This is a genomic window from Glycomyces tritici, from assembly GCF_030403505.1.
The window spans coordinates 1-56,423 of sequence record NZ_JAUEMJ010000011.1; the positions used below are offsets into that span (position 1 = coordinate 1).

Sequence of the window (56,423 nt, forward strand, 5' to 3'; positions counted from 1 at the left end):
AGCGATGTCCCGTTAGTTGCTCGTGGGTGCGCCCAGGCGCGGCGGTTTCGCGGGTGTCAGCCTGTAAGGGTGAGGTTGTGGAGGCGGGCGATGCCGGCCATTGCCTCGGCGGAGCCCTCGCCACGGAGGCGGCAGTCGCGCAGGACTTTCCAGACTTTCAACTTCGCGAACGTGTGCTCGATCCGGGCGCGGACATGCCGGTGCGACGCGTTGTGCTCTTCCTTCCACCCGACCAGTGGTTCGTCCTTGGATTTGCGCCGGTGCGGAATGACCGCCCTGGTTCCCGGGTAGCCGCCATCAGCGATCACGGTCGCGGTGCGCGTGGCGTGGTCGATACCGGAAGCGGCGAAGGCGATCGAGTCGTTCCGGTTACCCGGTAGCGGCGTCCCGACGGTGACCACGAGCTGGGTGTCGGCGTGAATCACGACCTGATGGTTCGTGGAGTATCGGTAGTTCTTCGACTTAGCCGCTACGGCGTGGTCCCTGGTGGGGACCAGGGTGCCGTCAACGATGAGGACGGTCTCGGGCGCGAAGCGCTGTCGGGGCCGAAGCGCGAGTTTCGGTGCCAGGTCGTCGATGATCCGATCCGCGGCGGACTTTGAAGTCCCGAACAGCGCCGCGAGCTGGCGCATGGTCAGGTTGGTGCGCCAGTACGCGGCGACCAGCAGGACCCGGTCTTCGAAGGCAAGTCCCCAGGGACGGCCCTTGAGGGCGGGCTCGGCGCCCTCGGATCGCAACTGCCGCAAGAGCTTGGCGAACTGCCGGGCCGGCAGGCCGCTGAACAGCTCGATCATCGTCTCGTCCGCCGCACTGATCACACTTGCCACTCGCCTATGATCCCTTGTGTTCCAACAGCATCCGAGCCGGTCCAGTTGAACCCGATCGTGAAGCGTGCGGGCTCCTACGGGCACCTCGATCGCAGCGTCATCAACGTGCGACCCTTCCTCGGTGAGTACTTTCGACGAAGCCGAGGTCGGCGAGCTGCTCCATCGGCGTGGCTGGCGGACAGCATTCACCGTTGCCGAGCGGGTCAATCGGTGGGCGCACCTGGTGGCCGACGTCGAACGCGGCTACGGCGACGACATCTACGAGTACGCCAACGACCTCTACTGCCGAAACTGGCTCCACGAGGCATGGATCCTGTTGCACGATGATGTCGTCCGACGCTGGACTCCGCAGATCAAGACCCTCGATGACCGCTTCCGCGCGGCGACGATCGATGACGATGGTCTGGCACTCGACCAGTTCCACAAACTGCCCGACCACGACATGTGGTGGTGGCGTCGCCACCCCCGTATCCTCACCGGATCTCTAGGTCAGTCCCTTCGCTCCGCCGGCGCCAGAGGCACCGACACGGATGCGGACTGACCGACCCCAAGCTTCCGGGACATCGCTTAGAGAACCTGGTGGAGATCGCCAAGGGATCCCGGAAGCGGACCGATGGACCGGTCGTGTCCGGCGCGGCGCCTGACTGGTTCCGCCAGTACTTCATCCTGGAACGGGACGCTTCCCAGATCTTCGACCTCAACCTCAACGTGGTCGCTGGCCTCCTGCAGACCCCGGACTACGCGCGGGCCATCCTGCGCGTCGGCAGACACAACATGGACATCGACAAACTCGTTGAAGCTCGGATGAGCAGGAAGCTCGTCCTCGAACGCGAGGATCCACTTCAGTACTGGGGCGTCATCCACGAAAGCGCCTTTCACCGAGTCATCGGTGGGCGCAAGGTTATGGCCGAACAGCTGAACTACCTGGTGGAAGCAGCTGAGGCAGACAACGTGACGCTGCAGGTCATCCCGAACAGCGCTGGAGCGCATGCCTCGATCAACACTTGCTTCTTGATTTTGCGGTTCAACATCGCGCCGCAGTTCGGCGTCGTCCACATCGAGAACCTGCGGTCGCTCTTCTACGACGCCCCACAGGTGGTCCAGGAATACGACGACACCTTCCGACGCGTCATAATGAGCGCGCTGCCTCAGAAGGAGTCAGTCGAACTCATCGCAAAACTCCGAAAGGACCTGTACTCATGACATATGTGAAGGACTTTGGCGACCAGTGGACCTGGCGCAAGTCCTCCCGCAGCGGAGACAACGGCGGCCAGTGCGTCTTCGTTGCTGAACTTGAGGAGACGACGCTCGGGATCCGTGACTCGAAGATGGGCCAGGAAGGCCCGATCCTCCGGCTGAACCGTAGCGACTGGGCCTCCCTGGCCAGGTCAGTCTCGCGCTAGCTCCGTTTGGTGAGAGTTGAACCGCTTCGCTCGACACGTACGGTTCGCTTCGACGAGCAAGACAACCTGCATCGACCATAGCGGATCAGAGTGACCAATGGGTCACCCGGAATCCTGAAGCGACACCCAGGACAGCAGAAGGGGCGTGTGCTCGGCACGCCCCTTCGTCGTGTCCGCACCTCGTTGTTGAGGTTGACGGTGCCTGGTCCACCCTTCACACTGGCGGTCCAGCAACCTGTTTCGAGTTCTGGAGGCACGTGGGCATGGCAGTGACGATGGATTTCTGCGACGGCCGTACCTGGCGAAAGTCTTCGCGGAGCGGCGAACAAGGCGAGTGCGTGTTCGTCGCCGCCGAAGCATCGAGTGTCGGCGTCCGCGACTCGAAAGAAGGCCCTGCCGGCGCGGCGCTCTGGGTCGGCCGCGGCGACTGGGCGCTCCTGACCCGCCACCTGAGCCGCTGAGATCGCGCGCATCGGTACGGGCCGCAAGCGCTCGGCACCCCACATCGATTTCGGTGTTGAGGTTCGCGGCCGTGTTTGGCCGACACCGCCGTGCCCGCCCCGATCACTATGCTCTTTCTATGACCGTGAACAGCGATCGCCGGTTCCCTGCCGCGCTCGCCGCTGCGATGGCAGTCCGGCTCGAGTGCGGCAGGGACGGTGTCGACTTCGAACCGTACGAGTTCTTCCTGACCGCAGACGAGACCACCGACTGGTTTCGTGCGTGGACTGGCAACAACGAGCTGAACGGGGACGGCTTCCGCGTTTTCGGCCAGGACGGCACCGGCGGGTATGCCGCGTTGTGGCTGGTTCGCGGTGGTCGGGAACTGGGTGAGCAGCCTGTCGTCTTTCTAGGCTCCGAGGGGGAGACAAGCGTTGTCGCGCGCGATCTGGGCGCCTTCTTGTGGTTGCTAGCTGACGGCTTCGGCCCGTGGGAAGCAGCAGCCTGGCTCGAGCTCGAACCGGATTGGGTGCCCCAGTTCAATCATGATCTGGCAGCTGTCGCGAAGCTGTTCGCTCCGGACTGCCGCATGTCGGCTATGGCAATCATCGTGCAGGCCGCACAGGAGTTTCCCGACTTCAACGACGAGATCATGAGACTGTGCCGATGAGCCGGATCCAGTGCAATGTCGGCGAGACCGTTCCCGCCCATGCCGTGCCTGTTCAACGCAGCGAGCGCTCGCCCTACCGCGTCGACTTCGGCGACCGGCTCACCTGGCGGAAGGCGTCCCGCAGCGGGGGCAACGGCGGCGACTGTGTGGCCGTGGCCGTCGACGCCGCGCGCGTGGGTGTCCGGGATACGAAAGCGGGCTCGAGCGGGCCGGTGCTGTGGCTCGGCCGCGGCGACTTCGGTGCACTCGCCCGCACGGCGCGATCTTGAACGCCCGCCTGGTGCTCATCGACGGTGCCAGCCGCCGCGCCGCGGTTTCGACGCCGCATGGTGTCCCCACCCCAAGGGGGACAACCTGTCTCCATCCCCAGGGGGACAGTCTGTCCCCATGAGTCAGTGGGGACAAAGTGTCCCCCTTGAAGGTCGATCGCAGGGCTACAAACGTCCGATGAGATTCGACATCGATGGCAGGTATCTACAGGGTCAAGCTGTGGAACTCAATTCCATGAGCCACGGATACAGCAGGTAATGGACGTCTCGAGTCTCGGCCCGTGGTTTGCCGCCGCTGCGATCTCCTCGGTCCTTTTACGCGCCTTCATCGCCTGGATGGCCTTGCGCGGCACGAAACCAAACGAGCGATCAGAGATCCTCCGTGCGCTTCCCTCGGCCCTACCGATCGGGAGCCGCTCTCCGACGACAACCGCACCGACCGAACCGGAGTCCGAGGTCAAGTGAGGGTTGGAGGGTAACGCAGTGGTGCGTCCCCTTCACGGGCGCTCGCGGTCCTCAACTTTCCCGGGGGCAAAGCTCCAGTGTTCAAACATGCTGGCGTTCTCAGGCAGCGGCAGTTCAGAGGGCGGGGCTGACGTCTGCCGGCAATGGCAACCCGGGCCTTGTCGAGGTCAGCAGCAACCAGTCGCGCATATTTCTGACCCGCAAGCATGTACTCGTGAGCGAAGTCGAACGTGCATGAGGCTTTCAACTCGACCAGGCCGAGCGGTTGGTGTGTCGTCGAGTCCAGCACTGCAAGGTCGGTGTGGGCGCGGCTCAGTGGAGAGGGCCATTCACGGGCGACAATGACACCGGGAACGCTGGTGTGCAGGACCCACGCGAGCCGCTCCCGAATGGGACCTTCGGGCTTCGAGGTGAGCGCAAAGAGCGCGAGCTCGTCGGACGCGAACGACGCGCAGGCGCGGCGGCCGAGTAGGAGGCGGCAGTCCAGTCGCCGCTGACGGTGCCGCCTTCAGAAGGGCGCATAGCCAAGGCAGGCAACATATTGATTCTGTGGGAGCGCTTTGCTAGCGTAGGGAGCCGCGAACCCATCGTAATCACCTCCTTTACGAATCTTCCTACGCGAAAGAGACGTATGACCTCCACACGGATCACGCCGCGTCAACTGTTCATCACGCTCACCGCCACCGCAGCGCTTGTCCTCCCAGGAATGACAACCGCCGCAGCAGAGTCGGCGAAAACCTCCTGCCTGGACAAGTTCCAAGACCACATCGAAGCCGCGGTCACAGGCCCCGCCACACCCGGGTTCATCCCCAACCGCGAAGCCACCATCTGCGGGCACACCGCGAGCCTCACCGACTTCGAGGCGATTCACCAAACCGGGATCGACCAAGGGTTGACGTTCAACCAGGCCATCCAGGACTACGCGGATCAAGACGCTTTCGTCGAGCTCGCGAACGGCCTCAAGCAGCGCTACCCCGACGAGTACGCAGGCGCCGAGTATGTCCCAGGCGGCACCTCGTGGATTGCGTTCCGGGGCCAAGCGCCTGCTTCGGTTGACATCCCCTCCCACCTCGACGTCGATGTCATCGCCGAGAGGGGTTTCTCCGAAGCGGAACTGAACGAACAGCTCGAAACCCAATTCGACGTCATGACCGATCTTGCGGAGGTCGATGGCGGGATGGGCTTCATCGACATCACCGCGGGCTCGGTGCACATGGAACTGCAACCAGCAGACGGGTTCAGTACCGAGCAGACAGAGCAAGCCGTCGTCGACGCCACCGCAACGCGACTGCGGACTGCAACGGTCCCGGTTGACGTCGACGTGATCGCTACCGATGCCGGGGCACCGCAGCAAGGGAGCCTCCGCGGCGGCGGCAACCTAATTCGGGCAGGCGGCGTCGACCACTGCTCGACTGCGTTCGGCGTCCGCGGAGGCACGCTCAACGGGCTCCTGACCGCCTACCACTGTTCAACCGGTTGGGACTCGACACCGCCGACGCACCGCTCACTCGATTACGAGTTCTGGCGGGGCGACGGTGTCGAAGCAACACTGTACTTCGTCGAAGCGAACGAACCAGACGTATCAGGATTCGGCGGTGAAGTGGCGTGGTACGGCAGCGCCGACCGGCCTTCGTCATCATGGTTCAACGTGACCGACTCAACCTTCATGTCGGCCTCCGGCACTGCTGAAGTCGTCCTTGGACAGTCCGTGCAGTTCTACGGACAGACCACCGGCCGCAGCTCCAGCACCGTCATGCTGCCGTCCACATGCATCCAGTACCGCGGGTACCCGACATTCTGCAGCATGGCGCTCGCTGAGGACTACATCTCAGGCGGCGGTGACAGCGGAGGAGCGTGGTTCACCGGCGAGACCGCGCTTGGCGTCCACAGCGGATACTGGTCGCACGGTGGCGCGTCACGGTCGGCTTTCAGCAAGATCGAACCGGCACTTGAATACCTCGACTTGACACTGCTCACCTCGTAGGTGGGTGACGCGCCGGAATACTCGAGCAAGGAGCCCCTGATGCGATCGGCAAATCTTGTAGCTGTCCTGGTCTTGGCCGCGGCCGTCATTGCGGCATGCGGTGAAGACACGGACCCGGAGTATTGGGTCGAGGACGGCGACCCGATCGTCATCAGGGGCGAAAGCGAACCAGGGAACCCCGACATCCTCAACATCGCCGGTGAACTCGGCTACGACACGGCTACGCAATGCCTGTTCATTGACCATGCCGGTACACGGTTCAACGTGGTCTGGCATGTGGAAGCCCTGCCTGCCCACTCCGGGGACAGCGCCGGCGTCGAGGTGCACACACCGCAGAGCCCGAACGGGGCGCTGTACGAGGGGGACCTCGTCGCCGGCTACAACTACGAGGTCAAGCCAGCACCCACCCTGCCTGCGGACTGCCTGAACGAACGGACGATTGCAGTGTTCGAGGTATCGAACCTGTCACAGCAGGAACTTAGGGACGTGTACGCAACCCCTGATTCGTAGACTGACAGCAGGGCTCGTCCCCGCATCACACCGCGCTCCTCCTGCGGCAGAGGCGGCGGACCTCCAACCGACAGCTGCGGTTGACGACCGGCACTGCGACCGCTACGGTCCGCGGCATGACGGAAGACTTCTACCCCACCATGGACGACGCGGTAGCCGCCGTCCAGTCCACCTACCCGAACGCGGTCCGCGAACCTGACATCGAGCCGATGTTCCACAGCTCGATCGTCTTCCACGACGCGGCCAGCCACACGGTGTGCGTCGTCGGTCCGAACGAATGGACGGACGACCGCACGGAAGGGTGCGTGTCGCACGGTCCCGGCGCACGAGGTCGCGACCGCCGCCATATTCACGGAAAACTTCGAGTCGACCCAGGAGTCCTGGGGCGAGCGGCATGCCTCGATGCGTAAAGCCGCGGTCGCGCTCGAGCGGATTTACTCCGCAGCGGTCAGCGAGCGCGGTTTCGCCGGTGACGGGCCGACACCTCGGCCGAACCTCGACGTTCAAATCACCCTTGAGCAATCCATCAACCGCGCCCGCGAACAGTTGTACCTGCTGGAGGCGCTGCGCGTCAGGTTCTACCACCGCCTGGTCGCGGAAGCGGACACACTTAAAGCTGGATGGAAGGCTGTGGCGGACCTGGGCATCCGTGAGGATGCGTGGCAGGAGATGCAGATCGAGGACTTCCGGCGGTTCGGGCCTGGCGCATGACCAGAATGGTTCTGTAAGCCAGATGGCAGCGAGCCGCTGCCCCAGGCCGCGGAGAGGGTTGTCGCATTTGCAGCAGCGCCCGCGCGTCGACCTGGATCAGTGGGAGCGTGAACAGGTTCAGCAGGCCGGTTCCGGTACCGGGGTGCGACCGGATGCACCCCGGTACCGGCTTCAGCGCTCGTAGATCGGCTGGCCCATCCACCAGTTGCCCGGCGCATTGATGTCAGCGCTCGACCAGTACTCGACGACGGCCGCGACGAACTCCTCGGCGCTGAGTCGCCCGCTGCCGTCGCGGTCGAGGTAGGTGAAGGCTTTGTCGATGTCGTTCGGGTTCAGGCCGGGGAAGTGCGACCGCAGGAACACTGCGAACTCCTCGGCGCTGACATCGCCGCTGCCGTCGACGTCGGCGATCGACAGATAGGTCCGTGCCAGTGCACCCAGGACGGCGTCGGCGGCATCCGGATCCTGGGCGAGGGTCTTGCTGGAGGCGACGAACGTCGCCTTGTCGATGTCTTCCTGGCCCGCAGGGAGGTGCGGGCGGTGGAGGTCGTTCCAGATCGCCGTGTAGGCGGCGACGATCCGGCCCTCTTCGGGCGATCCGGGTGCATGCCCCAGGCCGGTGGCGGCGCGCTTGCCCATCTGGATGTGGTCGTGCTCGCCGAGCCGGCCGTCACCGGTGGTGTCCAGGTGGTCGAAGCCGTACTCTATCTTCGCGGTCAAGATGTCCTCGGGCATGCGGGTGTGCCTCCGTGGTCGTCGAAGCGGGTTTTTGGAATCGACTAATTCTCCCATACAGAGCAAAAGCGGTGAAACTAGCTTCTTTCTGTATTTCGGGTGGTTAGAGCGAAAGTTGCCACGCTCGGCCTCGAGGTCCCCGACGGATGAAGCACCCAACGGCCGCAGTCCAGCGCCTTCCGCCCATCGTGAGGGTTGTGCCGGAGAGGCCGACTCCCTATCCTGGCCTCTCCCAACCCCTCGGGAGGGCGCGTGTCCAGTATCGACGAGGTCGCCAGCGCCGTCGCTGCACGATCCGATGAGGCCCGTCAACTTGCAGTCGGCATCGCCAGGACGAAAGAGGAGCACGACAAACTCACGGCGGCGATCACGGCCGCGAGCCTGGAGCCTAAGGCCGAAGTTGCGGGTGCGATCGCGATGACCTCGAAGCGGCTACGGAGCGCGCCTGGGCGCTCGCCGATGCGCTCGACCAGCTTCGCGCTCGCGTCGAAGCGCTCAAGGCTTTACTGACCGGCGGTGGCAGCGGCGCTCTTGCCTCACAGGCTCGACTCGCTCGAACGCGGCCGCTTGAAGGCTTTGATCCAAAGCGGTTCCATCCTGAAGCGGTAAAAGCTATCCGTGACGCTGGCTATCCGCGCAATCCCGAGGGCCGTGTCTCCGCTCGCGGGATTCTGTACGACGCTGCCGGCCGCCGGCGCCACACGGACGTGCTCAAGGCGTACCCCCCTGGGCAGGCTCCAGTCAGACCGGAGTTGAAAGAGCCGTAGGCTTCTTCAGAGGAACTGACCACGACGTGGCACGTTGAGGGCGACGCTGCGGCCGACATTCGCGAAGGCAAGCTCGACAACGCCGTGCTGTACCTCAATGTGCCGCCATGCGGCAAGAGAGCACCCTCGTCAGAGCATCCTGACCCGAGACGGTGCTACGAGAACCTTCGGCACATCATCCCGGCTGGCAGAACAGTCTGGGTTCATGTGGTGCCGGAACACGGATCACCTTCTAGGATCAGGTTCAAAGGCACTGGGGAAGGCATCAAGTGATGGGCGAGTACGACAGACCGGTCCAAGCAGATCCCGAGATTCTCGCTGACCTTCTCCATCGGTTCGACACCGATCTTGACTCTCGAGAACTCGCCGAGTACGCCCGTACGCTGGGGCTTGAACCTCCGTATGATCCGCCTGGGTATCAAGGGTGGGCCATCATTGAGAAGTACCCTGACGACGACTTCGATCATGGGGTTCTGTATTGGTGGGGTCCCGAGGAAGATCACGGCGAGGAGCCTTCGCCTGTCACATCATCAACTGGCGGCGACCGCATTGAGCACGTCCCGCAGGAATGGGCTTCCAAGCAGCTAGGCGTGCGAATCTCCTACACCGCTCACACCCGCCGAGTGCTGTCGATCTGCAAGAGCCATAACGACGCACTCAATGTGCTCAATGAGTTCGAGCAGGTCGCCGACCCTGGAGAGGCGCTTCGGGTTGAGAAGCCTGACGGCAGCGGACCTCACCTCGACGTCATCATCTGGCACACGATGCTCGAGAGTGCCGACCGACAGTGCGCCACGCTGCGATATTCCGGTAGTGCAGGCTCATGGACAGCTCGGACACCGGGTCTCCGCGTGAACGACAGTGGCCTGGTAAGGCGTCTCCAACATGAGAATGTTCCGGTTGAAGCGTTGATTCCCGAAGAACGGGTTAAGGCAGCGATACTGGAGTTCTTCGACGAACCTGAGGCGCGACCGTCTTCCGTTGCATGGCAGCCGGCGCCTACCTGAACAAACCGCTCGTGCGCTGATGCTGGGGCCGCAGATCAGGGAGGTCCCCGTGCCGCGTCATTGGGCAGTACTGCGGGTGGACGTTCCCTCGGCGTTTGTGCTCGGGCCAGCTTTCGGGTCCCCGCAAGGCGGGTCTCCGTTCGTACCGGAGGCCCGCCTTTCGCTGCCGCGACTACGGGTCAGGCCAAGCCGTTCATGCAATGTCGAGGTCGTACACGGCCCGGTCCTTTCCCGGACCCTTGGAGTTCGCGATGACCTCCACGCCAGTCTGCGGGTCGCGGTAGTCACCGTGGCGGTTGGTGAACCCGAGCGCCAGCCACGCGGCATGCGCGGCCGTGTTCGCCGGTTCGGACGTCAAGTAGATCCGCGTCGCCCCCGCGGCGCTGGCAACGGTACGCAGATGGCTGATGAGCGCGGCCGCGATGCCTTGCCGGCGGTGGGCCGGGTGCACGATCACGTCTTGGACGTACACGTCGGCTGGGCGGGTTTGGGATCTGAATCCGATGGCGGCACCGGTCACGGTCCCGTCGTCGGCGATCGCGACAGGGCACGTATCGGCGAACAGTTCAGCGGCCAGCCAGTAGTCGGAAGGGTCGCGGGGCCGGACCCACGGTGCTCCGGTGGTCATGAGGTCGCGCACCGGTTCGGTCAGGTTCGCGACCAGGGCGGCAATCCGCATGCGGCACTCCAAGGTCGTTGCTCGATTGTTGTTGCAGCGCATTAGCAATCGCTCAATGCAGTCGCATCAGGACGATACATTTGGGTTTGCAAACCAGGTGAAACACCAGGTCAAACACCCTTTGACTGCCCGGCGTCCACGACCGGCGGGCAGCGTTTGAGCGAAAGTGAAACGCGATGCTTCCCGAGCCTATCGACGCGGCCACCTCACCGTTCGATCAGATCCGCCGCACCGACGAGCTGGGCGAGTACTGGTCGGGGCGGGATCTTATGCCGCTGCTGCCGCGTGGCGCGTCCTCGCGTCCGCGACCGGCGACTACTCGGTGGAAGACGCCGCGAAGCTCCTGTCGCGGGACCCGCGCGTCACCATCGGGAAGATCCGCTTGTTCCAGTTCCTCAACACGGAAGGTCTGATCTACCGTCACAAAGGCGACGGGTGCTGGCATGTCTACCAGTCGGCAATCGACACTGGCCGTCTGGCCGAACGCGCCCAGTCGCACTGGAACCCGAAAACTGAGGAATGGCAGGTGGACGCGCCGCAGGTGCGAGTCACCGTGAAGGGGTTGCAGCACCTGCACCAGCGGCTCACCGCTACCGCGGTGGCACAACCGCAGGCTTTTGGCTTATCTAGGGGCCTCGGCGCGTCCGCACCTTCCGCCACGGGGCCTGGTGGAGACGTGCCGTCGCGTCGATGAGCGCGTCAGCATTGAGCGTGACCTTTGGGCGGCCCTCGGTCAGCACCCAAACTCGGTGCAGTTGCTGATTCCTCGTGAGCTTGTGCGGCTCGAAGGCAATATGGTCGACATTCTCGTCGTCACGGTAGGACCAATGCACTTGCGAAAAGCCATTGACTCGAATGTTCCTGCTGAAGTACACCCCAACGTTCCCGCCATCAGGTGTATTCGCCTCGGTGAAGTCGAACCGGCCCGTGCTGCGAACCGCCAGTTCAGTGACATATGGATCGATGAGATCTTGCCCGGCAATGGTGATGTGGAGGTCGAGGGGTTTGTTCCGCAGCAGGGGTTGCGGCGGGAAGGCGACGATCCGCAGGTGTCGCCTTGGCGGCCGGCTTGCGGCCATGATCCCCAGCACGGCTACGAGCACGCCCAGTACAGACACGGTCAAGGCGGCGAGATCGACGTTGATTGCAGAAAGCATGGGGTGAGGGGACCTCTTTGCTCGCCGGGGAACACAGAGGCTCAGTCTATCCGGACGGTGCCAATGAAACTATTGGTTGCCGGGATGGTGGAACACCACCTTCTTGCGGTGGATAACACCTGCCGCCCTGCGAACCGCTGGTCATGGCTGCCATGAGCTGACATTCGATTTGAGAACCTACACCGCCCCTCGCCTAGCGCGAGCGCGCCGACCGCCAGCGCGAGACCTTCTACCGCGGCGACGCGCTGTGAGCGTGCTATCGCCTCGCCCGGTGAGGCATTCAGCAAGCACGACCATGTCGGCGAACCTGGTCGGTTCGAGTCTGGGAACGGACCGATTCGTCTCTCGCGGTCTTGTGCCACGTTACCTGTGACTCCATTGTCCCTGGCAGGTGCGACGCTCAGTCCCGGGCGGCCTGCGTCGCAATTCCGAACCAGGTCCGGCAGTCGTCATCAAACCCGGTAACGGTCACCGACGGGCGGGATCTGGAATGCCAGTCGGTTGCGTCCATCCGGAACCTCCGGGATGTTCGCGCGACTCCGCTGTAGACCGCTTCGACGTCGATGCCGTCTTCGCGATAACCGAGCCGTTCCGACACCCCCACTGACTTGCCGTTCGTGTTGAACGACCTTGACCGGCACGAGCGGGCCTCGAGCCACTCGAAAGCGAACGCGAGGACGCCGGCTCGCGCTTCGGTCCCGAACCCGTTGCCCTGCTGGGCGAGCGTCAGCCACGAGATCGTGGCCGCTTCGCGCGTCACAGGGAAGTGCTTGGCGTACAGGGTTTGCACACCGATGGGTTTCCCGTCAAGCCACACAGTGAGTTCGAGATGCCAGTTGTCAGCAGTCCATTTGGCGACTTCCCCAAGCTGGACCTGGACGGCCTTCCGCGCACGATCGGCAGGCGGCGCGCTCGACCAGGACGGCCGCCCCAATCCGATCGGATTCTCGAACGGCTCCTCCCCCACAGCATGAATGGGTTCGCGGGCGCAGTCGGCCAGGAGCGGCAGTTCGTCCGGGTGCGGCAGGCGGAGCGTGAGCCGCGGCGTGTCGATCCGGAGCCGGTAGAGCGGTATGACGTCACTGATGGGCATTTGCCCAGTGTGAGACAGGTGGTGCACTTCCGGCAACCGTCTTTCGTTGCGCGACAATCGAACTGATGTCCTAAGAGGACGAACTGGTGAGTTTTGGCTGCTGAGCGTGTGAGCGAAAGCCGCTACGCTCATCTGATGCTTCACATCGTCTCCGCAGCAAGGCTGCCAGGATCCCCTTCAGTTCCGAACGAGGACGCGTACGCGACCGGGCCCGGCTGGGCGTTCGTCATCGACGGCGTCACCCGGACGCCCGACGACGGGTGCATGCACGACGTGCCCTGGTTCGTGAAGGGCCTCGTGCACGCTCTCGCGGCGGCACGCCTCCCGGGCGGCTCCTCGAGCTTGGAGTCCATCCTTGCCGCAGCGATTCACGACGTGGCCGAATCGCACCGGGACACGTGCGACTTGGCGAACCGTACGAGCCCGGCCGCGCAGGTCGCGATCGTCCGCGTCCAGCGCGGCATCGGCGAGTATCTGGTACTCGGTGACTGCACGGTCGTGTGGCAAGTCGATGGGGAATCACCGGTCGCGGTCTGCGACGACCGTGTGGTCCGACTGCCGAACCCGCCGGCGCCGGTCCTCATCAACGGCGTCCGCCGCTACCCGCTCGACTACATCGCGAGGATGCGGAACAACCCTAAGGCGAAGGGCGGATTCTGGGTTGCGTCCACTGACCCGCAAGCGGCGTGGGAGGGCCTGTCGGGGCAGATTCCCGTCGACCGGCCCGGGACAATCGCGCTCCTCTCAGACGGGCTCACGCGGCTCGTCGAACGGTACGGGTGGACGTGGGCTGGCTTGCTCGAGGAAGGGGCGGCCCGCGGCGTGCCGGAGCTCATCCACGTCGTCCATGAAGCCGACCGTGCCGCCGGCGCGACCGGAGGCCGCGGCAAAGCCAGCGACGACGCGACCGGCGTGCTCCTCGCCAGCTACTGAACTACGGTCGCGTGTGCGGAGCAGCCAAACCGGAGTGCAAGCATCGAGGCTGCACCAGCGAACGCGGGGACCAGGTCTGTTGGGAGGCAGGGATAATGCGGAGGTCCCCTTCTCATCCCCCTTCGGGTGCGGTCCCCGCTGCGGCGGCTCGCCCCCGCGAAAGCAGGTCTCATGGCCGCCGCCTCCACGTTCGTGTCCCCCGCGCTGCAAGCGGTGGTGTTCTTCGGTACTTTCGCGCTCCTGCTCACCACCGCGGGTGTGACGTTCGGGATGGTGCTGTCGGAGATTCCCGCGAGATCTGCAGGGCTGATCGCCAGGCGAGGGCTGCGTCGGGCGTTCATGGTCGCGCGGCGAGGCCGACGGATCGCGAGGACCAATGCTTCCTCGCGTGCCGGTGGCACATGGTGGTCCACAGCTGGCAACGGGGCAGTGGGGTCATCGGTCTCGTGCTCAGTTGCTGTCTGGCTGGGTCCGCGGTGGTCCTGATGGGTTTTCGGTTCGAGGTCATCGCCGATGGGCGCCCCTTGTTCAGCGACACTGAACGTCTCGCGCACGAAGGGATCGTTGTGTTCGCCTTGCTTGCTGCGGTGGTGGCACTCCGCGCAAGGATCGGGTTGGTGCACGCTGTCAAGCTCACCGGGGCACCGCATTCGTTTCATGTCCGTTGGTCGCTGTCGATTCCCGACGTCCGGACTGGGGTAACGCGTGATGACCGGTTCGCGGCTGCGGTCAACGTCTACCGCCTCGGTCTGCAGCAGTTCCTATTGAAGTCTGCACTGGTGGCAACGGTGTTCTTGACGGCGCTGCCCGTGGTGCTGCCGCCTCGCTCCAATCAGTTCCCCGGGCTGGGGTACGCCGTCGCGCTCGGTGTGTTGATGGTGCTCGGCTGGGTAATCAACCAGCAGTTCAGAAGACGATTGCGCGCCCTCAGCCTCGCTGCCGCGTACGTGCAGCCACCGGCGCGCCAGCGCCGCGCGATATCCCCGGGTGCAGCCCAGTCGCGTGCAACGCTGGTTCGGGTCGTTGCCGAAACGGAGCGGTACGCGGATCGTCTGCAGCGCAAGCAGGGCCTTGATGTGCGCCACCCTGTCGCGCACCTCCTGCATTTGAGCACCGCCCAGCTTCGGGGTCACTTGTCGACCTTCGCGTCGGTCAGCGGTCACGTTCCTGACGAGCTCGACGTGACGCTGCGACGGATGACGCTGCTGCTCGCGGGAGCTTCAGGGCGGGAGTTTCTGGAAAGCTGCGAGGCTCGAACGCGGCACCTGGCAGACCAGGTCCAAGCCGCGCCTCAACGTCGGTCATGGTCGAGTTGGCTCTCGACCACCGTTGAACTCACTGACAAGACGGTTCGGGCGCTGATGCTGCTCGCTGGGGTCACGGTGGTCTTGATACTGCTGGTTGCAGATGGTGTCACGGGCAAGGACCTTCTCGAGTGGGTGCTGCTGCAGTGATCAGCGCTCGTCGCGCATAGCGGCCTCTGTGAGCATCGCTTCGGTCTCATGGTCGGCAGCGGCCATCCTCGCCTGCGTGTGGGAGTCCGGGCCTTCATAGGCGGCGATCTGGGCACGGCGGGATTCCGTGCGGAGCACGCGCGCCATCCACTGCTCAGGAGTCTGCCCGGCGTCCTGTGCCGCTGCACGAATCCGGTCGAGTTCAGCCGAGGTCAACGGCAAGGTGACGTTTGCTTCCTGGGTGGATTCGTCGCTGCTCATGGCGTCATGGTGAGACCGGCACGAGCCGCCGAGCGACGTTCTTACGGGCGTTTCCTGAGTCGACGCGGTCGCGAACGCCTTCGTCCGGGAGCCGCTGCTTGATTGCTTCACCGAAATTGGCCGCACCGTTCCTCGGCGCTTCAAGGACGCTATTTGCTACCGGCTCCGAGTCCAGGCTCAGCCTTTGAGGACGGCGGCTGTCCCGTGAGTAACTACAGGACAGGTCTAATCCGATTTCTGACACCTCATGGAAGCAACCTTCACTGGCTACAGTGTCCTCGCAGGTCAGGTACGCACTCACGTGCAGGCGTGCACGGGGACATGTCACTAGCGCGGATACGATCCCAAGATGACCCAGCCCTCACCTCCTGCGGGCGGCCAACCCGCACTGGCGAACGCGAAAGCCCCACCTGCCGGTACCCTCTCGCGGTCGACCAAGATCCGTCGGAGCATCATCGGTGGCGGCCTCGCAGTGTTCCTGGCACTGTTCGGATTCGTCGCTGACATTGTCGGCATCATCGACTTCGCTGCTGGCAAACCGGCGCCCGAATTGACAACCACCGCAGCAGCGCCGACCGCTGGGCCGGACCCAGAGCCCTCGCCGACGCCAGCGCCAGCGCCGTCCACCGATCCGGCAACGACAATCGTCGCAACGACGGAAGCTCCAACGACCGCGGTACCGATTGCAGAACCCTCATGGACGGTCCTCCATGAAGGCCTCCGCGAGCACTTGGGCGGATTCGGTTGGGGCGACGGGATATGCAGTACTGACCAGCTGGACTTCGACCGTCTCAACATCGACGGCTTCCTCAACAAGGACTTCCCCGAGGACGGCAGCGTCTCCCCCGGCATGGACCTGATCTGGGACGACTGCACCGGATACGACTACGCCGCGTACATCGTTGCCGCGGCGCAGACCCGCATGGTCGTGTACCCCGAGACGGTCACCGACCCCGCCGCCTGCTTCGACGCAGGCACCTATGTCGAAACTGGACGCCAGTGGGCGGTCGATCCCTGGGCGCCGGAGAACCTCCCGTTGGAAACGGGGGCGACCTTCTGCGTTATCACTGACGAAGACCAGGTCGCGCTTGCCACGATCACCGACATGGGCCCCGCCGAAGACGAATATGCAGGCCTGTGGGTGGTACTTGACGTCACCGTGTGGACCTGGGCATGACCACCGGCTGGCGCGCCGCTATCGTTCGGGCCGATCGTCAATCACCGCCCGCGCGCCTTCATCGAGGAGCCGCTGTGCGACTGCTGCACCGAGTTTTGCAGCGTCACCGTTGCCTGCGGTCCCGGACGCTTCCAGGACACGGCGGCCGTCCGGTGAGTAAACGCGGGCGTGCAAGTACACATCCTGGCCGTTGAACATGGCGTGCGCGGCAACGGCAGTGCGGCGTTCCCGCGAAGGGTCCGAAGTAGGCGCGTTCGCACGTCGCTTCGATGTGGGTCGCGGGGTGGTCGAGCGGGGCGAGGAGCGCGCGCGTGGGGGTGTCGTCGTCGCGGCATTGGAGCGCGATGATGCCGGCGCCGGCAGCGGGCAGCGGGCAGGAGGTCGTCAGTGCTGAACGTGTCGGTTGCCGCGGCGATCTGTCCGACGCGGACGAGTCCGGCTTCGGCCATGATGAGCGCGTCGACGTCGCCACGCCGCAACTCGCGAGGCGTGACCCGGCGTTGCCGCGGATGGGCGGATAGTCGAGGTCATCGCGGAGCCTGCGCAGCTGCGCGGTGCGGCGCGGCGCGGCGAGGACGTACCGACGCGGGCGCCGGCGGGCAACTGGGCGAAGGTGAGACCTCCGGGGTGGACGAGGCAGTCAGCGGGGCTGTCGCGTTCAAGGAACGCCGCGAACATGGTGCCCGCGGGCAACCCGACATCACCGGGCACATCCTTCAGGCAGTGCACGGCCACGTCCGCGCGGCCGGCAACGATGAGCTGGTCGACTTCTTTGCAGAACAGAGCCTTCCCGCCGCGGTCAGCGAGCGCGCCGGTCCAACGGTCGCCTTCGGTCGTGGTCGTGACCGCTTCGACAGTGATCCCCGGATGGTAGTGCTCCAGGAGTGTCTGGACGCGTTCGACTTGAGCGAGCGCCATCAGCGATTCGCGCGAGGCCAACCGGCTCGTCTTGTCGCTCATGGCCCCACGGTAGAGGGGAATCCGGGGGAAGTCGGCGCGGGCACGCCGTTCCGAGCGATGGCAGTCCTGCAGGACGGCCGACACCATGTCGCCGAAGCATCGCATAGGTCAGACAAGGCCATCTCCGCCAAGCGGTACCGGCAGCGACACGACCCGCACCGCAGCGTCAACTGGATGCGCTGAGGACATCTGGACGTGCACCCAGGTTCGTTCAGCGATCAGGTCGACTTCCCAGTTCGGACGCACCCCGCCTGCTGATGCCACTCGCAGGACCTGGAATTGCTGCAAGGCATCCTCGCCCAAGGCCTGGTTCACTGCAGCTAGCGCGGCTGCGTGCGCGTGAACTGCGTCTTGCAGGGGGTAGGTGGCCCAGTGCCTTCGAGTCACCTTCCCGAAAACGCGGAAAACCGTGCGACCGACCCAGCGGCACGTCTGTACAGCGACGGCCCCGATCACCCCTGAAGCTGCTGCCAGCGCGATCCATGTCGAGCTGTCAGCAGCCTGCTGAAGCGTTTCGCCCTGGACAGAGGCGGTGCCACGTGTCTGCTGGGCTCCTGTCAGGAAGGGACTGGCGGGAAGGAGGACTGGCTGTTTGGCAACGGCAGCGTCTTCTTTAACTTGGGCGAGCAGTTTCGCGTTGGATGATGCCGTGGGGGTCTGCTCCAGCAACGCGAGCAAGCTCCAGAAGCAGTCAGCTTCAGACGTGCTGGAGGGACGGAAGCCGGCCATCGTATTGCGGATCGTCGTGTATTCGTGCCCAGTCACTGCCACCAGCCAATGCCCGAACACCTGGTCGTTGTCCATTCCAGCCACAGTCCGAAGTTCGGTAGGTAGGGACTCGACGACGTCACACTGCCACTGTCGGAGTAGGTATGTGAGGGTTCGGGTTGCCCGCTCATCGCGGCGGAACCGCTCTTGTTGCTCGGTGAGGTGCTGCTGTGCTTGGGGTTCAGGGGGATCGGCCGGGTGGGAGCTGCCGGTCATGCTCATCGTTCAACCGTAGAGCAGTTGAGTCCGCCGCCGCGTACCTCCTGTTCGGGGAGCCCAGAGTAAATTCCGTTTGCTGCGTCCCGCTAGATCAAGCTGGGGTGCCGTTGGAGGCCTTGTACAGCTCGAGAATCGTGTTCGGCACGCGCCCGTACGGTTGGACGCCGTACCCGTTGCGTTTCGCCCACTCGCGGACACGGGCGGACTCGCCGCTGGTGTTGCGGCGACGTCTGGGGCGTTCGCCGGGAGCCAGGAGGCGGGCACGGCCGAGCTTGCGGCCTTTCGCCTGGTACCGGGAGAGCACTCGCCGCAGCTCGTTCGCGTGTGTGGCGGACAGGTCGATCTCGTAGACCTGCTCGTCGATCGCGAACCGGAGGGTTTCGTCGGCGGTCGTTCCGTCCAAGTCGTCAATGAGGTGGATGACGCGTTGCTTCGCCATGTCGAATGCGGCCCTTCCATTTTTGAGGCGTTGCGGAAAGTCTCAATGACGTTTCCCTGCTTGCGCTTTCAATGTTGTCCGAGCCGTACCACAACGCGGCAACAACTGTGTAGCAACGCAACAATGAAAGCGCGACCGCGAGCTAGAGACGGATATACTTGCAGTACAAGCAAGTGAGCGCTCTCCCGTGAAAGGTCGCTAATGGACTTCCAGGCCCTCAACTCGGCAACGAAGTACCCGTCGATTCTCGCCTACCACCAGCCGCAGCCTGAACACCGCGGAAGAACTGGAAGCGACACCCTGTGTTGACTTTCGCGGCCAGGACGTCATCCTTACCGAAAATGTGGATGGGACGAACGGCCGGATCGCGATCCTGCCCGGCGGCGACTGGTTCATCGGCTCGCGGGAAGACCTCATCACTGCGCGCGGCGACCGCGTCCCGAACCAAGGCCCGGTCAACCTTGCCATGGCGCGAGCCCTGGTTCCCGCTGCCGAGCAGGCCGCTGCGGCCTGGGACGGGAAGGACGCGCTGGTCATCTGGGCGGAAGTGTACGGCGCGGCCACCGCCGCGGGCTGGCAGAACTACTCGACGGACAAGCACACTGTCGGGGCGCGGATCTTCGACGTTGCGCTCATCGACCCGTACATCCTCACGCAGACCGCGGCTGACGCGGCCGCGTGGCGGGATGCTGGCGGGCAGCAGTTCGCGCCGCTGGACTTGAAGATGGAACTGCCGCTCGAACGGGTCCCCGAGCTCGGCACCGTCAACGGGGACGACATTCCCACCGACATCGAAGATGCACACCAGTGGCTGACTTCGGTCCTCACCGAGACACAGGTTCGCCTGGACGACACCGGGAAAGGCCAAGCGGAAGGCATCATCGCCCGGACGGCCGGACGTGAACTGATCGCCAAGCTCCGCCACCCCGACTATGCGAAGCATCAGCGAATCCTGGCGAACGCTCCGCGTCAGCGCAGTGTAGGGTCTCATCCAATCTGTCGGTGTCTCACGTAGATGTCGGTCTGGATGTCGGTTCCGACATCTACGTGAGAAATCCACTCGCGCGGGTGACAGACATGACGACGTGACACGTTCATGCTGGACGTGTGGTGGGGAACCTGGAAGACCGGTTGTCGTCGGTCGAGGTGCGGTATCGGCGTGATGGCGGCGAGTTCGTCGACACGACCATGAACCTAGCCAGGGTTGACGCGCTTGCCGCATCAGTCCCGGTTCGCGAGTTCCGTTGGTACAAGGGCCGCAAGCATTATTCGGGCTGGTACTGGTCGTCCACGACCGGCGGCATGGTCGCGTACGAGAGCTTGTTGGAGCTGGCGCGGATTCTGCTGGCTGACTTCGACCCAGACGTCTGCGGGATCGCGGCGCAGCCGTTCCAGATGGCAGAGAGCACAGAATCCAAGACACGCAGCCACGTTCCTGATCTGCTGCTCTTGCACCAGGACCGCACGGTCACCGTCGTCGATGTGAAGCCCGCGAACCGGTTGGACGACCCGGTGGTCACCGCAGTGTTCGAGTGGGCCGGCACGCTGGTTCGGATGCGCGGCTGGCGATTCGAAGTCTGGACTGGGGTCGACGCGGTCCTGTTGGCGAACGTCCGCTTCCTCGCAGGCTTCCGGCGGCCGAGCGTCATCGACGCGGCACTGCTGGGGCCGTTGGCCGAGATCGCGGCCGCTCAGGGCACAGTCGGTGGTGTCGAGCGAGTAGCCCGGTCGCTGGGGCCAGCGGCGAAGGTCAGGCCCGCGCTGCTGCATCTGATCTGGCGAGGGGTCTTTGCCGCAGACTTGGCCGTTCCGCTCAGTTTGGAGACTTCGATCTGGTTGGCGGAGCCGTGATGTCGGAGTTCGTGATGGCGGTCGGGCCGGGATCGCAAGTGTTGTTCGATGGGGACCTGGTCCGGATCGAGGAACTGGATGCGGCCACGGTCACGGTCAAGGTTGAGCGGACCGGCCAGTACCGGGTGTTGACGTTGTCGCGGTTGATCACAGGCTGCGCAGCATTGGAGGTCCCTGACGAGCCGCTGCCTGGCGGGAGCATCGGGACGACGCTGGCGGGCCTGACCGCCGCGCAGCGGGAGCAGCTTGAAGAGCGCGCGGCGCATTTGCGCGAAGTGCTTGTCGACGACGGGCGCCGGCAGGCGGACCGTCTTGGGGACAAAGCCGCCGAGCTGGGCGTGACGGCCCGAACGCTTGAACGCTGGTTGCAGGACTTCCTCCGAGATGGCGAGGCCGGTTTGGTTGACGGCCGGATGCTCAGGCGCAGATCCACCTCGGTTGATCCTAAATGGGATGCGGCGGTCAAACAGATCGTTGGCGAGAAGGTGAACGCATCAACGCCGACGCGCTCCGCGGTGATAGACCTGGCCGCCGAACGCCTGGAGGACGAATTCGGCGCCGGCGTCGTCCCGCTCCCGTCCAGGGCGACCGCTTTTCGGCGCTTCGCGGAGCTGACTCGCGGGACCAACGCCGTCTCGGGCAGCGCCAAGGGGCGCCGGTCGATCGCAGACCGGCCCGAGGGAGTCTACGGCCGGTTGCGGGCGACCAGGCCGGGCGAATACCTGATCCTGGACACCCAAGACATCGATGTGTTCGCGATGGAACCAGTGACCTGCCGATGGGTCGGGGCACAGCTCACGATCGCGCAGGACCTGTTCACCCGCTGCGTCGTCGGCATGCGAGTGACGGCAGTGTCAACCCAGGCCGTCGATGTCGCCGGAGTGCTCTACGAAGCGGTCGCCGGCCGCGAAGCGCCCACATCATGGCCGCCAGAGGCAGTCTGGCCTTACCACGGGGTCCCCGGGCATCTGGTCGTCGACGAGGTCGAGACGCTCGCCGGACCGGTCTGCGCCCCGGAGACCCTGGTGGTCGACCACGGGAAGGTATTCCTGTCCACGCATGTCAAAGGGATCTGCGCCCGGTTGGGTATCTCGATCCAGCCCGCGCAGACACGGAAGCCGACGGACAAACCCACGGTCGAGCGGTTCTTCCGCACCCTCCGCGAAGGGTTCACACAGCACCTGCCCGCCTACAAAGGACCGGACCTGCACTCGCGGGGCGAACGGGTCGAAGATCAGGCATTTCTGTTCCTGCACGAGCTCGAGGACGCCATCCGTGAATGGATCGCCCTGGTCTATCACCGCACCAAGCATTCCGGGCTCGCCGTCGCCGAGCACCCAGGCCTCGAGTTTTCCCCGGCGGAGATGTTCGCGATCGGGCTGGCGAAGGCAGGTTATCTGCGGCTGCCGGTCACTCCCACGCTCGCCTTGGACTTCCTGCCGGTCCGGGCCCGCACCATCCAACACTACGGCGTCGAGATCGACAGGCTGCGCTACAACGGTCCCGGCCTCAACGACTACCGCGGCCGGACCAGCCCGTTCGGCGGGGCACTCGCCGGCAAGTGGCCCATACGCGTCGACCCCAATGATGTTCGCTACGCCTGGTTCCAGGACCCCGCCGACGGTCAATGGCACCAACTCGACTGGGAGCATGCCGCGATGCTCCACACCGGCTTCTCAACAGAGGCCGCCGCCTACGCCCGGCGCCTGGCCGCGGCAAGGGACGAACACATCGACCCGGCCAAAGCGTTCGCGGGACTGCTGCGCCGCTGGGATGCCGGTCTCGTCGCCGACCGGCGCGAGCGGCGGATGCTGGCACGATGGTCGGCCGAACATGCCGCCCTCCCGATCGAAGCCCTCATCACGGAGCCGTCCAGGGCCGCAACCGAGGACGGCGCCGACGTCGTCACCGGCGACGACGATGAGATGGACTTCGACGGGGACTGGGACGAGGGCTACCGGGTACTGACATGACCGACGCCTACAGCCTGTCGCGCAAGGAAGGCTGGCACCGCTGGGTCGACAGCCCCGGCCGGAACCGCCCCGAACAACTCACCGCACGCCAGTTGGGGAACCTCAGCTTCCCAGCCAGGGAAGACTACGACGACGCCCGCGACGACTGGCATGCGAACTTCGGCATTCTCGAAACTCCGCAACTCAAGGCGATCCACGACGATCTCGACCTCATCGTCTCCAGCAACCGCCAAGACCCCGACCGCGTCCGGGGTGCCGCCGTCATCGACGCCCACGCAGGCCTGGGAAAGACCACGATCGCCCGGGCGTTCATGCGCGAGTTCGACCGCCGGCAGCGACGCCGGTTCGGTGAAACCATCGGCGACCACGAGCACCTGCCGGTGTTCAACATCGGACTGACTTCACGGACGACACTGCGAACCCTGAACTACATGATCTGCGAGTTCTACGGCCGCCCTGGAATCGAGCGCGCGACGGCCGCACGACTGACCAACTTCGCCGTCGACTGCGTCAACTCCTGCGGCACCCGCATCGGCTTCATCGACGACCTGCACTTCATCAATATGCGACACAGCAGCGGCGTCGAAGTCGCCAACCACCTGAAATGGCTCGCGAATGAACTGGCGATCACGTTCATCTTCGCCGGCGTCGGCCTTACCAAACGCGGATTCTTCTCCGAATGCCTGGACGACGAACACCTGGAGATGGCCCAAACCGGCCGGCGCTGGACCCGCCTGGCCCTGCCGCCGTTCACGATCACCACCGAATCGGGGAAGCAGGCGTGGTTTTTGCTGGTCCGCGCCACCGAACGCAACCTCGTCCTCGCTCGCACCCACCCGGGGATGCTGACCGACATCTCCGACTACCTCTTCGCCCGCACCACCGGCCACATCGGCTCGTTCTTCACACTCATCCAACGAGGCTGTCGCCAGGCCATCAAGACCGGCAAGGAACGGATCGACACCGACCTGCTTGACACCGTCCGCATTGACCAGGCAGCCGAGAACGAACGTGCTGACCTGCAAGCCTCATTCAAGAAGGGAACGCTTTCCACCCAGGTCACCCGGCCCGTCCGATGAGCGGCGACGGACGCACGCTCCCCGTTCGCGTCCCCATCCTCGACGGGGAAGCGCTCGACTCCTGGCTGCTGCGCCTGGCCGCCCGCAACGACATTGCCATTCACAGCATCGCCCCGCAACTTGGGTTGGCGGAACGGATCCAGCCCGCCCGAAACTTTGCCCTGGTCCGCGGACATCCGTCGAACTTGCTGCGCCAGATCGAACGCCAAGCAGGACTTGCTGCCGGAAGACTCGACGAAGCGGTCCTCGACAAGTTCAACGCCCTCGGCTGGAAGGCAACAGCCGGCTCACGCTACTGCACCGACTGCCTCGCCACACCTGGATCTCCATGGCCGATCCGTTGGCAGTTGCCCTACAGCTTCGCTTGCGTCATCCATCAGAAGCTGCTCACAGTGTCCTGCCCGGTTTGCGGCAACATCCCGCACAGTCGGGTCCCACCCAGGAGCAGAGCCTTCTCCTCGCACCATTGCGCCCATCTCCGACGCAACACCAAGGACATCTGCGGCACGAACCTACTCGACCACCCAAGCGAGGCGCTTGCACCTGCGGACCCGCGTATTGCAGCACAGTGTTGGATCGATCAGCGATTGGACGCCATGGACAGCAATGCCGTCAGGGAGCTTCGTGACCTCGAAACGCTCGGCACGCTACTGCGGCGACGTATCTCTCCGGACGACCTCGCTTATCTCGGCCGTGACAGCGTCGAGGCGTTCACCGAGTACCGCAGGAAATCCCACCCTCGCGAATGGCATCGCCTCCACCGAACAGCCGCGATTATCTCGGCCGCTCTCAGCGTCCATGCGATCAGCATCATCGATGCAGGCGGCCCTGAAGACCGCTTTCAGCGCCTCGTGGTCATCTTCCGAGACGTCGCCGGCCCGAAGCACCGCCCGCCTCCGGTTCCAAGGGCACTCTCACACCAGCGCATCGCCCAACTTTCAGAGCCGACGCAACACGACATCCTCACCGCCTGCGACCCGCATCTTACGGTCACCGAACGGCTCCGTTCACGCACTTGCATGCCAGACCCCGGTCTCCCCACACCCAAGTCGACCACCGCACTCGATCGCGGCAAATACTTGCCCCAGGCCCTCCGGCCCGACTGGCTCATTCGGTTCGTTCCACCAGATGACCACGGCCGATTGGCCATCGCAGGCGCCATCACCGCCGCCACGCTCCTCCCCGGCAACCCAGTCCGCAGCAGCCACGCCACCGGCGAACTGCAACCTTGGCGCGAGTGGCACAACCTGATGCTGTGCGCCATTTTCACCCGATATCCCGACACCCCGATTGCGATCTGCAAACTCGCCGCTCACCTGGACCAGCACGGCTCACCGATCGACTACCGAAGGCGGCGGGCGACTTTCACTGACATCGAGCTCACCGCACATCAATGGAAGGTGCTCTGCCGAGGCGCCGGCACCCGCCCCGGCGCTGACCGCCGTCTGTTCAACGCCAGGCGCCACCTCTTCGAACTGCTCACCGGAGCCGCCCTTGTCGATCCACGGCACAAGCTGGCCTTTTCCAGCTCCTTCGACCGACACGAGTATTGGAACAAGTTCGAATACGAGATGCCAACATCCCTGCGCACAGCACTCACCCTGCACGCGACCGAAATCCTGCACGACGCCGGCATCGACGAGCCACTGACCTGGAGTCCGCCGACGGACTGCGTTGCGGGGCTCGCCCTCCCCGGACGCGACCCGGCCGACATCGATACCGATGAACTTCACCGCCTTGTCATCGTCGAACGCCGGAATGTCGCGACCGTCGCACGCGGACTTGGCGTCACCTTCGACCACGTCCGATACGCCGTTCAACAGCTCGAGCGCCTCCCTTTCCCCAAGTTGGAACGCACGCGGCCCGGTGACACGCCGGCTTTCGAGACGTTCACGCGCGACTTCTTCGACCGTGAGTACTTCCAGGCCCGCAAGACGATCGGAACCATTGCCAACGAGACGGGTTTCTCAAAATGGACCGTTCGCCAGCACGCCCTAGCCTTGGGCGTCAACGAGCGTCCTCACCGACACCGCATCAAGATCGACCCCGAATGGCTCCGCGAGCAGGTTCTCACGTTCAACCGAGTCAACCAGGACATCGCCCGGGAGCTGGGTATTGATGGCGACACGGTTCGAAGACGTCGAATAGAACTCGGCCTCCCCGCACGATCGGCGGGGGCCGAGAACAGCTGCCGACGCTTCCCCGATTTCCCAGCTGCCATCCGCCGCGCAGTCGAAGGCCATCGTTACGGCTGGCTCCGACTACACCGCTTTCGACAGGTCGCTCCTCATGACAGCATCAAAGCCGCAGCCCTCGCGATCAAGGTTGACCCCAGCGGTCTCGTCAAACAGATTGTTCAACTCGAGCGTGACATTGGTTGGCGGCTGTTTCAACGAGCGCGCGGCGACACACCTATGCGGTTGACCGCCCGAGGCACACGCCTCTTGAACGATCTCGAACATCCCGAAGTTCGTTTGACCCTTGAGCAGCTAGCGAAGCCGTTCCGCAAGCGATCAGGAAGCTAACCAGCGACCCGCCACCGGCGCCCTCAAGATCCTCGGCGCGACCAACATCCCCAAGGCCACCAGGGCAATCGGTGAGGAACCCGAACGAGCCCTACCGATCCTGGGCATCAGCTACATTGCGGGGGCGCTACGAAGGAATACGCAGCTCAGCGCGACGGAAATCATGCTCATCGAGCGCAACTTCCCGTAGTTGCCCTGCTCGGGCGGGTCTTGACCCCAAGGCCTGATAGCGTTTGCTCATGACCTCTCCCCTGGCGACTGACTCCCACGGCAACGCACTGATCGATTTGACCACCGCGACCAGGGAACAACTCGAAGATGCCGCCAGGCACACGCCTTGCCCGCTCGCGCTCGTCGTCCTCACCGACAAGTCGACCGACGAAGTACTGTTCGGTCTGAATAGCTGGCGGCGAGAATACGAACTCCCCGGCGGCATTGTCGAGGAAGGCGAATCGTTCCTCGCAGCCGCGAAACGTGAACTCGAGGAGGAAACAGCAATCAGGGTCGAGACTCTCGATCTGGTCGGCTATGCGAGGTTCACCCTGACCAAACCGCAACGTGAGGAGCTCGGCGCGGTCTACCGCACGCGCGTCGCCGACCCGCAGGCGCAAGCCAGCGAGGAGCTACAGGCCTTCGTCTGGAGGAAGCCGCTGAGCGAGTCGGCACTCGCGATCGCCGCGCTCGACGACGTGATCGCAGCATGGGCCACAACGTCAGGCTAAGCGATGTCCCGTAAGTTGACTGCCGCGCACCCCGATGCCGTGCCTGCGGGATTCAGCCTTCGAGTGTGAGGTTGTGGAGCCGGGCGATGCCGGCCATCGCTTCGGCGGTGCCATGTCCCCGCAGTCGGCAATCGCGCAGCACCTTCCAAACCTTCATCTTCGCGAAGGTGTGCTCGATGCGCGCACGTACCTTCCGGTGCGAGGCGTTGTGCATCTCCTTCCATCCCACGAGCGGCTCGTCCTTGGCCCTGCGCCGGTGCGGGATCACCGCCCGCGTTCCCCGGTAGCCGCCGTCGGCAACGACCGTCGCGGTGCGGGTGGCGTGGTCGACGCCAGAGGCGGCGAAAGCCACCGAGTCATTGCGGTTGCCCGGCAGCGGCTCTCCGACAACGACCACCAATTGGGTGTCGGCGTGGATGACCACCTGATGGTTGGTCGAGTACCGGTAGTTCTTCGACTTCGCCGCTACGGTGTGGTCCCTGGTGGGGACCAGGGTGCCATCGACGATGAGCACGGTCTCGGGCGCATACCGCTGCCGGGGTCGGAGCGCGAGTTTCGGCGCAAGGTCGTCGATGATCCGGTCGGCGGCCGACTTCGAAGTGCCGAACAGCGCCGCGAGCTGGCGCATGGTCAGATTGGTTCGCCAATAGGCCGTCAGCAGCAGAACCCGGTTCTCGAAGGAGAGCTTCCACGGTCGGCCCTTGGGCGCGGGGTCGGCTCCTTCGCGACGAAGTTGCCGGACGAGCTTGGCGAACTGCTGGCTCGACAGGCCGCTGAACAGCTCGATCATCGTCTTGTCCGCTGCTGAAACCACGCCCGCCACGGCGCCATGATTCCATGTACCCCTCTCATACCCGGTGGCTCGCTTCGCAGCGGAGCAGCCCGAAATCGCATAGCTGTTCGTCTGAAAGGCCGTTATAGATGCCTCTTCCTGCGCACCACCTCACGCTCGCTTGGCTGGCCGACCGATTTCGCGCCTTTGCCACGCTTGGCTTGCACTACTTCCCGGATGAAGCTGACCGAGGGCGGTTCGAGCGGCTCCGCCGCTACAGCGCGGAACTAGCGGCCCTGATCGACGACCGCGACGAAGCCGCAATCGCGGCAGCATATGGGCGCGATGCGGGAGTGCATACACCGATGGCCTCGATTGCATGGCGCGTGACAACAGCGGACGGTGTGGAGCTGTGGCGGACGCGCTACGTCGGCGACGAACTGATGCCCGACCTCTTGGCAGATGCGGGAAAACTGCTGCAGGCGCCAGTGCCGGAGCGACCCGTGATGCTGACCGACTCCCGGGCGCTCGCGCTTCCCGGCCCGCACACCCACGTGGCGCTCTACGAGGTCGTTAGTGCGTTGGAGGCTCGCGATGTCAGCGCGGCCTGGCCTGAACCGGATTCGGACCTGCAGAAGGCTTTGCGCGCAGGCGGTGCCGCTCGCCCGCCCGCCCCCGAAGACGGTGGTCAGGAGGGGCCCACAGTGGTGAGCGCAGCTGCGGGAACCATCTGCGAGCGCATCGCCGCTCTCGCGGCTGAAGGCGCGGCGGCCTCGGGAGACTCCTACCAGGTCGAACGGTTCACGCAGGTGCGCCGTCTCGCCGAGAACATCATCATCGAGACCGTCGAATATGAACCGTTGTCCGAGTATGCGCTCAACATTGACATCGCCGCGACCGGCGCTGGGGTCGTGTTCTTTGACGACCGAAGGCGTGTACTGCTGGTACAGCGGTCCGACACCGGTCACTGGGGGATGCCCGAAGGCGCCTGCGACGTTGGCGAATCGTGGGTAGCGACCGCCGTCCGCGAAATGCGCGAGGAGATCGGCGTACGCGTTGACCCAGAGACGCTGACACTGGTCAACGTGTTCGACAACCGCGCGGTCACCCCAGAGAAGCTGTCCATACCCATCGCCGCCGTTTTCACTGCCCGTCTCGACGCAGCACCAGATGACCTTGCCATCAACCACGAAGTGCGCCAGGTCATGTGGGTGACGGCGCAGGAGCTGGTTCACCTGGATTTGTGGCCAGGACACCGAGCGAAAATCGGAGCAGCCCTCGATACCAAATGAAACGGGCGACAGTCGCCGAGGCAGCCATACCCAGGCGCGCTCTCTCCGCTTACGGGACATCGCTTAGTCTCCTCGCCGCGTCGCGCCGAGCCTCACTCGCGGGTGGGCTAGGTCTGGGACTCTCGGTCGGACTATTGACCGGGCTCTCATCGGGTCTCACCGATGGGATAGTGGTCGGCCTCTGGTCAGGGTTCGGGTTCGGGCTCGCGTGTGGGACTGTGGGCGTTTCAGTCGACTTCGCTTGGTTCGCGTACCGCTGCTGCCATCTCGCTCTTGGCCTTCCCAACGGCCGCAAGCTTCCTTGGCGGCTGATGACCTTTCTTAAGTCTGCGCACGAACGTGGCGTCCTTCGGCAGGTCGGAGGAGCTTACGAATTCCGACACGAAGCACTGCAGACCTACCTCAGCGTGCCGGTCGAAGCTGACTCGGCGCCCAACCCACGTACGTCGGCCTGAGACGGTCGGACGCTGATCATGTCCCGGTCGTTGCGAGCAGCCCCATGGTGAACCTGGCAGGCTTTGTCCATGACCAATCGTGAACCGAACCCGCCAACGGAAGCGAACACTCCCGCTGCGACGCATCTGGACCAGCGTCTGGCTGCTTGGACGCACATGTGGGCGCTCGCGGCAAGCGAAGTGCTTGCGGCAATGGAACGACCGCGCGAGGACAACGTGTCGTTCGGGCACCGGGACGCCTTGACGCTAGCGCTCGTTGATGCTTCTCACAACGTCATCCGCGGCGCGGAGAAGCTCCTACCCAACGAACACTCCCTCCTCCAGCAATTCAAGACGGAGCACCCGGAACTCACGCGGATACGCGACCGGTTCGAGCATTTCGACGAGTACGTTCGCGGTGTGGGCTGGCGCCAGGACCGGGAGGGGAAGCTCGGACTCGCAAACGACCTCACTAGCGCCGGCCTCGACTTCCTGTCCTCGTCAGGAGGAGGCCCCGAAGGGCACGTGCTCGAGGTCGAAGTGTTCGAGAACGAGGGTGGGAAGCTGGAATCGCGAACGTACTCGGTGCCTACGCGGACGCTCACGGTCGCAGTGCGCCAACTCGCCCGCAGCGCCCTCGACGCGGCAGGGTTGATCGACCAGAAGCACCTGGACCATTGCGAGATGTGCCAAAACCCTGGCCTGATCTGACTTTGCTGCTCGACCGGACCGCCATCAATGCGCCCACCTCGTCTGCCACCGCTCGAAAGACTCACGGATCCATGCCGAATCGTGAACGTAATCGCCCGGCCCGCCATGAGCGATCCAGGTGCGGTCGGGATCGGTGTAAACCAGGTCGAATCCGTGCAAGGATTGAAGCGCGTTCTCGACTATCGGATCTACCTGCTCGAAGCATTCTTCAACCCATGGCTTCGCCCACGCGTGCGCTTGCTCGCGTGTGATCACTCCACGAATCAGGTTGCCCCACTGGTGTTCCACTTCCGCTTTCGTCGGGGGGGTCATGTCAGGCTGACGTTCCTTTCCAGAACGAGGTCAGCTCACCGCTGATCTTCATTGGCGGGCTCCTCTCGAGGCGGGTCCGCGTGAGCCAGGCGAATGTGGCGCCGTGACGGGTCCACTTCGACGATCCTCACAGCGATCACGTCGCCGACGGCAAGGGGTCCGCGGTCGGTCTCGTCAAGCACTTGCCGCTCGAAACCGTCCTTGATGTGATCGAGCATGTCGCTGACGGCCTCGTTGAGCAGCAAACCTTCGAAGCCGTCCGCGCAGTCCTCGATGCGCACGACCACTCCGATCGGGAGCACCTTCGTCACCGGGCCGGTCACGATTTGACCGACTCGCTCAACGAACGCTTCCAAGGGGTTGCGTTCCGCGGCGCGCAGTGACAGTGCCACTCGTTCGCGCACCATGTCGACGTCGAGAATCTGTACGGTGACCTCCTGGCCGACTGCGACGATGTCGGTGGGGTGGTCAATGTGTCGCCAGGACAGTTCGGAAACGTTGATCTGGCCGATCACACCGCCGATGTCAACGAACGTGACCTGGAATGGTGGAATGTCGGTGACGGTCCCGGTGCAGACCTGGCCCCTGCGCAACGTCTTCAAGACAGCCCAGCGGCGGTCGCTCTCGGTCGGTTCGGTCCTCCACCGTGCCCGGAGCGCCCCGTCGTGGTCCGGGAGCACCGCGGTGAAGAGCGGCTGACGTGCAGCGCCATCGAACGATACAGCTGCAGCCTTGGCGGAGCGAATGAGCGCGGCAAGTTCACCGAACTCGGCGTCGTCGGCAGTGACGCCAGCGATCCGCCCGTCGTCGCGCTCCCAGACGAGGTCAGCCAAGCCTTCCTCGGGAAGTTCGTCAACGACCGCTGCAAGATCAGTGGACAGGTCTGGCCAGACCGTCAGCATCGCCCGCGGCGCGAGATGGGAACGCACCGAGTCCATCGTGTCTCGGGTAAGGCGGTGCCAGCGCGGAACGCCGGCGACGGCGGTTTCTTCGAGGATCGCGGTCTGTCCCATAGCGACTGACCATCGCAGCCGTGCCCAGAAATCATCGTCGGCGGGGCGTTGCTCGACGTCGTACTCGTCGAATTCAGCGTCGTAAGGTGAGGCGTCCAGCGGTTCGGGGAACAAGCCGAGTTCCCGCGTGCAGGCAAGGGCGTCTTCGCTGGGCGCGTGTGTGCTGATGTAGACGTACTGGTCCCAACCAACGTGGACAGTGAACCGGTCGTCGACTTCGAGGCGGCACCAGGCTCCTGTTTCGCGCAGCATCGCGCGAACCAGTTCCTGTGCAACGTCGAGTGTGACGTCCGCGCCGTCGTGGTAGCCGGTCAGGTCCGGCGGGAAGATTCCGACCAGGCCATGGCCTGGCGCCGCCGGTGCCGCACCGAAGCGGTTCGAACCGGCTACGGTCGGCTCCCGAATGGTGAGGCTGTCGATGCCGGCGTCTCCGGCGAAGGTGGCTACCGCCTGGAGGTACGCGGCTTCGACCGGGCCACGATCACTGTCAGTGTCCTCGGTGCCGACGTAGTGGCCTGATTCGTCACGGTCGGCAGGATCGTATTTGGTGACGCGGTAGATGTAAGGAGGCATTGGGTCGGTTCCGCTGCCACGCAAGCGGGTCGGCCGTGAGCGCTGCTTCGGCGATCTGTCGGGCGGACTCGGTGCGCAGCGACGCTCTCGAGTTCGCGATCCATTCCTCGGTCCGGTATCCGGAGTGCTGGTATTCGACCGCTTGAACGAGGCATTCGAGCTTGTCAGCATCGCTCGCGCAGCGCGCCTTTGGGGAGTCCTTCGCTTCGAACTCGGCGACGGTGCCAGCCAGGAACTCCGCGACCGCTACAGGCATGCCAGCCGTTTGGTCGGCGGTGATGGTCTCGGCGCTCGCCGCTTGGAGGTACTTCCGGCCGATGAAGGGAATGTCGCCGATACGAGTCTCAGCCGCATCGTGGAGAACGGCAAGCGCGGCTGCTCGGTTCGCGTCGGCGCCTTCGAGAGCTGCAAGCACCATGGCGATGACAGCAGTGCGATGGGAGTGTTCCGCCACCGATTCAGGATCCTGGACTTGGGTAAACAGCCAGCCTGCGCGGGGTATCCGTTTCAGGTTCCCTGCTTCGAAGAGGTAGCGGGCGATGCCGTCGAAGTCCGTCACTGGGCTCCTTTAAGTCAGGGAACTGGAGGTTGGGACCTATTGAACCGTGGGTGCCGCTGCGGCACAACCGGCTGGAAGCCGCGCCCAGCCGGAGCGGTGGCTGCAGTGGGGGCGGCCGGCAAGACTGTCAAGCGAACCCACCTACGTGTACTGCTCGTAGCCCACGTCATCGATCTCGTCCGTGTCGGTACCTACATTCGTTACTCCGGTCGAGGTCCGCGGCACTCGCATCTGACTGCGGGAGCGGCGCCGGTGCTCGGCAACGAAGGTGTAGCCGATGGGGAGTGGATCGTTTTTGGCGACCTGCCCGGCTTGTTTGGCCTCCTGATGCGCTCGCATCGCAGCGTCACTCGCTTGTTGTCCGGGCCGGAGCTTGCGCGTATGCCCGGAGACACCGGCATCGAACGCGGCACCGTCGCTGCCTCCATCGGCGTCGGCGGACCAGTCTTCGTATCGGTTGATCTGACAGCGCAGCAGAGCGGTTCGCGGTGATCCGTCGACGGGCGGGTAGGTGGTTGAACCGTCCTCGAGGCGGGATCCAGTGACTTCGGCAATCCGCTCCCAGTACAGCAGGTGCTGAATCCCGAGCGTGATCGTCCGGCGGTTGACCAGGCCGCCATGCAACGCATCGAGTTCGTCGCGAACGGTGTCCTCGTGAACGTAGACGAACCCGTCGACGTCCAGGTACCCGCGTTCGGTGAGTACGTGCTCGATGATGATGTCGGCGATGCGATCGGGCGCTAGGCGATCGATCCGGCCTTTGAGCCGTGCACGTTGCTGCTCGCGTGAGCTGGTCATGGGCCTATTGAACCGCAAAGTCGGTTCCGCCTCAATGGGTCGACAGCTCCTTGGCATCTCTGGAGCGGCCAGTCTTCGAAATCACGGCGTTTATGTTGACGAGCGGATACACAACAACTACAGATTGTTGTCTTGGCTGGCCTGTTGACGTGCACCGCGTGTCGAGCGAACATGCTGTCGCACCAGACCACAGCCGACAGGAAACTAGTCCCAGTACCGCTGTACTTCCGCCCATGGGTAGACCGTGCCCCCGTCGACGAGCGTCGGCGCCAGCGCTTCAGGGACCGACTTGAACACGACAGGCTGGAATTGGCCGTCACCTTCGGCAACCAAGTCGAAGTGGTCCCATTTGTAATGACTCCAGATGAAGTCCTTCTTCACCAGGAACTTTTGCACGTCGTCGAGTTCGGGCACGCCAACCTCGTGTTCGCACACGCCGTATCGGAAGTAGGTCCGGATGCGCAAGGGAAACATCGAGACATATGCAAGGGCCGTGAATCTGTTGTCGCCTGAGAACGCGGAGCTGCGCAGGCCCAGCACGATCGGTGACGGCGATCCGACGAACGGGCAATTAGGACTTAACGTTCGAATCGCGAAGGCAATCAGGGAAAACATGGTCCCATGGCAATGTCAGCATCTGTCGGGTTTTCGACACTAGAGTGTTTTTTAAAAAGCGCGACGACACTGACGGCACCCAGATAGGCCGTGACCAGGCCCCACGTCGAAGAGGTTGAAGAAACGGTGCCCAGCATGAACGGCAGAGCGGCCGTCAAGGCGCCGACGATCAGGGCACGGGATTCCATAAGCGGAGTCTAACTTCTGTCGGCGACAGTCCTCTACGGTCGCGACGTGTCAACTGCAAACTGCAGCGCACCGCCGTTAGCATCCGATGGATGACCGACCCGCGCAGCGCAGCGTTCGAACAAACCCCGGACGCCAAGACGATGGCGAAGCAACCGCGTCGTTGGATGCCGATGTCCCCGCGCAGCGTTGGCACCAGCCTCCGAGGCGCCAAGACGCAGGCGATCATCCCGCTGCGGGAGTGCGGCTGGGCAGCTGATCTTCAGGCCGGCGACAAGGTCGACTTGCGGGCGAAGAAGAACGCGCAGATCCGCTCGCTCCAGGTTGAGGTCGTTCGCGCCTGCCGACACGTTACAGCGGAAGAGATCCCGGCCTGCGGATCGAACGCCTCCCTCAGGCGAATCATCGCCGAGACGATGTCGTCGTTCGAGGCGAACTGGGCCGTGCGCACAGGCGCCGATCTCGTTGCCAGTCTTCGGGTCCCAGGGTCCACTGCCCGCAGCCGAAGGTTCGCGATCGTCTCGCCGCGTGCGATGGCGTAGATGACGTTCCAGGCGCGGAGCGCTTCGGGCAGGAAGTCGCGAGGCGCGGTCATCGTGGACAAGCCCTCGTGGTGGAGCGACAGGTAGACGATGAGGCGGTCGAACCGCCCCGGGTAGGGCAGTTCGGTACCGGTCCAGATGGTGACCGGGTTCGGCCGCCAGCGAGTCAAGCACCCCTGCATCGAGGCCGAGGTCGCTTTCGGTGACAGCGGTGATTTCCTCGTTCAACGCCACCGTGGCGCGGGGGTGGGCGTCGCGTCCCCGTTGCGCGAGGAAGCCTCCGCATAGAACCGCGGTCGAGCGCAGGCCGTAGGCGGTAGGTTCGAAGGCGACGATGCGCTGGATCGTGCTTTACTGGACTTTGTGGACCATACTCCTTGCGGAATGCTGCAGACAACACACCCGGCGCACAGGACACTTCAGTTGTTACTGTTCGGCGCGAGATCGTCCTCCGCCTCGCTGACCGAACTCGTTCGGGGTAGCGAAGTGGGAACATCCCGCGATCAGTCTGAAAGATTCATTCCTGGATGCTAGCAAAATATTGCGTGTCAATATTGTCCGCGCACTCCATCTTCATTGCTTTCGCAAGAATGGAAGATAGCCTAGATTCTTGATCCGGGTGAAGCTTCCAATAGCTTCTTGAGATCATCCCAACACTTTGAAGAAGGTCGCCAGGATACATGTCACCTTCCACGCAGGGACAGATTTCAAGACGATCAAGCGCAATGCCAACAAGCCAAGGAAGACCCATTTCCTGACCGATAAGCATTCGAAGCCCTTCAATAGAAAGCCTCGATATAGGAACATACCTCAGTTGATGCGATCTCCTTATCAGATAAGTAGAATCATCCGCTGCATTACCCCAATCATCACCTTCAAGCTCCGTAAGTGTTTTGTCCATGTCTCCCATAATTCACCTATCTTCGAAGGAAGTAGGCCAACTGTCTCTCGCTCATGCCGAGGTACGCCCGAGTTCGGTCATAGAGCCTGCTTGCCCGGGACAGGTCCGCATAGAGACCTGCTCGATCTGAGTCTGAGTGACTCATACCGCCAAGATCCCGCTTGATTCGCTTGATGAGCGCCTTCAGTCCCTTCATCGCCTCCCAGACTTCGCGGACGTGATTCCAGGCTCTTCCGTTTCTCTTCAAGCCAACTATTCCCCCACGCACCTCGATTTTAACTGCCTGAAGATCACGAAGCGTAAGGTGCTGCGCATAGCCATCGATCCTCGATGAGAATCGCGTGGGGCAATTATGAACAAGGGTATCGTTTGAACCATTGGTGACGTAGAAGGTGTGCGCACCTGCGACGGTGAGGTTGCGGGTGTTGGTTGTGTCGGTGTGGTAGGTGACGGCGGTGATTTGCGTCCAGGTGCCGTCGCTGGTGCGGAGCCAAGCGCCGATGGTAAGGTCGCGCGCTAGTGTCCACTGGGCAGAGTCGCCGATCCAGAGCTCGGTGCCTGCCGGGGCGGCCCAGTAGGCGTGTCCGGCGGTGGCGGTGATGGTGTTGCCGTCCTGGGCAAATTCTTCTGAGTTGTCTGAGGTATTGGTTTGTGCGCCATCCTCATTGACGGCTTCTGGGCTGCTGTCGGAGCCGCCTTCGAACGGTGGCGCGTTGCTGGCTTTGTCGGACAAGCCGATGGTGACCAGTTCACGTTCGGTCTCGGCGGTCGCCTTGATTCCTGAGACTTCAGCCGCACCGGTCTCGCCGGTGGTCATGTCGGTAGCGACGACTTCGTCGCCGACATGCACTTCCTCGATCGGCTTGGTGCTGTCGTCAGCCATGACAACCTGGGTGCCAGGTATGAAGCTGTTGCAGCCACCGTTTCGGGGTGCATCATCGGCAGCTTCTGCGGCATCGTCGGCCTTGTTCGTTCCGTTCTCGGCGGCTTCATCGCTGCCCCCGAAGAACTTCTTGATCTGGCTCGGTTTCAGATATTTGGAGAGGATCCGCTGAAGAACCTTCCCTAGCCCGTACCCGATGAGACCCGCGATTGCGCCTTCGAGGGCGGCTGCGGCGATCTCTTCTCCGGACTTGCCCTGCCACCAGGCGATGAGTGCACCTGTAAGTGCGCCTGCGGCGATAGAGCAGATCTTCGCCATCTTGATCGCGGCGATGCAGGCGGCGCCGACGGCTGTCTCGATCGCGAACGCCGCGATCTCCCAGCGGTTCTCGTAGGCCCATTCGGTGGTCGCGTCCCACGCGGTGGCGACGGCGTTCGTGGTCGATTCGTAGACGCTCTCGGCGGTATCGGCGACCTTGTCGATGCCGTCAGAGACCCCGGACTTGATGTCGTCCCAACTTGGCCACATACCCGTCGAGTCCGAATAGAGGACCGGGTTGTTCATGGCATAGGCATACCCGTTGAGCTGCTGGGGGTTCGAGACTTCGGCGATGAGGTCCCGGCTGAGGAAGCGTCCGGTCTCCGCGAGGTACTCGCGGGCGCCGATGGTAGTGAAGCCGGTCGAGTCGTTCTCGGTGCCGCCGACGAAGCCCTTTTGCCCGGGGAAGGAGCTCGCGGTGTCTCGGGCGACGCCGAAGGAATCGTAGCGGCGGACCTGCACATCGAGTGAAACGGCGTTCACCGACCACGAGGCGGTACCGTGGTGGTCGGATCCGATCCAGTGCAGGGCGGTCTGGCCTTCCCGGACTGCGATGGTCTGGCCGTAGTGCTCGTAGTAGCGGGTGGCGGTGACCGCGCCGTTCTTGCCGGTGATCTCCATGCCTGCGACGTAGGCGGTCACAGAACCGTCCGGATCAGACCGGAATAGGCGCTCGCCGGCGGCGGTGTCAATGAACTTGGTAATCTCCTCGCCTTCGGAGGCTTCCTTGATGCGGTCGCGCTGATCCCATTTGAGGGTTTGCAGGTTGCCGTCGCGGCTGATCGAACTGGTGTTGCCCGCCTCGTCATATATGAATTCCACCTGGCCTGTCCGCGCGCCGGTGGTGACGACTTCTTGTAGCTGGTGGGCCTTCCCCGGCTTGTACCCGTACGTGTGGGTGACCTCGCCAGCGGTTGTCCACTCGGTCAAGCTGGTGCGGTTGCCGGTCTTGTCGTAGGTGTAGGCGCGGCCGTAGCCGTTGAGGCCGCCGATCTCGGCTTCATCAACTGAGGCCGCGCATTCGCCGGTGCCAGCTTGGGTCCAGGCTTCGGTGAGCCGTTTGAGGTAGTCGTATTCGAAGCACTGCGTCTCGGGATCGACTTGGGTGTGGCTGTTCGCATCGGTGATCGAGGTGATGTTCCCCGCCGGGTTGTACTCGTAAGAGAGAGCAGCGAGGGTGTCGGTCGGTTCGGTGCTGTAGGAGTCCTTGTCGAAGAAGTAGTCCGAGAGGCGCCCGGTGCCTTCTTCATAGATCCAGGTCTGCCAGACCTGCCCCTCGACATTCGAATTGTCTGTGGGGTCGCCAAGCTTGCGCTGCATGAGCTGCGTGTACGGGGAGTACAGCGCTTCTTTGAGGTAGACGTTGGTGGTGCTGTAGAAGGTGCCGTAGATTTCCTTGACGCCGCCGAGTGCGTCGTACTTGTAGTAGATGATCTCCTCGTTCAGGCCTCCGACCGCGGGGACGGTCATCATCGAGATCGACCCGTCGACCGCGTACGAGAGCGTCCGCGAATACGACTTGTTCGCCAGTGTCCCGGCTGTCGAGGGCAGCGTCCAGGTCTGCGACAGCGGCTGGCCGCCGGAGCTGTACCGCGAGGTCTGCGTCGTCCACGGCTGATCGTCGACATACCGGGTGCTCTTGTAGGGGTGCCCGATGCCCTTGGTCGCGAGGTCGTAGGTGAAGGTCGCCTCGAGTTTCCCGGCGGCGTCGGTGATCTGGGTCTGGCGGCCGATCGCGTCGTAGGCGAAGCGCCGTTCGGTCTCGTTTTCGTCGACGGTGGCGATCACCTGCCCGGCCTTGTCGTAGGACATGGTGGTGGTGCCGGTGTCGGGGTCAGTCACCGAGGACAGGCGGCCCTGGACGTCGTAGTCGTAGGTCCACTGGTTTCCGACCGGGTCGGTCACTGAGGCGATCGCGCCGGACGGCTCGTACGTGTACTTCGTGGCATCGAATTCGCCGGTCGCGTCGGCGCCGTGGTACTGGCGCAACTCGACCGCTTGGCCGCGGGCGTCGGCGAGGACGCTCGTCGGCGTGTCTCCGGCAGGGGGGATGGTGGTCTGCTGGAGATAGCCGTCGATGCTGCCGTAGAGGGTCTGGGTGGACCACTGTTCGGCGCCTTTGACCTTGAAGGTCGCTTCGACCGTCCGGCCGGCACCGTCATAGGTGAACTGCGTTCGTGAGACGTCGCTGGACTCGCTGAATGCGACGAGTGTGCCGGTCGCGCCCGACTCGTTGTTGAACGTGCCGCCTGATTCGAAGGTGACCAGGCCGCGGGAGTCGAACTCGGCTTGGGTGAGCAGACGCCCGCCGTAGGTGTCGGTCTGGGTCTGGCGCTGCCGCAGGAGTCCGTCGAAGATCTTGACCGACTTGACGTACGTGCCGGTCGCGGTGATCGTCTCTGTCGTGACCGTGGTCGGTGCGGTCTGGGAGATCGCGTAGGTGAAGACGAGGCTGGCTTTCTGTGTGGCCTTGGCCCGCCCGGGCAGCCACACACCGGTCTGGAATCCGAGGGGGTTGTAGCCCACTTGCGTGAGGATGCCGTTGGGGTCGGTGATCGACACCGGTTCCCCCCACGCCGGTTCCAGGGCTGTGGTCACCTTGTGGCCCAGCGGGTTCGTGACCACGGTCTGGGTCAGCGGTCCGGTCGCGGGAGTGTACGCGGTGGTCGTGGTCTTGCCGAGCGCGTTGGTGTCGCTGGCGATGCGGCCGAGGTCGTCGTAGGTGTGCTGTTCGGACATCTCGTATTTGGGCGTGGTGTCGTCCCAGCCGACGAGGGTGTCGATCTGCGTCAGGCGGCCTTTGTCGGGCGCGGCGGTGTTCGACGTAGCGTGGTCGTAGTAGTAGAGGTCGTCCGAGATGACGTCGCCCGGTGCAGGGCTTCCGGTGTCGCAGGGGACGCTGAGCGTCTGCGTCCGGCTTGGCAGGTCGACCATATTCTTGGTCGTGTTCTCGGCGTACCAGGTCTTGGCGCACAGTTCGTCCCCGTCAACGCCAGATACACCGAGGTCCTCCACGAGGTAGGGGCGGCCTCGATCGTCGTAGGTGGTGTGGCTCTCGACGGTCTGCCAGGCGGAACCGGTGAGCCAGGTGCTGGTGCGCTGCACTTCAGGTGCGATCTTCCAGGCTTTGAGTCTGCCGCCGTCATGGGTGCGGCTGGCGGTCTGCTTGGTCCAGTACTCGACCACTGTCGATTGGATGGCCTGTGTGCCGTTGTAGCCCAGGGTCTCCAGTGTGGTGCCGGCGAGTGCTTCATGGTCGGTGTGCGTCTTGCCGCGCGAGTCGGTGACGGCCACTGCGCGTTTGGAGCCATCGGACCGGGGTTGGTTGTTCATGCCGCGCAGGAATCGTGTGCTGGAGCGCAGCTGGTTGCCGTCGGCGGGGTCGCCGACCAGGGTCGTCACGAGCGAGTAGCCGCGCCACTGGTTGTAGGTGCGGTACTTGTCATCGTTGAATTCCGAGTCGTCCCAGGCCCACAGGGCGCTAGTGCCGGCACCGGCGTTGGAGTACTGGTAGGTGGTCCATACGGTGTCGCCGCCGCCGACAGCGGGGCTTTGGCCGATCGAGTCGACCACGTACTTGTGGAAGTACTCCTTCTGCGGTTCCTCGAGGCCTTCCGGGGTGTACCAGACCGGGAAGCAGCGGCGGGCGTTGCTGTCCTCGGCTCCGGGGAGGTTGCCTGCGGCGCAGTCAGGACTGGAGTAGTTGATGCTGGTCACGCCGCCGGACTCGGACTTGATCGCGGATAGGCGGGGGCGTGCGATATTTGGGTTGGAGCCGACGTCGACGCGGTTGGCCAGGAATGTAGCGCCGAATTCGGTCGCCGGGAGCGTCAGGGTGCCGCCGATCTTCCCTGTGTGCTGGATTGAGGCGAGCCAGAGGACCGCATTGGCGGCGGTGCCGTTGTGCTTGAACTCGTGGACGAGGCTCCAGGAGTCGACGTCTTTCCAGCCGGTGCCATCGGCGATCTTCGTGGTGATCCCGGTCAGTCGTTTGGAGGCGTAGAAGCTCGGTCCCAGCGCCCAGCAAGGGGTGGTGTCGCAGGCGAGGTCCCAGGGGGTGTCGGGCCAGTTCGCGGTGATGGGCTTGCCCGCGGTGTCGCGGCAGTTGGAGAGGCACCGGTCGCCGAGGGTGAATTCGACGCGTCCGGTGGCCACGCCGGCGCGGATGCCGTAGTCGATGCGCTCGAGGTAGCCCCAGCGGGTGTATGAGGCGAGCTTCTCGGGGTTGAACGCGGCCGCGTACTTTCCGGTCTCGGTCGTGTAGGTCAGGTGGGTCTCGTTGCCGGAGGTGTCGACGATTCGGTCGAGCATCCACCGGAAGCCCTGATCGCATGAGGAGCCGGCGAAGTCGTCGGCCTTGTAGCAAGGTTCACCGGAGTGGTTGCCAAACACCGGGATCGTCCACCGCGACTTCGCGTCGTCCGCGCGCCCAGCGAAAAAGTACTGGGTGCCGTCGGTAGTGGTGACCTTCCAGTGCTCGGTGGACGCCGCCGATGCAGTGGCTGAACTGCCGAGCAGTTCCACTTTCCAGCCGTTGTCGTTCGTCATCGTCCACGCGCCGGTCTCGGCGTCCTTGATCAGGGACGCGTTGACGCCGGCGAGCGAGAGCGTGAACGCCTCTGATTTGCCTTTCCAGCACAGGTCGCCGGAGGGCCATTCGGCGTTGTTCGCGTCTTCCGCGTCGTCGCCGCAGGCAGTGTAGGTCCGCTCGATAAGGCCGGGCTGGAATTCCCAGCCGTCGCCGATCCATGATGCCTGGTTGTTGGTCGCCGAGGTCGCGCCGTCGTGAGAGGCGGAGGAGTACGACAGGCCCACGTCGGGGAGCGGCCCGGTCGCGGGCGGCAGCGTGATCGGGTAGGCGTACTCGAAGGAGCCCGCGCCGGTCCCGGAGGTCCACGAGCCCGCGGCCGAGAGGTCGGTCGCGGTCCAGTTCCCGGTGTTGCCGTTGGTTGAGGGCAGCACCGCCACGGTTGCCGAAGCTGAGGACGAACTGCTCTGCGCCGAACCCTCATCGGTAGTACCGATCGAATACGTCGCCCCGCTAGTGCGAACATATCCGCCGCCAGCGGTGGTGTCGCTGCCTTCGAGCAGGTCGGCGGTGCTCACGCTCGCCCTGAGTGTCTGCTCGTCGCTGTCGTCGCTCATCGCCTGCAGCGGGATCAGTTGGCATTCGGCGGAGAGGCCGGATGCAGATGCGCAGGCGGGCACCACGACGAGGTCGAGTCGGCTCACCCAGTCGCCGCCGAAGCGGTCCGCGGCGGCAGCGTAGTCGATGGCGAAACTTAGTTCGTCCGCACCGATGGGAACCTCGACAGTGAACGCCAGGCCGCGATCGCCCAAGGCCAGCCCAGCGTCTTCCGCCGCAGCAACCTCAACGGTCGTGATGTCGCCACCGACGTCGCTGGCGCCCTCAGCGGTGATCGAGGTGCTGGTGTCGATTGCCAAGGCCTGCACTGCGTCCACGTCGAGCCCAGCAGTCCCGTCGCCGGGCGGCGCCCAGTTGGCGGCGTCGTCCGAGAACGGACTCTCGCCGTTGCCAACCGTCTCCACATCAGCCGAGCTGAACTGCTGTACTTCCTGGTCAGGAGTTTGCAACTGCGCAAGCGCCGGTGCAGCCACCATGAGCGACCCGATCAAGGCCGCCATGGCCAAACCCGACGCAGCCCTGAGCGGAGAAACCCGGCGCTCCGCAGTTCGCGAGCATATTTGGAGTCCGTAACTACTCGTCATAGCAGTCCAGGTTTCCTTCTCTGGTGAGGTCCCGCCCAAGCGTCGAGATCGTGGTGTCGGTGACCATGCCCTGCCAGATAGCGACATCGTCGAGTGCTCCGATGAGACCGTTCTGAACTGTGCCGTCGGTATTGCCTTCGGCGCCGATCGTCACCGCCCCGGTCGCGGCGGGAAGCACCACACCCGTTTGCGTCGCCACAGTCAGCGCGTACTTGTCTTCGGCGTCAGGCCCCTCGGCGTACAGCCGGAGCTCGTTCTTCGGCATGTCGTACACGCCGACCAGGTAGGTCCACTCGTTGACTTTTGGTGTCGTCGTAGACCGGACAATCTTCCAGCCGTTAGTACCTGACGGTGGCGCTGCGAATTCGAACGCGTTGTTGGCCGCGGAGTACTTCAAGGTGATGACGCCGCGACTGGCACCGGTCACACTGACCATCACCTGGTCGCGGGACAGGTCGTCAAGGCGCACCCACGCCTTGATCGAGAACGATTCGTCGGTGGCAACGATCGAAGACTTATTCGTCTGCGCCCAATTGGTCCCATCGAAACCCAACGCGGTGGGATTATGGCAAGTCCATCCAGCGCTCGGAAGGACTGATTCAGGAATGATCAAGTCGTTGCCCTTGCGTGACCCGTCGTATCCAGCAGCACCCTCGACGAAGTCCCACGCGCCGACGCGCTCGTCTGGGCGGACCCCCATCAACGCTGCTAGGTGCGTCTGGTCAATCGCCCCGCGCCAGATGGTCACGTCGTAGAGGTAGCCGTCCATGTGACCGTTGAGCACATCGCTCTCGATACCGTGCTTGCAGCCGACCAGTGTCGGACCTTCCGCACGCCACAGATCCTGCGGAAGCGTGCGCGTCGAGGAGAGGACGCCGTTGAGATACACGCTCATCGTTCCCGCGGCGGCATCGTAGACCCCAGCGACGTGGTACCACGTGCCTGCCAGCAGCGGCGACTCCAACGGGGTCTTCCGCTCCCACACGGCGGGATTCGTCGTCGAGCCGGGAATCTCTGCGGTGTCGGCCGAGGTGAGCCGGAACTGCACCTGATTCGTCGCTAGCCGTCGCAACACCATCGCATTGTTGTTCGTGCCCGTGAGTGCGGCGATGACGTCCTCTTGCCCGCTGGTGTCGAACTTGACCCAGGACGCGATGCTGACTGACCGGTCGGTGGAAACGACCGGTTCCGCATACTCGAGGCAGGTTTCGCCGTCCAGTTCGACTGCTCCCGAAGGACGGTTGTAGGCGTCTGGCCCGACCGGGATGCCCTCCGGCAGCGGGAGCGTCCGCCCGTATCCGGAATCATCTTTGCCTTGGTCCTTGAAAGTCCACCGGGCCTGCAATTTCGCGGTCGGAAGGTCGGTCATCGCCGCTTGGACCTGCTCGGGCGTGAGGACGCCCTGCCAGAGGCCGACATTGTCGACACTTCCCTCCAGTCGGTGCCAGGGGTTGCCGCCGATCGTGCTGGCGCAACCGACCACCGCCGGGCCCTTCGCATTCCACGGCTTGAAGGCGATCACCCGCTCCGCGTCGAGCACACCGTTGACGTACAGGCGCATGACACCGCCCTCGGGGTCCATGGTGGCGGCCAAGTGTGTCCATGTACCGAACTCCGCGGTGCTGTTCGAGCGCAGACTCTGGAAGGTCGTCGATGTAGCGTCGTACTGCGGCGTGGTGAAGTTCCACTTGTTCTCGGCGCGAATGAATTCGAGGTAGAAGCCGGGCCGGACATTGCCGACCTGCGTCACGATCGCGGGGTTGGTGCCGCCCCCTTCGGTTACATACGTCCAAGCTGCGATGGAATAGGCCGCACTTGTATCGATCGGCGCGCGATTGTTGGGCAGTGCCGAGGTGAGACAGGTCGATCCATCGAGGGTCGCGGCACCCGCCGTTCGGCCATCCGCATCAGGGCCGAAGCCACTGCCCAGTGGCATGTCGGCGTTCAAGTTGTACTGGTGTCCCGTGTCGTCGAACGTGTCGCCTTCAAACCGCCAGGCGGCTATCGGCGTGGTCGGGATGTCGTTGCCGGCGAAGAAGGTGTACACCGTTTCGCCCGAAGGGTTGCCCGCGCGGTCACGTGCCTGGACATGCAACACATGCCTTCCGGCCTTCAAGCCGCCTTCGCTATCGAGTACTTCCGTCATGGGGATTGCCGCAGTCCCAGAAGCCGTGGCTGAAACGGTGCGGTTGTCGTACACCCCATCGGTCCACGCGTATTCGAAATGGGAAAGCCCCGAGGAGACGGTGTTGACGACTTTGTCGGTGGAAGACACTGTCAGTGCTAGCTCGGCGCCGACGCTGTACGGTCGCTCTGCCGAGGGCGTGACCACCGGGTCTGTTGGAGCGGTGCCGTCGAGGATGAACCGGCACGCGACCGTCCAGTCCGAGGCCACAGCACTGTTAGTGGCACTGATCCCTCGCGCATGCCAGTGGTAGTGGCCGTCGGGCAGATCCGATGCGGGAGACTTGGACTGCCGAAAGTTCGGTGCGAGCCCAGCCGAGGTGTACTCCATCAGGATCACATCGTCGGACGACCTCCGCAGGCGCGCCGCCCACTTCACGCTGGAGTCTTTTGTGGAGATGACCGCGCTCATCTCCGGAGTCTTGTCAGTGACCCACGGGGCTTTCGCCACCGTTGATTCGCACCTCTTGCCGCTGATCTGCGCTTCCTTGGGCATGTACGGGCTCACGTCGTAGACGATGTCGAGCTGCGCGGAGTCTCCGTCCCACCGGTCCCATTGGGCCAAGTCAGGGGAGGGCGTCTCGTCGGCTGCCCGGAGCCCGAGGGTGATGTTGGCCCACGAGCCCGCTTCGGCATTGGCGATCTGGCCGCTCACATTGAAATCGACGTATCCTGATCCTCCACTGCAGTCAAATCCGCGTTTGGCGGTGGAGATGGTCGCCGTCTCGTTCGCGTTCCAGCTAGGCTGGTTGTTCCAGGTGGTGCTACTGCCATAGAGGCCGGTCAACCAGATTTTGGCGGTGCCGTTGTTGCAGTCGGCGGAGTGACGCTGGATGATCTTGAACGTGGCCGAACGCGCAATCCTATAGCTGTCCTCGGTGATGGTGCCCGTATCCATCCGGAAGAAGGACCTGACACGGTACTCGTCGGTCGTGCACGTCAGAACCGACCAGTCGTCGCAAGTCTGCCCTGAACCGACGGTGCCCTGGTCACCAGTCTCGCGGAAGAAGTAGTTGTTCGAATTGTTCTTACCCTGGTAGAAGTCATCGCCAGCTACATCGGACCGCGAGACGACCATGCCCCAGCCGCCGTCGTCGATGCCACCGTCGAAGTCGGGATCGATGACAACGGGGTACCGTGTGTCCTCGCCTCGCAGCAGCCCCAGGTCTGGTTCCAAGACCACAGCCTCATCGGTCGCCGTCACCGCGACCGCCGCGACTTCCTGGTCCGCACCGGCCGAGGCATCGGTAGCGGCAGTAAGGTCAGGGACGATATCGGCTTCGTCGTGACCGACCGGCGCCTCCCACATCTGCGCCGGACCAGACTCAAGCACCGGCTCGCCGGCGACGGCTACCTCAACCAGACCGGTCTCATTCGTGGAGAACGTCGCACCGCCGACCGCATCAACGCCGAGCTCGATCGCATCGAGCGCGGGATTGGCCGCAGCCGCGGCATCGGCAACTACGAAGTCATACCGGAATCCTTGAGCAGTGGCCTCAACCACCAGGTCGACCCCGGAATAGACCTCATCGTAGATCGCACTCGGGCCATCCAGGACCGGCTCGGGAAGCGCCGTAGGCCAGTTCAACGCGAACAGCCCTTCAGCCCCATAGTCAACCGTGACCAGCGGGGCGGTCCCGCCCGCGGAGAACGCCATATCCTCAGTCGTATTGACCGGCTGAATCGACCCGTCCTCGGCAACCTCAAGGGTGGTCGCGATCGGCGCCCACTCGCCCGCCTCGTTCTCAGCCCGCACCGGCACCACGCCGAGCTCAGCGCGCAACTCCCCCGACGGCAGCGCGTACACCTCACCGAACTCATTGCGCTGGTCGATCACTTCCACGGTCTGGTCACATGCCGCAGCAACCACAATCGCGGCGAGTTCACCCTCAACTGCGTTCTCAGCTCCCGGAGCGATCGGGCAGGACTCCAGCGATTCCTGCGCGGCCCCCGGCACCGACAAGCCAGTCAGTCCAATAGCTACTGCGGCAGCTACGACCAGGGCACGGGCAGCTCGAGCCCGACTCCAGTGCAGACGGGTGAGGGGAACAGGCCGGCCGCCGGAAGGGGTGCGGCTGCTAGCCCACAAGAGAGGCTTGGGGTTCACGGAGGGGTCGCTTTCAATTATGAGTGGGGGCAAGCAAGCAGTCGAACACCGACCGCAACGGTACGGAAAGTTATCGGTTGCCGAACCATCCTGTCAAGACCGGTCCCATCCATAACACCATCACCAAAAAGGACAAATCATATCGATCGTCGAACGCGAATCCCGTCAAAGTTTCCAACCACAACAACCGTCGACAACCCCCGGCATCGGTGTATGACCAGGCTGACACCGCGATCATCCGAATCCTGACCAGTGACTCCGCCCCCCGGCACCGCTTGACGCCTAGAATCGTCACAGTTCGATAACAAGGCATTCTGACCGTGCTCACGTGGCGGTAGACGGCAATGCGGTGAGGGCCGCTGAAAGGCTGCGCTGCAACAGGACTGGGCTCAGTAGAGCTCCCAGTCGCCGACACGCCGACACTGAATGTCGAATCGACGCTTCCCGGGCCGCTCATCGTGACCTGAGGACGTCCGATGCCAACGCTCATCGGCGCCGCGTAGGAAGCCCAAGGACCGCGTGCCCGAGGCCTGTCTGGACGTCCAGGAGCGACAGGCCAGGGTCACGGGCCGTGCGTTTTCCGGCGGTGTGTCGGAAGTCGTGCATGGTCCAGTTGGTGCCGAGCTTCGCGTTGGCACGACGCAGAATCGCGCGCAGCGCGTCGTAGTTCAACGGCTGTCGTTTCCCGCCGGTTCGATAGAGGGTCTGCCAGACGGGGGCGGTTGCACCGATGGGGCCAATATCATTGAGGTACAGGCGAAGTCAGACGATCGCCTCGGGGCTGACCGGGAGCCACTGCTCCGCACGAGAGCCCTTCCGGATCACGCGAATGAGCTGGCTGCCCCAGTCTATGTCGGTACTGACGGAGACAATCGCCCGGTCCCGGTTCGAACCGAGCTCCTTGAACAGCCTTTTCCACTCGTCGTCGGGCATCATCCGCGGCTTCCGCTTGGGCAGGCGCGGATTATATCGAAGACGTCCCAGATCGGAACGGCTGCAACGGATTGTGGCGCGCATTCGCGCGCGATCCGCCCCTGCCGAGCTCACGAACGACCGGATTGAACATCGGACCTTCACCGCGTTCGATCCAGTAGTCGTAGAAGCTCCGCAGGACAGCGTTCGAGTGCCGGATCGTTGCGGGCTTGTACTTGTCATCGAGATAGGTCTTGCGCGTGATCGGATTGACGGTCCCAGCCGTCCTTGCCGACTGCTTCCTCACTGCCGCAATAGGCTTCGCGGCCTGCCTGAACCAGAGCACGAAATCTCGGACCTCAGCGGAAGTGACGTGATCCCAGGCGACGCCGACGGCGAGAAGAAACCGCCACCACCGCAGCAAGTCCATCGCATAGCTGCGAACCGAGCCCGCTGAGTTACCGCGGGCCGTGAAGTCCTGCAGGAACGTCTGCACGGGTGTCACCGGCTCACCCAAGCCGTCTCGGAGGACCCAAGGCACTACACCCTCATCCTTGACGACCTGGCCCCACAACGGCAGCCGGATGACTTCGATCTTCCTTGAATCAGCATCTACCGAGCCGACGGTGCTACCTCACTGCAACACGCCGAGGATTTCTCTGAAAGTCCGCTCAACATATCGGATCTCGACGGTGACCGGCTCGGCCAGCTCGCTCGGGAGGCCGAGGAGGTCGCCGACCACATGCGACACGTCTTCACCGGTGGAGCCGTCGCCGCGGGTCACGAGCTGCACCAGCCGCCCCTCGCGGTAGCGGGCGGCGAGAGCGACACCGTCGAGCTTGGGTTCGACCACCCATCCGGCCACGTCGCGGCCGCCGATGCGGCGCTGGAGGGACGCCTCCCAGTCGGCCAGCTGCTCGGCCGAGAACACGTTCCCGAGGCTGAGCATGCGCACCAGGTGCGGCACGTCGCCGGTCGCGACGCCGGCGGCGACCTCGCGCGTGGGCGAGTCGGCGGCGACCTCGTCGGGGTGCTCGGCCTCCCATGCGGTGATGCCGCGCAGGAGCCGGTCGTAGTCGTCATCGTCCATACCGGACTCGCCGGAGCCGTAGTAGGCCTCCGCGGCGGTACGGGCCGCAGCGACCGCAGCAAGGTAGTCGGATTCAGTGTCGATGGTGACGGCAGGTGCCGCAGGGATCGTTGTCATGCACTCATATTGCCATGCGGGTACGACACTTTCCTCTCACTGACCAGCGCGAACACGTGATCCGAAGATCCGCGGTCGCACTGTCGGACTACGGTGTGGGCCATGCTGTTGACATATGGCGGGGACACCGCCTCCGACGCCGCCGTGCTCCGCACCGGCGGCGTCCCCCTCACCCCGGACGGATTCGACTGGCCTCTCTGCAGCGAGTGCGACGGCGCCATACAGTTCCTGGCGCATCTGCCCGTTGAGGACGGTTCGGTGGCGGTGTTCTTCTGCCAGAACGACCCAGGGATGTGCGACGACTGGGATGCGACCTCCGGCGGCAACCGGGCGTTCCTGTTCACCGGCGACCTGGCGCCGGCGGCGGTCCCGGCGGAAGGCGAAACCCTCCTCGGCGCGGCCACCGCGCTGCGTCCCGTCGCCCGTGACGCGTCCGCCGAGGAGTCGGCGCTGGGGCGACTGGGCGGCGAACCGGAGTGGCTGCAGAACGACGAGACGCCCTCCTGCCCTCGATGCGCCGCCCCCATGGCGTTCACCGCGTCCCTCGAGGAGGGGCGGGACCACGCCACCGCGGCGAACTTCGGAGGCGCCGGCCGCGCGTACGTCTTCACGTGCCGCCCCTGCACCGAAGCCGCGTTCCTCTGGCAGTGCTGACCCCCCGCGGTGCCGGTCGGGTCGACGGCGGCCCGCTTCACCGCGCGGGAGGGGTGTCCTCTTCTTCGAGGGTGTCGTAGAGGTCGTCGGGGTCGATCTGCGCGCGGTAGCGGAACATGAGCGAGACCTCGCTCCCGAACGAGCCGAGCGTGTCCGAGGGGTCGGTGACGAACTTCGGCTCCGCCCACTGCTGGGCGATCACGGCCGCGGGCCGGCCGTTGACTTCCAGGAGCCAGGTCGCGCGCCCGCTCGCGATCGTGGCGAGGAACCGCCGCTGCCGCAGGTAGGCGACCGCTTCGGCGATCGTGCTCGACTCCGGCAGGTCGATCGTCTCGGCGTGCGGGTAGACGTCGTCGCCCATGGCGACACTCGATCGGTCCACGTTGACGTTCATCGGCGGCCCTCCTCGGCTCCCCACCGATTCTGCCCGCCCGACCGCCTCCGCGGCTCGCCAATCCGGGAGCGGGGCCGCGGATGGCACTGCGGCGGCGCTCGCGGCGGCGCAATCGCCTGCGTCGCGCGGCCGATTCAGTAGGGTGGCGCTGTGGTGAATGAATCGATGCGGCAGAACTGGTCCGAAGGCGCTTCAGGATGGGTGGCGAACGAGGCGGTCTTCGACGCCGTGTTCGCGCCGGTCACCGCGGCGATCATCGCCAGGGCCGCACCGGCGTCCGGGCACCGGGTGCTCGACGTCGGCTGCGGGAGCGGGACGCTCCTGGCCGAGTGCGCCGCGGCAGGGGCCGCAGTGGTCGGCGTCGACATCGCCGAGGGCATGGCCGCGGCGGCGCGCCGCCGCGTCCCGGAGGCGACCGTGCTCGTCGCGGACGCGCAGACGACCGATCTGCTCGACGCGGCCCCGGGCGCGCCGTTCGACCGGATCGTCTCGCGGTTCGGCGTCATGTTCTTCGAGGACCCGGTGGCCGCCTTCGCGAACCTCCGCAGCGCCGCCGCTCCAGGTGGGCGGCTCGTGTTCGCCTGCTGGCGAAGCGAAGCGGAGAACCCGATCTTCCGCACCGGGACGACGGTCCTCATGGACCGGCTCGACCCGGAGCCGGAGCCGTCCGATCCGGGGGCGCCCGGCCCGACGGCGTTCGCCGACCGCGACCGCCTCGACGCGGTGCTCGCCGGGTCCGGGTGGGACCCGGTCCGGATCGACCCGTTCGACTACGTGCACGACTTCGGCTTCAACGGCACCGACGGCGTCGAAGAGCGGCTCTCGATGATCGTGAGCGGCGGCACCGGCCGCCACGCCCGGGAGCAGCTGGTGCCGCGCATCGGCGCCGCAGGCTGGGAGTCCGTGCTAGATGAGGTCCGCGCCGAACTCCGCCGCCACCTCGTCGACGGCGTCCTGCGGCTCGCCGGATCGGTCTGGCTCGTCACCGCCGAATCGGCCGCGTAAACGCCCGGCACCCTGGAACGGGGAGCCGGTGAGGCGTCCGGCGGCACCGGACGCCAAATCGAGTCCCCAAAATCCAACGAAAGTATTGACAATCGCAAATATTCAGATGGATCATAGTTTTACTGGTTGATCCAACAAACTTCCCACCCCGGAAGCCGCTTCGCATCGAGACGCCCTGTCCGCACCGGAGCATCGGCGCAGGCGGGTCCTCCAGTCACCCGTAGCAAGCTGGACTAGAGAGGGAGCTCCTCGTGGTTTCGATGAAGAGACGATGCAAGGCCGCGTTCGTCGCGGTGATGCTGGCGGTCGGCGTGTCCGTCACAGGCTGGGCGGCCCCGGCGTCGGCCGACACCATGACACAGCGCAACGCGACGCAGATCATCGCGGACATGGGCGCCGGCTGGAACCTCGGCAACAGCCTGGAAGCCAACTCCAACGGCGTCCCGAACGAGACCGCGTGGAACAACCCGACCGTCACCCAGGCCCTGATCGACCGCGTCCAGGCCGCGGGATTCGACACCATCCGCATCCCGGTCTCCTACCTCAACCACATCGGCTCCGGCCCGAACTACACGATCAACGCCTCCTGGCTGAACCGCATCCAGCAGGTCGTCGACTACGCCTACGACCGCGGCATGCACGTGGTCATCAACATGCACGGCGACGGCTACAAGAGCATCACCGGCGCCTGGCTGATCTGCGACGCGTCCAACCAGACGGCGATCAGGGACAAGTACCAGAAGGCGTGGCAGCAGATCGCCACCCGGTTCCGCGACTACGACCAGCGCCTGATCCTCGAGTCCATGAACGAGAACTTCGACGGGCAGTACGGCAACCCCACCCAGCCCTGCTACTCGAACATCAACGCCTACAACCAGATCTTCGTCGACACCGTGCGCCAGACCGGCGGGAACAACACCTCCCGGTGGCTGCTCGTCCCCGGCTGGAACACCAACATCGACTACACCACCGGGAACTATGGCTTCGCGATCCCCACGGACAACCACCGCTCGCCCTCCATCCCCAGCGGCGAGAAGCGGATCATGATCTCCGTGCACTACTACGCCCCCTGGGACTTCGCCGGTGAGGAGAACGGCACCATCACCCAATGGGGCCCCGGCGCGACCAACCCGTCGAAGACCTCCACCTGGGGCCAGGCCGATTACATGGACTCCCAGATGAAGAAGACCTACGACGCGTTCGTCTCCAAGGGGTACCCGGTCGTCGTCGGCGAGTACGGCTCGATCGACAAGTCCTCGCACGACTCGGCGAACAACCGCTACCGGCAGGACTTCGCGCGCACCATGGTGTCCACTTCCAAGAAGTACGGCGCCGCCACCATCTACTGGGACAACGGCGTCAACGGGCAGTACGGGTTCGGCCTGTTCAACCGCTCGAACAACACGGTGACCCAGCAGGGCATCATCGACGCCATCATGACCGGCCTCGGCGGCGGCCAGCCGTCCGGCTCCACCGCGATCGTGGGCGCCGCCTCCAACCGCTGCCTGGACATCCCGAACTCCTTGACGGCCAACGGCACCCAGGCGCAGCTGTGGGACTGCAACCAGCGCATCAACCAGCAGGTCACCCGCACCTCCGCGGGCGAGCTGCGGGTCAACGGCAAGTGCCTCGAGGCGGCGGGCTGGGGCACGGCCAACGGCACCAAGGCGACCATCTGGGACTGCACGGGCGGCGCGAACCAGCGCTGGAACGTGAACTCGAACGGCACCATCACCAACGTCCACAACAACCTGTGCCTCGACGCCAACGCCGCCGGCACCGCCAACGGCACCCAGCTCATCCTCTGGTCCTGCAACGGCGGCTCCAACCAGCGCTGGACCCTCCGCTAGACCCGACCGCACCATCGCCCGGTCACCCGGGCTCGGACAGGGGGCGGCACCGCGACGCGGTGCCGCCCCTTCGCGCGCTCCCAGGTGCGGCTTCCCGATCGGCATCGCCTCGTCGACGCACCGCGAACGCCATGAAGGCAAGACTTAGCTATTGCAAGAAATATGCAATAGTAAGCTTCTGGCGTTAGGAACCCCGCCGCGATCGAGGGAGACCACTCGCATGACCGTCTACACGCTTCCGGACCTGCCCTACGACTACGGCTCCCTGGAGCCGCACATCAACGGCCACATCCTGGAGCTCCACCACGACAAGCACCACGCCGCATACGTCAAGGGCGCCAACGACACACTCGAACGCATCGCCGAAGCCCGCGACAAGGGCGACTTCAGCGGCATCGTGGGCCTGGAGAAGACCCTCGCGTTCAACGTCTCCGGCCACGTCCTGCACTCCCTCTACTGGGAGAACATGAGCCCCGACGGCGGCGACCGCCCCGAAGGGGACCTCGCCGAGGCCATCACCGAGCACTTCGGATCGTTCGAGGGGTTCCACGGCCAGCTCTCGGCCGCGACCACCCTCGTGCAGGGCTCGGGCTGGGGCGTCCTCTCCTACGAGCCGACCTCGAAGCGGCTCATCGTGGAGCAGGTCTACGACCACCACGGCAACGTCGCGCAGACCTCGGTCCCGCTGCTGGCGTTCGACGCCTGGGAGCACGCGTACTACCTGCAGTACAAGAACGTCCGCCCCGACTTCGTGAAGGCGATGTGGGAGGTCGTGAACTGGCAGGACGTCGCCGCCCGATACGCGGCCGCGACGGCCGCATGACCGACGCGCGGGCGTCCGCGAAGGCGCGGAGAGCGACGCCGCTCTCCTCGACACCGTCGCCGGGAGGCGGGGTGTGATTCCCAGACGGGCCCGGCCGGACCTGAACAACCCGGCCGGGCCCGTCGCCGTAGTTCGCGGTCCAAAGTGGCCTCCTGGGACTTCGCCTCCCTCGCGGCCGCACTCGGTGCGGGATACCGCCGGGAGGAACGTGGGCCCAGATGCATCGCCCAGTTCCCCGTCCGCGACCACCTGCACCCAAAGCGGCGATGACGATACGCACTGCGCGGCAGACTGATCCGGTTTCCAGTTTCGCAACACTGGACACATAGGCACTATCGCGCGGGCGAGTTCCCAGCTCAGACCGGTTTTAAACCTCGAATCCGCAGTGGATATCAATCCATTTTAGTCGTACGATCAGGAGAAGCCGGCGCTCGCAGCGCAACTGCGACGGCGAGCGGTACTCCGGCCTTCCGCCCACTGCATCGGAGTCCATCATGGCCGTATTCCAAGCCCTGTTCTACCTCATCGCGATCGTGCTGCTCGTCGCCGCAGCGCTGCCGCTCCCGTCCCGCCGCTCCCGCGGCGTGAGCCTCGCCCTCCTCGGCGCCGCATTCGCCCTGACGGCCTTCGCAGCCCCGACGTTCGACGCCGCATTCTGATCTGAGTGCCAACGGGCAGCGCCGGTCGGCGCTGCCCGTTTCGCATGCACCGGGCCCGAGCGCGCGGCTTCCACGAGCGCGTCCCCTCCTGCTGTTTACTTCTCGCCGCGCTGGGAAACCTCTGGCCCCTCCCAGGGGCGCCGATCCCCACCAGGAGATCGGCGGCCCGTTCGTCACGACCGGAGTGAGGTTACCTGTCATGAGCGGTATGGCATTTCGCGAATCGAACGGCGGCCTTTCGTACGAACTGGACTGCGACCGCTGCCGCACACTGTTCCGCTGCAACGACGATTCCTATCTCAGCTGGGACGTGCTCTGCTCCGCGGCCGACGCGGAAGGCTGGCGCATCGACCCCGCCTTCTACGGACGCCACGAATGCCCCGAATGCGTCGCCGCGGCCGCCGGACGCGAGCCGGTCGGCAATCTCAGCGCGGGTCTCGGCTGAGGCCGCATCGCGCGCGCACCTGATGCGAGGTCCCCGTATCGCCATGCGGCAGCGTGCGTGCGCACTGGCATCCCATACGAAATGAGGCGGCCGCTCCCGGCACGGGAGCGGCCGCCTCATGCGCGGACGGTGCGGACTACAGGTCGACCACCGCCCCGCCTATGGCGACCACGAGCGTGCCGCTGGAGTTGAAGCTCCAGCTCAGGCTGCCGCCGTAAGCGGAGCAGCGGGAGCCGTTCGATCCGGTGTCCCACTGGTTCGAACCGTCGGAGTTCCCGACGATCCGGTCGTTCGAGCCGCTGTCGCACGACGTGTTGCCGCGGAAGACCGAGCTGCCGGCGTCGAAGTTGAAGTTGCGCTCGCCGTTGCGGATGCTCAGGTTGTTCGAGATCGTCATGGCGCCGGGGTTCGAGTTGTACGTGAACCCGTGCTTGCCGTTCTCGAAGGCGATGGTGCGCACCACCGTGTGGTTGACGGCGATGTCCTCGCCCCCGAGCTTGAAGCCGTTGCGGTCGCCGTTGCCGGCCTGGCCGCCGTTGGAGAGCGTCCCGTTGTCGTACGCGAGCGAGTCCTCGATGGTCACCGCGCCGATCGGCCCGGTGTCCCCCTTCGTGTACAGGTCCCAGCCGTCGTCGATGTTGTTGTGGGCCACGCAGAACCGGAACACGTTCCCGGAGCCGGAGGTGAGCTTCGCGGCGAACCCGTCCGCGTCCTCGCCGTCGGAGTCGACGTTGTCGTGCGACTCGGAGCTGAGGATGAGGTTGTTCGCCGGCCACTCGCTGGAGGGCGCACCCGCGGTGTACCGGGCGATCTGGAGGCCGGTGTCGGCGTTGTGGCGGGTCACGACCCGTTCGACGACGTTGTTGCTGCCGCCGACCAGGATGCCGTTGTCGCCGGCGTGCTCGACCACGAAGCCCTTGAGATGCCACCAGTCGCCGCCGAGCGCGATGCCGCGGTTGGCGGTGTTCTCGGCCTGCGCCGAGAAGTTGAGCACCGGCTTCTCGGTGCCGTAGGCGAACAGCTCGGTGCGGTTGCCCGAGGCGCCGTCCCTGCCCGGCGGGATGTCGATCGTGGTCGACAGGTTGTAGGTGCCGCCGCGCAGGTAGATCGTGCCGCCGGCGTTGATCCGGCTGACGGCCGAGGCGAGCGTGGTCGGGTTCCCGATCGAGCCGTCGGCGCTCGCGGAGCCGTTGGGGGCGGCGTAGAGCGCGTCCGAGCTCGGCGGCGGCGTGGTCGTGCCGGGGTCGCCCGGTGTCGTGGGCTCCTCGGTCGGGGGCTCGGTGGTGCCGCCGCCGTCAGGGGTGCCCGCGTAGGTCTCGAACTCGGCGATCCGCGGGGTGCCGCTGGCGCTGGTGATGACGAAGTTGATCTTCTTGAGCGAGGTCGCCGCGAAGGTGATGGTGCCCGCGCCCGTGCCGGAGGCCAGCACGGACCCGTTGTCGTTGTTGACGACCTGCCAGTTGCC

Annotated in this window: 55 protein-coding genes and 2 pseudogenes (1 of these 57 running past the window's edge); 32 read left to right on the plus strand and 25 right to left on the minus strand. The window is 64.6% G+C overall.

The features are described from left to right. Positions 1-56: 56 nt before the first annotated feature. On the minus strand, positions 57-827 hold the full coding sequence (locus QWI33_RS25025) for a transposase (protein ID WP_289953625.1): 771 nt from the start codon (positions 825-827) through the stop codon (positions 57-59). Between the two features lie 121 nt (positions 828-948). Between QWI33_RS25025 and QWI33_RS25030 the strand changes: the two genes are divergently transcribed. The 10 genes from QWI33_RS25030 to QWI33_RS25075 all read left to right on the plus strand — a co-directional run bounded on the left by QWI33_RS25030 (position 949) and on the right by QWI33_RS25075 (position 7,280). Next, positions 949-1,368, plus strand: coding sequence for a hypothetical protein (locus QWI33_RS25030; RefSeq protein ID WP_289953626.1), 420 nt, complete (start codon positions 949-951; stop codon positions 1,366-1,368). Positions 1,369-1,406: 38 nt separating this feature from the next. Continuing rightward, positions 1,407-2,030, plus strand: a complete 624-nt coding sequence (locus QWI33_RS25035; protein WP_289959571.1) for a DUF5753 domain-containing protein — start codon at positions 1,407-1,409, stop codon at positions 2,028-2,030. Next, on the plus strand, positions 2,027-2,230 hold the full coding sequence (locus QWI33_RS25040) for a DUF397 domain-containing protein (protein ID WP_289959572.1): 204 nt from the start codon (positions 2,027-2,029) through the stop codon (positions 2,228-2,230). Before QWI33_RS25035 ends, QWI33_RS25040 begins: the two co-directional genes overlap by 4 nt. 275 nt (positions 2,231-2,505) lie before the next feature. Next, positions 2,506-2,691: a DUF397 domain-containing protein gene (locus tag QWI33_RS25045; RefSeq protein ID WP_289959752.1), complete on the plus strand. Its 186-nt coding sequence runs from the start codon at positions 2,506-2,508 to the stop codon at positions 2,689-2,691. A gap of 119 nt (positions 2,692-2,810) precedes the next feature. Continuing rightward, positions 2,811-3,341, plus strand: coding sequence for a hypothetical protein (locus tag QWI33_RS25050; RefSeq protein ID WP_289959573.1), 531 nt, complete (start codon positions 2,811-2,813; stop codon positions 3,339-3,341). Beyond that, positions 3,338-3,610 (plus strand): DUF397 domain-containing protein, encoded by a 273-nt coding sequence (locus QWI33_RS25055; RefSeq protein ID WP_289959574.1) that lies wholly within the window; start codon positions 3,338-3,340, stop codon positions 3,608-3,610. Before QWI33_RS25050 ends, QWI33_RS25055 begins: the two co-directional genes overlap by 4 nt. 1,096 nt (positions 3,611-4,706) lie before the next feature. After that, positions 4,707-6,059, plus strand: a complete 1,353-nt coding sequence (locus QWI33_RS25060) for a chymotrypsin family serine protease (RefSeq protein ID WP_289959575.1) — start codon at positions 4,707-4,709, stop codon at positions 6,057-6,059. A 39-nt stretch (positions 6,060-6,098) separates the two neighbouring features. Next, positions 6,099-6,569: a hypothetical protein gene (locus QWI33_RS25065; RefSeq protein ID WP_289959576.1), complete on the plus strand. Its 471-nt coding sequence runs from the start codon at positions 6,099-6,101 to the stop codon at positions 6,567-6,569. 116 nt (positions 6,570-6,685) lie between these two features. Next, positions 6,686-6,979 (plus strand): hypothetical protein, encoded by a 294-nt coding sequence (locus QWI33_RS25070; RefSeq protein ID WP_289959577.1) that lies wholly within the window; start codon positions 6,686-6,688, stop codon positions 6,977-6,979. Next, positions 6,972-7,280 (plus strand): hypothetical protein, encoded by a 309-nt coding sequence (locus tag QWI33_RS25075; RefSeq protein WP_289959578.1) that lies wholly within the window; start codon positions 6,972-6,974, stop codon positions 7,278-7,280. The genes QWI33_RS25070 and QWI33_RS25075 overlap by 8 nt, the downstream gene beginning before the upstream one ends. A gap of 171 nt (positions 7,281-7,451) precedes the next feature. Here the strand turns inward: QWI33_RS25075 and QWI33_RS25080 are convergent, their stop codons facing one another. Further along, positions 7,452-8,000: an EF-hand domain-containing protein gene (locus tag QWI33_RS25080; protein ID WP_289959579.1), complete on the minus strand. Its 549-nt coding sequence runs from the start codon at positions 7,998-8,000 to the stop codon at positions 7,452-7,454. Positions 8,001-8,267: 267 nt separating this feature from the next. Between QWI33_RS25080 and QWI33_RS25085 the strand changes: the two genes are divergently transcribed. The 3 genes from QWI33_RS25085 (at position 8,268) to QWI33_RS25090 (ending at position 9,789) form a co-directional block, all read left to right on the plus strand. After that, positions 8,268-8,525 (plus strand): hypothetical protein, encoded by a 258-nt coding sequence (locus tag QWI33_RS25085; protein ID WP_289959580.1) that lies wholly within the window; start codon positions 8,268-8,270, stop codon positions 8,523-8,525. A gap of 272 nt (positions 8,526-8,797) precedes the next feature. Then, positions 8,798-9,055: a DddA-like double-stranded DNA deaminase toxin gene (locus tag QWI33_RS29495; protein WP_353895557.1), complete on the plus strand. Its 258-nt coding sequence runs from the start codon at positions 8,798-8,800 to the stop codon at positions 9,053-9,055. Continuing rightward, on the plus strand, positions 9,055-9,789 hold the full coding sequence (locus QWI33_RS25090) for an Imm1 family immunity protein (RefSeq protein WP_289959581.1): 735 nt from the start codon (positions 9,055-9,057) through the stop codon (positions 9,787-9,789). Before QWI33_RS29495 ends, QWI33_RS25090 begins: the two co-directional genes overlap by 1 nt. A 193-nt stretch (positions 9,790-9,982) precedes the next feature. Here QWI33_RS25090 and QWI33_RS25095 read toward each other — a convergent pair whose 3' ends face one another. Further along, positions 9,983-10,510, minus strand: coding sequence for a GNAT family N-acetyltransferase (locus QWI33_RS25095; protein ID WP_289959582.1), 528 nt, complete (start codon positions 10,508-10,510; stop codon positions 9,983-9,985). A gap of 124 nt (positions 10,511-10,634) precedes the next feature. On the opposite strand from QWI33_RS25095, the gene QWI33_RS29500 reads away from it, so the two are divergent. After that, a complete protein-coding gene (locus QWI33_RS29500; protein WP_435367604.1) occupies positions 10,635-11,162 on the plus strand; it encodes a phage antirepressor KilAC domain-containing protein in 528 nt (175 codons plus the stop codon). Here the strand turns inward: QWI33_RS29500 and QWI33_RS25100 are convergent. Both QWI33_RS25100 and QWI33_RS25105 read right to left on the minus strand, forming a co-directional pair. Then, positions 11,095-11,625, minus strand: coding sequence for a hypothetical protein (locus QWI33_RS25100; protein ID WP_289959583.1), 531 nt, complete (start codon positions 11,623-11,625; stop codon positions 11,095-11,097). The genes QWI33_RS29500 and QWI33_RS25100 overlap by 68 nt on opposite strands. Positions 11,626-12,025: 400 nt before the next feature. Then, entirely contained in the window at positions 12,026-12,718 is a 693-nt protein-coding gene (locus QWI33_RS25105) for a GNAT family N-acetyltransferase (protein ID WP_289959584.1), read from the minus strand. Positions 12,719-12,853: 135 nt separating this feature from the next. Here QWI33_RS25105 and QWI33_RS25110 point away from each other — a divergent pair, with 135 nt between their 5' ends. After that, positions 12,854-13,651: a hypothetical protein gene (locus tag QWI33_RS25110; RefSeq protein ID WP_289959585.1), complete on the plus strand. Its 798-nt coding sequence runs from the start codon at positions 12,854-12,856 to the stop codon at positions 13,649-13,651. A gap of 485 nt (positions 13,652-14,136) precedes the next feature. After that, positions 14,137-15,105 carry a hypothetical protein gene (locus QWI33_RS25115; RefSeq protein WP_289959586.1) on the plus strand — a complete coding sequence of 323 codons (969 nt, stop codon included), beginning with the start codon at positions 14,137-14,139 and terminating at the stop codon, positions 15,103-15,105. Here the strand turns inward: QWI33_RS25115 and QWI33_RS25120 are convergent, their stop codons facing one another. Beyond that, on the minus strand, positions 15,106-15,366 hold the full coding sequence (locus QWI33_RS25120) for a hypothetical protein (RefSeq protein ID WP_289959587.1): 261 nt from the start codon (positions 15,364-15,366) through the stop codon (positions 15,106-15,108). A gap of 349 nt (positions 15,367-15,715) precedes the next feature. On the opposite strand from QWI33_RS25120, the gene QWI33_RS25125 reads away from it, so the two are divergent. Then, on the plus strand, positions 15,716-16,543 hold the full coding sequence (locus QWI33_RS25125) for a hypothetical protein (protein WP_289959588.1): 828 nt from the start codon (positions 15,716-15,718) through the stop codon (positions 16,541-16,543). Between the two features lie 103 nt (positions 16,544-16,646). Here QWI33_RS25125 and QWI33_RS29505 read toward each other — a convergent pair whose 3' ends face one another. The 4 genes and pseudogenes from QWI33_RS29505 to QWI33_RS25140 all read right to left on the minus strand — a co-directional run bounded on the left by QWI33_RS29505 (position 16,647) and on the right by QWI33_RS25140 (position 18,929). Then, positions 16,647-17,183: a hypothetical protein gene (locus QWI33_RS29505; RefSeq protein WP_353895558.1), complete on the minus strand. Its 537-nt coding sequence runs from the start codon at positions 17,181-17,183 to the stop codon at positions 16,647-16,649. Next, a pseudogene (locus QWI33_RS25130) lies at positions 17,111-17,608 on the minus strand (hypothetical protein); the annotation flags it as partial. The pseudogene QWI33_RS25130 and the gene QWI33_RS29505, both read right to left, overlap by 73 nt. A gap of 3 nt (positions 17,609-17,611) precedes the next feature. Further along, a complete protein-coding gene (locus tag QWI33_RS25135) occupies positions 17,612-18,307 on the minus strand; it encodes a hypothetical protein (protein ID WP_289959590.1) in 696 nt (231 codons plus the stop codon). A gap of 274 nt (positions 18,308-18,581) precedes the next feature. Continuing rightward, on the minus strand, positions 18,582-18,929 hold the full coding sequence (locus QWI33_RS25140; RefSeq protein WP_289959591.1) for a histone-like nucleoid-structuring protein Lsr2: 348 nt from the start codon (positions 18,927-18,929) through the stop codon (positions 18,582-18,584). A gap of 328 nt (positions 18,930-19,257) precedes the next feature. Between QWI33_RS25140 and QWI33_RS25145 the strand changes: the two genes are divergently transcribed. The 6 genes from QWI33_RS25145 (at position 19,258) to QWI33_RS25170 (ending at position 27,079) form a co-directional block, all read left to right on the plus strand. Further along, positions 19,258-19,944 (plus strand): RNA ligase family protein, encoded by a 687-nt coding sequence (locus QWI33_RS25145; protein ID WP_353895559.1) that lies wholly within the window; start codon positions 19,258-19,260, stop codon positions 19,942-19,944. Positions 19,945-20,036: 92 nt separating this feature from the next. Continuing rightward, the gene (locus QWI33_RS25150) at positions 20,037-20,780 is read left to right on the plus strand and encodes a TnsA-like heteromeric transposase endonuclease subunit (RefSeq protein ID WP_289959593.1); all 744 of its coding nucleotides are present in this window, start codon (positions 20,037-20,039) and stop codon (positions 20,778-20,780) included. Then, positions 20,780-22,753 carry a TnsB C-terminal domain-containing protein gene (locus QWI33_RS25155; RefSeq protein ID WP_289959594.1) on the plus strand — a complete coding sequence of 658 codons (1,974 nt, stop codon included), beginning with the start codon at positions 20,780-20,782 and terminating at the stop codon, positions 22,751-22,753. Before QWI33_RS25150 ends, QWI33_RS25155 begins: the two co-directional genes overlap by 1 nt. Then, positions 22,750-23,832, plus strand: a complete 1,083-nt coding sequence (locus tag QWI33_RS25160) for a TniB family NTP-binding protein (RefSeq protein ID WP_289959595.1) — start codon at positions 22,750-22,752, stop codon at positions 23,830-23,832. Before QWI33_RS25155 ends, QWI33_RS25160 begins: the two co-directional genes overlap by 4 nt. Next, positions 23,829-26,357 carry a TniQ family protein gene (locus QWI33_RS25165; RefSeq protein WP_289959596.1) on the plus strand — a complete coding sequence of 843 codons (2,529 nt, stop codon included), beginning with the start codon at positions 23,829-23,831 and terminating at the stop codon, positions 26,355-26,357. Before QWI33_RS25160 ends, QWI33_RS25165 begins: the two co-directional genes overlap by 4 nt. A gap of 239 nt (positions 26,358-26,596) precedes the next feature. Further along, positions 26,597-27,079, plus strand: a complete 483-nt coding sequence (locus QWI33_RS25170; RefSeq protein ID WP_289959597.1) for an NUDIX hydrolase — start codon at positions 26,597-26,599, stop codon at positions 27,077-27,079. Positions 27,080-27,131: 52 nt separating this feature from the next. On the opposite strand, the gene QWI33_RS25175 is transcribed toward QWI33_RS25170, so the two are convergent. Beyond that, the gene (locus QWI33_RS25175; protein WP_289959598.1) at positions 27,132-27,902 is read right to left on the minus strand and encodes a transposase; all 771 of its coding nucleotides are present in this window, start codon (positions 27,900-27,902) and stop codon (positions 27,132-27,134) included. Positions 27,903-28,000: 98 nt separating this feature from the next. Here QWI33_RS25175 and QWI33_RS25180 point away from each other — a divergent pair, with 98 nt between their 5' ends. Next, on the plus strand, positions 28,001-29,143 hold the full coding sequence (locus QWI33_RS25180; RefSeq protein ID WP_289959599.1) for an NUDIX hydrolase N-terminal domain-containing protein: 1,143 nt from the start codon (positions 28,001-28,003) through the stop codon (positions 29,141-29,143). Positions 29,144-29,667: 524 nt separating this feature from the next. Continuing rightward, positions 29,668-30,288 (plus strand): hypothetical protein, encoded by a 621-nt coding sequence (locus tag QWI33_RS25185; protein ID WP_289959600.1) that lies wholly within the window; start codon positions 29,668-29,670, stop codon positions 30,286-30,288. A 24-nt stretch (positions 30,289-30,312) separates the two neighbouring features. Here the strand turns inward: QWI33_RS25185 and QWI33_RS25190 are convergent, their stop codons facing one another. The 6 genes from QWI33_RS25190 to QWI33_RS25215 form a co-directional block, all read right to left on the minus strand. Then, the gene (locus QWI33_RS25190) at positions 30,313-30,600 is read right to left on the minus strand and encodes a hypothetical protein (protein WP_289959601.1); all 288 of its coding nucleotides are present in this window, start codon (positions 30,598-30,600) and stop codon (positions 30,313-30,315) included. Positions 30,601-30,635: 35 nt separating this feature from the next. Next, a complete protein-coding gene (locus QWI33_RS25195) occupies positions 30,636-32,186 on the minus strand; it encodes a S1 RNA-binding domain-containing protein (RefSeq protein WP_289959602.1) in 1,551 nt (516 codons plus the stop codon). Next, entirely contained in the window at positions 32,137-32,745 is a 609-nt protein-coding gene (locus tag QWI33_RS25200; RefSeq protein WP_289959603.1) for an HD domain-containing protein, read from the minus strand. Before QWI33_RS25200 ends, QWI33_RS25195 begins: the two co-directional genes overlap by 50 nt. A 141-nt stretch (positions 32,746-32,886) precedes the next feature. Beyond that, positions 32,887-33,543: a hypothetical protein gene (locus QWI33_RS25205; protein WP_289959604.1), complete on the minus strand. Its 657-nt coding sequence runs from the start codon at positions 33,541-33,543 to the stop codon at positions 32,887-32,889. 204 nt (positions 33,544-33,747) lie between these two features. Beyond that, positions 33,748-34,158 carry a hypothetical protein gene (locus QWI33_RS25210; protein WP_289959605.1) on the minus strand — a complete coding sequence of 137 codons (411 nt, stop codon included), beginning with the start codon at positions 34,156-34,158 and terminating at the stop codon, positions 33,748-33,750. Then, positions 34,146-34,346 carry a hypothetical protein gene (locus tag QWI33_RS25215; RefSeq protein ID WP_289959606.1) on the minus strand — a complete coding sequence of 67 codons (201 nt, stop codon included), beginning with the start codon at positions 34,344-34,346 and terminating at the stop codon, positions 34,146-34,148. Before QWI33_RS25215 ends, QWI33_RS25210 begins: the two co-directional genes overlap by 13 nt. Before the next feature lie 90 nt (positions 34,347-34,436). Between QWI33_RS25215 and QWI33_RS25220 the strand changes: the two genes are divergently transcribed. Next, positions 34,437-34,886, plus strand: coding sequence for a hypothetical protein (locus tag QWI33_RS25220; protein WP_289959607.1), 450 nt, complete (start codon positions 34,437-34,439; stop codon positions 34,884-34,886). 517 nt (positions 34,887-35,403) lie between these two features. Here QWI33_RS25220 and QWI33_RS25225 read toward each other — a convergent pair. The 6 genes and pseudogenes from QWI33_RS25225 to QWI33_RS25250 form a co-directional block, all read right to left on the minus strand. Beyond that, on the minus strand, positions 35,404-35,787 hold the full coding sequence (locus QWI33_RS25225) for a contact-dependent growth inhibition system immunity protein (protein ID WP_289959608.1): 384 nt from the start codon (positions 35,785-35,787) through the stop codon (positions 35,404-35,406). 16 nt (positions 35,788-35,803) lie between these two features. Continuing rightward, positions 35,804-42,634: an RHS repeat-associated core domain-containing protein gene (locus QWI33_RS25230; protein WP_289959609.1), complete on the minus strand. Its 6,831-nt coding sequence runs from the start codon at positions 42,632-42,634 to the stop codon at positions 35,804-35,806. A gap of 73 nt (positions 42,635-42,707) precedes the next feature. Beyond that, positions 42,708-46,859, minus strand: coding sequence for a LamG-like jellyroll fold domain-containing protein (locus QWI33_RS25235; RefSeq protein WP_289959753.1), 4,152 nt, complete (start codon positions 46,857-46,859; stop codon positions 42,708-42,710). Positions 46,860-47,771: 912 nt separating this feature from the next. Next, positions 47,772-47,942 (minus strand): hypothetical protein, encoded by a 171-nt coding sequence (locus QWI33_RS25240; RefSeq protein WP_289959610.1) that lies wholly within the window; start codon positions 47,940-47,942, stop codon positions 47,772-47,774. 31 nt (positions 47,943-47,973) lie between these two features. Then, positions 47,974-48,462: a site-specific integrase gene (locus QWI33_RS25245; RefSeq protein ID WP_289959611.1), complete on the minus strand. Its 489-nt coding sequence runs from the start codon at positions 48,460-48,462 to the stop codon at positions 47,974-47,976. 138 nt (positions 48,463-48,600) lie between these two features. Further along, positions 48,601-49,128 (minus strand): annotated as a pseudogene (locus QWI33_RS25250) (DNA ligase LigA-related protein); the annotation flags it as partial. A gap of 102 nt (positions 49,129-49,230) precedes the next feature. Between QWI33_RS25250 and QWI33_RS25255 the strand changes: the two are divergent. Beyond that, on the plus strand, positions 49,231-49,782 hold the full coding sequence (locus tag QWI33_RS25255) for a hypothetical protein (protein WP_289959613.1): 552 nt from the start codon (positions 49,231-49,233) through the stop codon (positions 49,780-49,782). Positions 49,783-49,819: 37 nt separating this feature from the next. On the opposite strand, the gene QWI33_RS25260 is transcribed toward QWI33_RS25255, so the two are convergent. Further along, positions 49,820-50,176: a hypothetical protein gene (locus QWI33_RS25260; protein WP_289959614.1), complete on the minus strand. Its 357-nt coding sequence runs from the start codon at positions 50,174-50,176 to the stop codon at positions 49,820-49,822. Between the two features lie 150 nt (positions 50,177-50,326). Here QWI33_RS25260 and QWI33_RS25265 point away from each other — a divergent pair, with 150 nt between their 5' ends. The 5 genes from QWI33_RS25265 to QWI33_RS25285 all read left to right on the plus strand — a co-directional run bounded on the left by QWI33_RS25265 (position 50,327) and on the right by QWI33_RS25285 (position 54,958). After that, the gene (locus QWI33_RS25265; protein ID WP_289959615.1) at positions 50,327-51,181 is read left to right on the plus strand and encodes a class I SAM-dependent methyltransferase; all 855 of its coding nucleotides are present in this window, start codon (positions 50,327-50,329) and stop codon (positions 51,179-51,181) included. A 260-nt stretch (positions 51,182-51,441) separates the two neighbouring features. Beyond that, complete coding sequence (locus tag QWI33_RS25270; RefSeq protein ID WP_289959616.1) at positions 51,442-53,031, plus strand: cellulase family glycosylhydrolase; 1,590 nt, start codon at positions 51,442-51,444, stop codon at positions 53,029-53,031. Between the two features lie 220 nt (positions 53,032-53,251). After that, the gene (locus QWI33_RS25275; RefSeq protein ID WP_289959617.1) at positions 53,252-53,854 is read left to right on the plus strand and encodes a superoxide dismutase; all 603 of its coding nucleotides are present in this window, start codon (positions 53,252-53,254) and stop codon (positions 53,852-53,854) included. Between the two features lie 494 nt (positions 53,855-54,348). Continuing rightward, complete coding sequence (locus QWI33_RS25280; protein WP_289959618.1) at positions 54,349-54,513, plus strand: hypothetical protein; 165 nt, start codon at positions 54,349-54,351, stop codon at positions 54,511-54,513. A gap of 208 nt (positions 54,514-54,721) precedes the next feature. Next, the gene (locus QWI33_RS25285; RefSeq protein ID WP_289959619.1) at positions 54,722-54,958 is read left to right on the plus strand and encodes a hypothetical protein; all 237 of its coding nucleotides are present in this window, start codon (positions 54,722-54,724) and stop codon (positions 54,956-54,958) included. Positions 54,959-55,094: 136 nt separating this feature from the next. Here the strand turns inward: QWI33_RS25285 and QWI33_RS25290 are convergent, their stop codons facing one another. Then, positions 55,095-56,423, minus strand: partial view of a right-handed parallel beta-helix repeat-containing protein gene (locus QWI33_RS25290; protein ID WP_289959620.1) — the 3' portion only. Its footprint extends 333 nt past the window's final position; the window shows 1,329 of its 1,662 coding nt (coding positions 334-1,662); the start codon falls outside the window, past its right edge; it ends in the stop codon at positions 55,095-55,097.

Bases quoted from the DNA above. Each gene is read 5' to 3' on its own strand.
- QWI33_RS25040 (WP_289959572.1), top strand. From the start codon at position 2,027: ATGACATATGTGAAGGACTTTGGCGACCAGTGGACCTGGCGCAAGTCC.
- QWI33_RS25045 (WP_289959752.1), top strand. From the start codon at position 2,506: ATGGATTTCTGCGACGGCCGTACCTGGCGAAAGTCTTCGCGGAGCGGC.
- QWI33_RS25050 (WP_289959573.1), top strand. From the start codon at position 2,811: ATGACCGTGAACAGCGATCGCCGGTTCCCTGCCGCGCTCGCCGCTGCG.
- QWI33_RS25055 (WP_289959574.1), top strand. From the start codon at position 3,338: ATGAGCCGGATCCAGTGCAATGTCGGCGAGACCGTTCCCGCCCATGCC.
- QWI33_RS25060 (WP_289959575.1), top strand. From the start codon at position 4,707: ATGACCTCCACACGGATCACGCCGCGTCAACTGTTCATCACGCTCACC.
- QWI33_RS25065 (WP_289959576.1), top strand. From the start codon at position 6,099: ATGCGATCGGCAAATCTTGTAGCTGTCCTGGTCTTGGCCGCGGCCGTC.
- QWI33_RS25070 (WP_289959577.1), top strand. From the start codon at position 6,686: ATGACGGAAGACTTCTACCCCACCATGGACGACGCGGTAGCCGCCGTC.
- QWI33_RS25075 (WP_289959578.1), top strand. From the start codon at position 6,972: ATGCGTAAAGCCGCGGTCGCGCTCGAGCGGATTTACTCCGCAGCGGTC.
- QWI33_RS25090 (WP_289959581.1), top strand. From the start codon at position 9,055: ATGGGCGAGTACGACAGACCGGTCCAAGCAGATCCCGAGATTCTCGCT.
- QWI33_RS25095 (WP_289959582.1), bottom strand. From the start codon at position 10,510: ATGCGCTGCAACAACAATCGAGCAACGACCTTGGAGTGCCGCATGCGG.
- QWI33_RS25100 (WP_289959583.1), bottom strand. From the start codon at position 11,625: ATGCTTTCTGCAATCAACGTCGATCTCGCCGCCTTGACCGTGTCTGTA.
- QWI33_RS25105 (WP_289959584.1), bottom strand. From the start codon at position 12,718: ATGCCCATCAGTGACGTCATACCGCTCTACCGGCTCCGGATCGACACG.
- QWI33_RS25110 (WP_289959585.1), top strand. From the start codon at position 12,854: ATGCTTCACATCGTCTCCGCAGCAAGGCTGCCAGGATCCCCTTCAGTT.
- QWI33_RS25115 (WP_289959586.1), top strand. From the start codon at position 14,137: ATGGGTTTTCGGTTCGAGGTCATCGCCGATGGGCGCCCCTTGTTCAGC.
- QWI33_RS25120 (WP_289959587.1), bottom strand. From the start codon at position 15,366: ATGAGCAGCGACGAATCCACCCAGGAAGCAAACGTCACCTTGCCGTTG.
- QWI33_RS25125 (WP_289959588.1), top strand. From the start codon at position 15,716: ATGACCCAGCCCTCACCTCCTGCGGGCGGCCAACCCGCACTGGCGAAC.
- QWI33_RS25135 (WP_289959590.1), bottom strand. From the start codon at position 18,307: ATGGACAACGACCAGGTGTTCGGGCATTGGCTGGTGGCAGTGACTGGG.
- QWI33_RS25140 (WP_289959591.1), bottom strand. From the start codon at position 18,929: ATGGCGAAGCAACGCGTCATCCACCTCATTGACGACTTGGACGGAACG.
- QWI33_RS25155 (WP_289959594.1), top strand. From the start codon at position 20,780: ATGTCGGAGTTCGTGATGGCGGTCGGGCCGGGATCGCAAGTGTTGTTC.
- QWI33_RS25160 (WP_289959595.1), top strand. From the start codon at position 22,750: ATGACCGACGCCTACAGCCTGTCGCGCAAGGAAGGCTGGCACCGCTGG.
- QWI33_RS25165 (WP_289959596.1), top strand. From the start codon at position 23,829: ATGAGCGGCGACGGACGCACGCTCCCCGTTCGCGTCCCCATCCTCGAC.
- QWI33_RS25170 (WP_289959597.1), top strand. From the start codon at position 26,597: ATGACCTCTCCCCTGGCGACTGACTCCCACGGCAACGCACTGATCGAT.
- QWI33_RS25180 (WP_289959599.1), top strand. From the start codon at position 28,001: ATGCCTCTTCCTGCGCACCACCTCACGCTCGCTTGGCTGGCCGACCGA.
- QWI33_RS25185 (WP_289959600.1), top strand. From the start codon at position 29,668: ATGACCAATCGTGAACCGAACCCGCCAACGGAAGCGAACACTCCCGCT.
- QWI33_RS25190 (WP_289959601.1), bottom strand. From the start codon at position 30,600: ATGACCCCCCCGACGAAAGCGGAAGTGGAACACCAGTGGGGCAACCTG.
- QWI33_RS25195 (WP_289959602.1), bottom strand. From the start codon at position 32,186: ATGCCTCCTTACATCTACCGCGTCACCAAATACGATCCTGCCGACCGT.
- QWI33_RS25205 (WP_289959604.1), bottom strand. From the start codon at position 33,543: ATGACCAGCTCACGCGAGCAGCAACGTGCACGGCTCAAAGGCCGGATC.
- QWI33_RS25210 (WP_289959605.1), bottom strand. From the start codon at position 34,158: ATGTTTTCCCTGATTGCCTTCGCGATTCGAACGTTAAGTCCTAATTGC.
- QWI33_RS25215 (WP_289959606.1), bottom strand. From the start codon at position 34,346: ATGGAATCCCGTGCCCTGATCGTCGGCGCCTTGACGGCCGCTCTGCCG.
- QWI33_RS25220 (WP_289959607.1), top strand. From the start codon at position 34,437: ATGACCGACCCGCGCAGCGCAGCGTTCGAACAAACCCCGGACGCCAAG.
- QWI33_RS25225 (WP_289959608.1), bottom strand. From the start codon at position 35,787: ATGGACAAAACACTTACGGAGCTTGAAGGTGATGATTGGGGTAATGCA.
- QWI33_RS25230 (WP_289959609.1), bottom strand. From the start codon at position 42,634: ATGGCGGCCTTGATCGGGTCGCTCATGGTGGCTGCACCGGCGCTTGCG.
- QWI33_RS25240 (WP_289959610.1), bottom strand. From the start codon at position 47,942: ATGCCCGACGACGAGTGGAAAAGGCTGTTCAAGGAGCTCGGTTCGAAC.
- QWI33_RS25255 (WP_289959613.1), top strand. From the start codon at position 49,231: ATGCTGTTGACATATGGCGGGGACACCGCCTCCGACGCCGCCGTGCTC.
- QWI33_RS25260 (WP_289959614.1), bottom strand. From the start codon at position 50,176: ATGAACGTCAACGTGGACCGATCGAGTGTCGCCATGGGCGACGACGTC.
- QWI33_RS25270 (WP_289959616.1), top strand. From the start codon at position 51,442: ATGAAGAGACGATGCAAGGCCGCGTTCGTCGCGGTGATGCTGGCGGTC.
- QWI33_RS25275 (WP_289959617.1), top strand. From the start codon at position 53,252: ATGACCGTCTACACGCTTCCGGACCTGCCCTACGACTACGGCTCCCTG.
- QWI33_RS25280 (WP_289959618.1), top strand. From the start codon at position 54,349: ATGGCCGTATTCCAAGCCCTGTTCTACCTCATCGCGATCGTGCTGCTC.
- QWI33_RS25285 (WP_289959619.1), top strand. From the start codon at position 54,722: ATGGCATTTCGCGAATCGAACGGCGGCCTTTCGTACGAACTGGACTGC.